This window comes from Neobacillus rhizosphaerae (assembly GCF_937468385.1).
GTDB classification, from domain to species: Bacteria; Bacillota; Bacilli; order Bacillales; family Cytobacillaceae; genus Neobacillus; species Neobacillus rhizosphaerae.
This window is the reverse complement of record NZ_CALBWS010000015.1, coordinates 1-57,671: the sequence shown is the minus strand read 5'-3', so window position 1 is coordinate 57,671 and position 57,671 is coordinate 1. Positions and strand designations below refer to the sequence as shown.

Below are 57,671 nucleotides of genomic sequence, written 5' to 3'. Positions count from 1 at the left end.
TACCGTAATGGTAGCATAGATTATTGATTTTCCAATATTACCAACCTCAACCGGTGTACTAATGATATTGGTTAGGACAAGAATGTATAATAAATCGAAGGTATGCATTTGAGCAACAGCCTTTTTTCCAGTTACTCTTAAAAAAATGTATCCCGCTATAAAAACGATTATGGCACGGTAGAATGTTTCCAAAATTACATCTCTCCTATAATTCGCTATATTTTCGTAAACATTCATTTCGAACTAATGCTTTGCTAGTATTTGAAAATTAGATTGTTTTTAAACATTAACAAATATTACCTGAATTATTCACAGATTTTTTAAAATAGGCTAATAACGCTTATCCAATCAGCTTTCTCGTTACTATTTAATGCATAAAATAAATGAAAAAGAATCCATTTCTGATAAGGTTAAAACTACGACGAAATAACCACAGAAAGGATTCTTATAATGGCTAATGTTAGGGATGTTGGAAGTGGCAATACAGGGTGTTGAATAAATCAAGACGAAGTGAAAAGAGAGGGAAAACAGAAATTAATGTCGAGCAGAAGCGTTATAGTCAAAACTAGGATGATCACGTATTAGGAAGGTAATTAATTCAACTGAGTGATCAATACGAGCACTTTTTGTATTCTGAAATCCTTGGTTTTCTTTCAAGAAAGTAGGCACTAGAATACGAGACTTTTTATCTGCCAAACAACTACCGCCCTTCGGTTGGGGGAATAGAAATGATCAATCGAAACATGAAAGACCATTTCTACTATAAGACAACATATATATGATGTGTAATGAGCGGTAGAGGATTGACACTAAAATCGATTACGGTGAAGTAGTGGGAGTTTGAGCTTTTTTCTCGGCATTAATCTCTAGTTTTTCACTAAAAAAAGTTGCCCCCAGTACAAGGACTCCGCCAATCATTTGAATCATTGTCATGTTTTCACTTAAAAAAATTGTTGCGATGATCACGGCCGAAATCGGATCAATATAGCTAAGAACAGCAATCGTTTGCCCTTTTAATTTTTGAATAGAAGTAAAATATAAAAAATAGCCTAAACCGGTATGCACAATCCCTATTATTAGTATAAAAATAATAGAAGTAGAGTTTAAACTAGCAAAATGGAGATGACCCTGCCACAATACATAGGGAAGCAGGACCAAAGCAGCGGTCATTAATTGCACTAGCGTGATTTCAAAGCCGGATAAATTTTTGATAAATTTGTTCATTAACACCACACTTGCATAAAATGCTGCTGCTAAAAGACCATAGAAAATACCTAATGAGTGATACTGCGAGCCGCTTGTATCACCGCCCCCAGTGTTAACGATTAAAAATAGTCCAAACATTGCCGTAAGAATGCAAACCACCTTCACACTCGTCAGTTTTTCTTTAAGAACCAATGGTGCTAGGATCATGACAAAGATTGGCGCAAAGTAATAGCTAATGGTGGCATTGGATATAGTGGTATACCGATAGGACTCAAATAAAAATATCCAATTAAAGCCAATTGCTGCCCCAGATAACAGGAGCAGGATTGCATTTTCCTTTAATGCTTTAAAAGATGGCTTATGTTTAACTAGGAAACCAGCAATAAGCAGGAATAAACTTCCGATTACCCCTCTTAAAAACGCAATTTCACTTGAAGTCAGTTCAATCTTTTTTACAAACACCCCGATGCTTCCAAAAATGAGCATGGTCATGATGAGTCTCAATTTCATTTTCATGTGGATCCCCCTCCTAGTTATTCTTAATCCAAACACAAAATGAGTGATTTCTCAACTGCTTTTTAAAGTGTCGCCCTTATTGGACTTCGAAGTTTCTGTTTCTTCTATAACTGTCATCTGAACCTTGACTAGGATTGTTTGCAGTTCACTAATGGACATACATACTTTCTTAGGGGGGCCATTTCTATCTATGCAACTTGAAGAATGACTTGAACCAGTCCAAAAAGTAGATATTCTAGATCCCAGCGGGGCAGTAAATGAGGAACTTAGCTAACCGGAAAATAGATAAAAACCCCTTGATTTTAATAATCTAAGGGGTTCTGTTTCGTTGCCTGAAGTGGATTTAGGACCAAAGGAATAAAATCTGCATAGGTGTCGATGTGAAAATCGGCTTCAATGTTTTGATTTTGAAAGGCAACGGTTTTAATCTTTAATCTCCTGGCGGGTATTAAATCTAAGTCGCGGTCACCCACTACCAAATGAATGGGGTGATTTTTTAGGACAGATTCATAGGAAGCACTATGTGGTTTTCTAGTGAACCCTTGTTCTTCAACGGAAACAATTTCTTTAAAGTATTTTGCTAAATGGAATTTCTCGAGGAGAAAAATAGTCGATTCCTTATCGCGATGAGTCACAATAATATTGTTCTCCACAGCAGATAACACATCCTCTAAGTGATCAAAAGGTCTGCTTTCCAACTTCGAATAATGATTATGTAATTTTTGGTATTCGCCTCGTTGATCCTCATCAATTCCATAATGTTTAAATGCCGTTTTGGAATCGATTTTTAGCCAGTTCAAAACTTCATTTCGATCTAGTTCTTTTTGACTTAATTTCATAAAACCTTCAACTAGTGATGGATAGGTATCAAAAAGTGTTCCATCAAAATCCCATAATATGTTAATAAAAACCCCTCTTTTCAAAAAAATAATGGATGTATTCTCTAAAGACATTATCCTACCATTTATAAGAAAGAATAATACAAAAATCAACAATAAAGTTTCTAGGAACAATTTAGTTGGCTATTGGGGGTATCTATGATTTTAGAATAAAATATGGATCCTGCTTATTATCCTGCGTTTTAAAAAAGGATTTTCATTCAATTTTAGCGAAATAGTACGGAAATACATTATTCAAGGAATATCTTTAGTGTGATAAATGAGGAGAAAATCATTTCGTGAAGATAAATGGACGATGGGAATTTTAATAGCAGCTGAATCGCTGAATTTAGACGAAACAATGGTCCAACATAACCATACAGAGATTACAACTTAACTGGTGCTCTTTCGTGTAGTATCGGCTCCGCCTTCGCCAAATACCATGATAGCCACCCGTGCTATCCCCTCTATAATATACTATAACGCCATATTGTTAATAAATTATGACCTAAATGTTAATCATTAATTAAATAGTAATATCCAAAAACAATTGTCCTCTGGGAGAGAGATGGAGTCTATAAAATTAACCTCTGGTCAATTATTGTTTAGACCTTTTATTTTGTATATTATTAATGTAGTTATATGATTTACTTGCTAAAGCATTATCAACAAAAGAAAAAAAGATCAATATTCATTTAACAAGCAGAAATGGAGTGAAGCAAATGATTAATAAAGTCGGTCAAATTATGCTATATGTAAATGACCAAGATGAGACATTGAAATTTTGGACAGAGAAGGTAGGGTTTAGCGTAGTTTCTGAAGTAGATAACGGCCAAGGATTTAGATGGATTGAAATTGCTCCAACAAAGGAAGCAGAAACGAGTATCGTTCTCCATAATAAGGAATTAATTGCTAAGATGCAGCCTGAATTAAATCTTCAAACACCATCGTTAATGTTTTACTCGGAAAATCTTGAAAAATTATATAAAGACTTTTTAGATAAAAACATCACAGTCGGAGAAATTGTAACTATGCCTTCTGGAAGAGTATTTAACTTTGCTGATAATGAAAAAAATTACTTTGCAGTTATGGAAAAAAAGTAAACCCTGAACCACAAAAATGAAGAAACAAACACAAAAACGACTTGGAAAAGTTCTATAGTCGTTTTTTGTGCTTTTATAAACGTTTTTATTACTACGGATATTCCCAAGGTTTTTGATATCCGTTATTCAGTAATAGGACTCCGGTAATTGTAAAGGAATGTGATTAATTTAATTCAGGCGAACAGTGCCTGTCACTGTTCGTCTGAAGGTGCTTTTTGATAGAAAAAATATTTTATATTACATTTGGTACTATTTTGATTTAGGAGCTGTTGACCCTTTAGCAGGGCTGGAAGTGCGATAGGGGAAATTGTATTAGATGGATGAGTCGATGTTGGTTTTTTATTTGGGTGACACGTTAGTTGATGAATTCAACTTTTCTCTTAGTTCTGATTCCAACTTAATATAATGCTCCAATCTTTTTTCTGTTGCTTCTAATATTCCTTCTAATATTTTTATTCTTAACTGTTCTTCTGACATTGCCTCTACTTTTATCATTTCTTGTGAACTATTCAGCGTTTTTTCAAATGTTTGTTCATTAATCATGTTCCTAATATCCTTCCTTTTTGAATAAACAAAAAATGTGGTTGAGTATTGGTCAGTTTCATCAACTGTGCTGTTATGAAGAATTTCGACTGGCACTATTCTCTCCAATAATTCTTTGTTAGGGTAATCATAGAACAGAAATTCCTTATTTGAATTAATAAAGATAATAATAGAATCCCTGTTTACGGAATTTAAAAAGTTACCTATCTCTTTCGTTTCAGGCAAAGGATCATGGTTAAAATCATCCATAATAACAATACTTTTGTCTGGAATTTGACTCAAATTATTAACACTAACAATGCTTTTGCCAAAATGATTTCCCGAAATGTTTAATAAATTTTCCAGAAGTAGTTTATCTGAGTTCATTTCGTAAATTTGGTAATCTTCAATTAACTCGCTAATTATTTTCACTGCGCAATAATACTGATGAGTATTATTAAAATACTTTTCAAAATCAGGTGAAAACTTTATACAATTTTCGAAATAGCCCATTAAGTTCGTTATGCTTGTGGACGTTATAGTCATTACGGTTTGTGGTTTTTCGGTAAAAACAAAAGGAATTAACTCAGTTGGAAAATTCTTTTTTAAAACAGTTGCCTGTGGAAATAAACCTTCATAGAACATGAGATCATCAAGATGCGGTTTTATCACCAACCTGGTTTCCGGTACGAAATAATCAACAACTAGTTGATATATTTTTTTGTGGTCTTCGAAGGACATAATTCCTAAATTAGAAAAATGTTGTGTTAAAAGAATAGTTGAATTTTCGTCCATTTGAATCTTTTGATTGATACCAAAGAATACAAGAATTTTATCAATAAAGCTACTATCAGACCTACTAATTAATTCGCTGGTTTCTTCCGAGAAAGTGAAATGAACCCCATTTTCCTCCAAATAATTTCCGAAATAACCATTTGGGCTACCTACAATTATTTCTGAAAATGTTTGGAGATCGATATTATTTTCATTGAGATATTTTCCAACTAACTCGTTCATGTTATTTATCAAATTATTTTTGGTATCGTTAATGAATTCATTGGAATTAAAAACAAACAGTTTCTCAAAAAAGGGACCTTCCATTTGCTTATACAGTGGATATTTTTCATTAATAAAATCTGGAAATATAATGTAACAAGCCTGTTCTTTATGAAAAAGCTCTTTATTAATTATGCAGTGCAACAACTGATATGTTGTAGCAACATGGTACAAAATCATAATGTTCACTCCGAATCTAAATTGAACATAAGCATATACCTACTAATTTTGTGGTTTTAAAGCCCAGCCTGATCCATGATACCATTCAATGTTTCGAAAGTTTGATTTTCTGTATCTGCAATCACGCCTCTTGAAAAACGTAAATCACCAAAATATTTCCTTATAAATCGAAGGTCTTTTATTATCATCCTAAAAGGTTGATAGGCATCGTAACCTGAAATATTAAATAAATACTCATAATTTGAAAACATCTTCTTGTATAACTTAACAAAATCAAAAATACCATGATGAATTTGCTCTATAATTTTATAATTTTCAACCTCAGGTACATCAAATATTAATTTAAAGCCTTCTTCCGTTTTCTTGAAGCCTGAGAACGAAGGATAGCAAGCCTGAGTAAATAACTCAAAAAATACATTATTATGTTTAGTATTTGAGTGGGTATCGTATAAATTTCTGTTATACATTCTTGAAAAAATATAAGGTTCTATTTCTTTTTTCATAATTTGGCTTAGATTACCTGTGTGGTTCGAGTGTCTACAACCGGCTACTAAACTTTGAACTTCACAATTCAAGTTCCATTTTTGTTCGATCAAATATTTGATCCCAGACCCTCCAGATCCGACCCAACCAACATCAACGACAGCAACCTTTTTACTTCCTTGAATGATTTTTATAAAATACTCTTTAACAATTTCATTTTCTTCAGATAGTTTATTTACAACAGTTTCCCAATTATCTACAAAAAATGTTTGAATTAATTTTACATTTCCCTTTTGAATCAAATCGTCTTCATTTAATTCATATTGATTTAACAAATCAATCAATTCATCTAATTCTAATGATTCTAGAAGTCCTTTTATGGTAATTCCCAATACACTATTTGCTTTGTGTTTGACCATTCGTTGCAAAAAATCATAACGATTTTTATCTATTGTATATTTCATATTGGCTATTCGCGACCAGTAAACATATTCATTATTCATATCAGAGTAAAGATAATTAAATACTTTGCGATATATATCCCCATCTCTTGAAAGAAACAAAACTTTATCTATATTATTTTGTTTTGCATAATCATAAATCCATTTGCAGAAGCCCAATATATACAACCCACCATAAATAAAACCATATTCATAATGAGGTGTATATTGCTTTTTACCATTATGCAAATGAGTATTGATGATCCCACTATATGTGGAACCAATTAGTTCGGACACACTGTCTGCGCGGTATTGATTTCCTATCTCATGAACATTATGGTAATATCTTGTCGCTATCCCTTGTTCTTGAGCGCTTTTTATATCTGACTCATAATTTTCCCCGACGTGTACGATACTGAGATCCTTGCCTAATTTTTGTTGAGCTATTTTGAATAACCGTTTATTTTGTTTACTACCATTGTTCTCACCGGAAACAAAAACGTCAAATAATCCACTAAATCCTGCCTTCTCCAACAATTGTTTAATCATTGACGTTGTTAAATACATATCTGAAATAGCAATCAATTTCTTATTTTGCGCCTTAAGAATTTCAAAAACATCTTTCATATATGGATTAGCAAAACAAAACTCTAATTCTGTTTGAAACTCTAACTGGGCTCCATAATGTTTATCAATCCCTGTTTTTAACTCAATAAGTTCATATATATCAAATATTGTTACTTCCTTATTCCCTTTCTTTACTTCTGCTTGATTACGAGCTTCCTTCTCCGCTTTCATTCGTATGGACATAAAATTTACACAGTCCAGTTTTTCCCCTACTATCATGAATAGATGATGAGGTTGGGCAAACGGCCTTAATAACAAAGTGTCAAAAACATCAAACGAAATAACATCGTATTCTAACATATTCCTAGCAAAATCAAGTGCTGTCGGTCGGTTTAATACTTTCGACTCCGATCCATCCAAATAGGGCAACTTTAGCAACTCTGTTGAATTTAAAGAGTCATACATTGATAAATATTCCTCCAATTTTTCCAGCTAAGTACTTTTATCATATTCACATGTCCAGTAGAGGTGAGGGCAAGGACATAATTGGTGTTTAGTCCCATAGCATTTTGAACAAAAAAGGTGCCATACATATAGATCGCTAAAAAGCTTTTTGTATAAAAAGAACTTCTTTTTTAAGTGGATTTTTCATAATAAAATCATCCCGTAAATAAATTACTTAATATACATTCTCAATTGTCTACAAACCCTGTACGAGTATTCAGCGAGAAAGGACAGATGGTAATGGCGATTAGGGCAGGAAAAATGAGCCAGGATTAAATTATCTATGTGCTTCCTATAAGAACTATTTTAAGCATATTCATCCTTACATGATTAGGATGAAGCAGCTGTTACAAGAGGGTTTACCTGCGTCTAATATTAAAGCAATGATGTTTTGAACAAATTAGTTTACTTGCAGAACCATGATAGTTAAAGAGGATTTGAACCTCTAAAGAAGAGAAGGGTAACATAGGCATTCACACCCATTAATTGCTACAGAATATTATGTAGAGGAGCGTTATACATGAACGCCCCGAACAACAAGTGTAAGGAAAAAGATGACTTTAATAAAACACGCTTGATTCATCTGGAAAACAAATACGATTTGTCACTAAACAGTGTTTGGGGAGGAGAGTAAGATGGAGGTAGATGCGACAGCTGGACATTCCGGTATGGAAATTGGGATATATTCATTAGCAGATTTAGGGCCGGATCCACAAACAGGGAAAACCATAAGCACAAGACAGCGTTTGGAAGAAATAATCGAAGCGGCAAAAATGGCAGATCAGGCAGGACTAGACGTTTTTGGGGTTGGTGAACATCATCGTCTGGACTATGCAGTGTCAGCACCACCAATCGTCTTGTCTGCGATTTCACAAGTCACCAATCGAATTAAGCTGACAAGTGCTACGACTGTATTAAATACGGTTGACCCGGTTCGTTTATTTGAGGATTTTGCTACACTTGATCTCTTGTCAAACGGACGCGCCGAAATCATCGCAGGACGTGGGGCTTTTATCGAATCCTTCCCCTTGTTCGGTTATGATTTGGAAAATTATGATGCTTTGTTTGAAGAGAACATCGAGTTGTTTCTGAAGCTGAACGCTCATGAGAAAGTTTCCTGGAATGGCCGTTTTCGCTCTGCATTGCGGGATGCCGAAATTGCCCCACGGCCAGTTCAAAAAAATATTCCCTTATGGGTTGGAGTGGGAGGTACTCCGGAAAGTGCAGCACGAGCAGGTAGATTAGGCGCTGGCTTAGCATTAGCGATACTCGGAGGAGATCCGATTCGATTTAAACCGTTGGTGGATCAATACCGACAGGCGGCGAATGAAGCAGGTCATCCTCTAGAAGATGTGAAGGTTGGAGTAACAGGTCATGCCTATATTTCGGAAACAACGCAGAAGGCAAGAGATGAATTCTACCCTTATCATTCAAATTACTGGAGCTACCTCAATCACCAAGCTGGAATAACCACCAAGATGTCCAGAGCCGACTTTGAACTAATATCGGGAGCGGAAACGGCTTTATTTGTGGGAAGCTCACAGCAAATTATCGAGAAAATTCTGCATCAATACGAGCTATTTGGACATCAGCGATTTATCGCCCAAATGGACATAGGTGGTATGCCATTTAAAAAAGTGGCTGAGAACATTGAGCGGTTAGCAACGGAAGTAGTGCCGGTTGTCCGCAGGGAAACGAGAATTTGATTAAATAAAGGGGCGGCGGCCCCTTCTCAGCTCTCAGAAATCTTTACTAGCTACCATATGATCGGGGGCGATCTTGTTATTATTATTTGCCTTATGATTCTTTATTTTGGCTAATAAATGAATTAATTTCCGTTATATGTTTTTGATCATGTTCAATCATACCAACAAAGTACTCGACAAGAGTGATATGCTCCTTACCAGGAAGTGGCATATCGAATCTTTCCGAATCCAACTCACCTAGGAGTGATACTAAACGTTGTCTTATAGAAATTAACTCATTGATCAGCTGGACCTTCGTAATTCCTGATCTGGCATATGTCGATGCTGCCTTGTTTATTTCTTCTACATCAATGGACATTTTAGGGAATGGTTCGTTTTTTACAAGATGCGAAATCCTGTTTTCAATCATAAAATGATCCCAAGAAATAAAATGAGAAATAACGTCTGCAGAACCCCATGAACCTTCTCGAAATGGCTGGAACCATAAATCATCCGGTATAGCTTTAAGAGAATGAGCCCATTCTACTAAACTTAACTTTCCTTTAATAATATCTTCCTTCTTCATATAAATCCCCCTTTAGAGTTCCTATCATCGCATTTCTTCTACTATTTAATATCTAAATCCTTCTTTTTTTGAAAAAATACTCCTATTAAAGCAGGAAAAACAGTATTAAAAGAGTATAGATTAATTAAATAGTTTCAAGCCTCAGGTAGAATCACATGATTATTTAAAATGAATCATCGCTTATTAAATAAGGGAGATACGAGAAACAAGGGATAACATTTTTGCATCTGAGGGAAATATAAAACGCATGAAATAACCTGTGCTTTTCATAAGGTGTCTCTAAGTTGTTCCATTTACCAATAATGTATTTGAAACCATTTTTCGTCAAACTACTAATTTCAAGACTAGGAGTGATTCTAATGACCTATCAGCAAAAAACAAAAGAAACGGATAACAGTGTTGTGGAGTTTATTGAGAGTGTTGATAGCATGAAAAAACGGGAGGACGCGTATAAACTAGTAGATATTTTTACTGAAACGACAGGATATGAAGCAAAGATGTGGGGGCCAAGTATTATCGGATTTGGTTCCTATCATTATAAATATGAATCAGGTCATGAAGGGGTTGCCCCATTAGTGGGTTTTTCACCTCGAAAGGCAAAAATTAGTTTGTATTTTGCGCCAGGTGATACAAAACGTCAGGAATTGCTCAATAGCTTTGGAAAACATACGACTGGGAAAGGGTGTGTGTACATCAATAAGGTAGCTGATATCGATCTTGCGGTCTTACAAGCGTTAATTAACCAATCCGTCCAGTTTTTGCAAGAGACCTATCCGAATTCTTAAAGTAGCTAGTAGGTTCGACAATGGCGATGCTTCGATTACGAAGGTCGCTTTTTCTATGTTAATGCTATCATTAATCATCCACAAATCATGTGTTGCTGTTTCCAAACTCCCGGGAATGGGGGGAAAGATGTTATCGATTGCTCAAGCTTATGATACAATCGTAATAATTCAATAATGATAAATAGTGGGATGCTAAATTTATCCAAAGCACAGATTATAGATGAGACCAACTGATCCTCAAGGGAGGAGCAAGGCACTTGAACATAACATTAAATCCAAAAATTATTCAACAAATGTGCGGTAAGGTCTCCTTTAAACGAGGAGATTATTTTTATCGCACGAATAAAGTAATCTTTGACCAATACCTTTCTGATCGCTGTCAAGCAACGGTTATAGGAGAGGAAGAGTTCCGTGTTACGATTGAAAAGGATGCCCATGAAGACATACGAACGGAATGCAGCTGCCCTAAGCTAGCCTCCTTTGATAAGGATTGTCAGCATATTGCCGCTGTTTTATTGGCGATTTACGACCATCAACGTCAAGGAACCATCCCTACTGTTTCGCCTTCAAACAATCAGGAACTGACAGAAGGATTACGGACTCTTTTCACTGATCAGCCTCACCGATCAAGCGGCCATCAGCTTCATTTTGAAAAAAGAAAAGTGCTTGATGTAGAGTTTACTTGTAAACCAGTCGCAATCGGCACGGGACGGTACATATTCGGTATTGAAATGAATCTCGTATCGACCAAAGTAGAAAATATCCGCGTTTTTCTGGAGCGGGTTAGAGAAGGAAATCTATGCCAACTTTCCCCTTCATTCACGTACGACCCGAGTCTGCAATGCTTCCAAACTGCAACAGATGCGGTTATTCAGCAGCTTATTCAAGTGATTCGTGATGAAAAGGTGTATGGTGACGTTTTGCCAGACAAGGATCACCATCAGAGGCTGCTCTTTCCATCATCATCTTGGGAACGGCTACTGCCGTTACTTCTAAAAGCACCAGGGGTGAAACTGGAGTATGATGGACAAACCTTTACGGGGTTAGACGTATCCGACGATTCCCTGCCATTACAGTTTGATTTTACAGAAACGGAAGACAAAGGCTATCAACTGACGGTGAAAGGCTTTCATCGGATGGTTGTCCTCGATTCCTATCGCTCTGTTCTATATGAAGGGAAATTAATACAGCTAGAAAGTCAGGACTGTAAACGTCTATCGGACCTGCAGAGGATGCTAGATGCTTCCGGAACGAATCAAATTCCCATACCAAAAGAACAGATCTATTTTTTTCTGGAAAAAGTGGCTCAAGGTTTAAAAAAAATTGGCAAGGTCCACATAGCTGAATCATTAACAAAGCAATTTATGAAGACACCTTTGGTTGCCAAGCTCTACTTGGATCGTGTCAAAAATCGCCTCTTGGCGGGACTCGAGTTTCACTACGAAAATATGGTTATCCATCCATTGGAAAGGAGAGACCTCCCGGCAGGCTTCATGTTGATAAGGGATGTGGAAAAGGAAGATGAAATTCTCCAAATCATGGAGGATAGCTCGTTTGCGAAGAATGACGGAGGCTATTTTTTGCATAATGAAGAGCTTGAATATGAGTTTTTGTACCATGTCATACCAAAGCTCCAAACGCTTGTTCAAATTTATGCAACGACGGCTGTAAGAAATCGGATATCCAGAGGGAATGTACGTCCGCAAGTGAGGGTGAAGGTCAAAAAGGAACGGACCAATTGGCTTGAATTCAAATTTGAAATGGACGGCATACCTGAAAAACAGATACGGGATGTATTAGATGCTTTAGAGGAAAAACGGAAATATTATCGTTTGCCCAATGGATCACTGCTCTCGTTACAGACGAGAGAAATCGAAGAAATTCAACGTTTTCTTCATTCACCACTTGTCCAGGATAAAGATATCGCTAGTGGCTTGGATTTACCAATCGAAAAGAGCCTTCAACTTCTTGATTCTGTTGATGTGAGCGATGCCTTCAAGCTAGAGGAGTCCTTCCATCAGTTCCTTGATCACATCCGAAATCCTGGCCGGTTGGAGTTTGAAGTACCAACGAGCTTAGAAAATATCCTCAAAGATTATCAAAAGCTCGGATTTAAATGGATGAAGACCCTTGCCTATTATGGCTTCGGAGGGATTTTAGCAGATGATATGGGACTCGGAAAAACGATCCAAAGCATCGCGTTTATCGTATCCGTGCTTCCTGAAATCCGTAATGAAAAGCTGCCAGTCCTGGTTGTTTGCCCATCCTCTTTGACGTATAACTGGCTTAGTGAAATGAAGAGATTTGCTCCTACCTTACAAGCGGTTGTCATCGATGGAAATAAAGCAGAGCGGTCCAAGTTACTGAAAGAAAAAACGGATATCGATGTGTTGATTACCTCCTATCCGTTATTGCGGCGGGATATTACCTTTTTTGCGAAACTATCCTTTCATTCCGTATTTTTTGATGAGGCCCAAGCATTTAAAAATCCATTGACCCAAACAGCTCGTGCGGCTAAGAAGCTACAATCCAATAATCGCTTTGCCCTTACTGGTACACCAGTTGAGAATTCTCAAGAGGAGCTGTGGTCGATTTTTCACGTGGTCTTTCCAGAACTTTTCATGGGGCTAAAAGAATATAGCAAGCTTTCAAGGAAAAACATTGCACGGAGAATCCGGCCATTTTTACTTCGCCGGTTGAAGGAGGATGTCCTTTCAGAGCTCCCTGAAAAAATAGAATCTCTGGAATCAGTGGAGCTACTTCCTGAACAAAAGAAGCTGTATGCGGCCTATTTGGCGAAATTAAGACACGACACATTGAAGCAGCTGGACAAAGATACCATTCGGAAAAATCGCATCAAAATTTTAGCGGGTTTGACGCGCCTACGGCAGATTTGCTGTCACCCAAGCTTGTTTGTCGACGGTTATAAAGGAAGCTCCGCGAAATTTGAACAACTCTTACAGATTGTCGAGGAATCAAAGCAGTCTGGAAGACGGGTGCTGATTTTTTCACAGTTTACGAAAATGCTTGAGCTTATTGGTAGAGCGTTAACGATGAAAGGGTTACCTTACTTTTACCTTGATGGACAAACACCTTCAGAAGAACGAGTGGAAATCTGCCATCGATTTAATCAGGGGGAACGTGATTTATTCCTCATATCCTTGAAAGCAGGAGGGACAGGCCTGAACCTGATGAGTGCGGATACCGTTATTTTATATGATACCTGGTGGAATCCGGCCGTCGAGGAGCAAGCAGCTGATCGTGCCCATCGGATGGGGCAGAAAAATGTTGTCCAGGTCATCAAGCTGATTGCCCATGGAACCATCGAAGAAAAAATGAATGAATTGCAAGACCAAAAGCGACATCTCATTGAAGAAATCATCGATTCTGAGGAGAAAATAATGTCTTCTCTTACCGAAGAAGATATTAGGGATATATTGATGATTTAAATAAATTGATGAATTATGATTCATCTAGTGTGGAGCATTTGGAAAAAGGAAACAATAAAAAGAACCCTTAATTCAATTTTAAGGGTTCTTTTTGAAGAATTGACCTATCGTTCTGCCCAAGGTTTCTACTAGCACTATATAATTAGTTTTAAGAAAAAATGCCCAAAATAATGATTGCGGATGGAATGGGTATTTATTATAATCAGCCTCCTTACTAAAGCCAGATAAGAAGAATTGGTTATGATTGTGTACGAAAAGTTAATAAAATTTTAATAATAAATTTTTCGGAATATTATAAAATTATAGTATTACAGTGTAATAAGGGGAGTGTGTGATGAAGGGGCTATATCGCGATTTCTTTTTTCATTTTGATGTTCTGGTCATGTTCTTGTTGTTTTTTGCAGGATTTATATTTGTGCTTATGACAGGAGTGAAGATTTCAATGATTTTATTTTTCCTCCTGGGGCTTTTTGTTTTTGTCTTAAGTGAATATTTTACTCACCGTTTTTTATTTCATTTAAAAGCACCTAAGAATCCTTTGTTTCTAAAATTTTTAAAGAGAATCCATTATGACCACCATGTGTATCCAAATGATTTAAAGCTTTTATTTCTGCCCTTATGGTATAGCCTTCCCAATTTCCTTATTATTTCAGCCGTTTTTTATACCTTTTCACGTGACCTAACTGAAACGGTGGTGTTTGGACTAGGTTTAATGGCGATGTTATTAACGTATGAATGGAAGCATTATGTGGCACATCGACCTCTGAAGCCGAAAACAAAATTTGGAAAATGGGCTAAGAAAATGCATATTCTTCATCATTACAAAAATGAAAATTATTGGTTTGGCGTCAGCAATCCGATTGTCGATGTCATATTTGGTACGTTTAAAGAGGAAACAGAAGTGGAATCAAGTAAGACAGCTAAAAACTTGGAAATGAGATAATGTATAAGAACAACCAAGGTACAATACTTAACGGAGTGATCATGGTGATGTGGTTATGATTTCTAATATCTGAATACTCTGTTTTTTACCGAAGAAAAAGGGATTGATTCCCCAGAAAATCAGTTGAGGATTGGAGTAAGTAATAATGAATACTCCTCTGACTATAGATGTTTGTTTTGACAAGGATAAGCTGGACTGCTGTTGGTTTGTTTACCACAGAGCAGTCCAGCTTATGACATCGAGCGTTTAGGAGAACGAGGCTAGATTCCTAGTAATCTAGCCTATACGTCGCTAAACGGGGGAGTGCGTTTTTTTTAGTCAGTTTGCAAATTTTTTTAGAAAGAGATCTTCTTTAGAGTGGTCGAGCATTCATAAAACGCCAGCCAATCCACCATCTATATTCACTGCTGTACCTGTTACATAAGAGGCAGCATCTGATGAGAGGAATGTAATTACTTTAGCAGCCTCGTCCGTATTTCCAATCCGCCCTAGAGGAATATGATGATCTGTATTCCTTGAAAATTGTTCCCATGAGGATTCAGGCGCTGTTTGTTTCCACTTTCTTTCAATTTGATCACTTCGGATTAGACCAATACATACGGTGTTAACACGGATATTGTCTGGACCAAGATCTTTGCTCATCGCCTTAGTAAGAGCCATGCCTGCTGCTCGGCTCACAGTAGTTGGTAAAGAAGAAGAGGGTGGAGTTTTGGCAATGGCCGCCGTCACATTCACAATTGCCCCTCCTCCAACCTGACGCATATAGGGAATGGCATACCGCGAACAATGGATCGCACCAAATAGTTTTAAATCGAGGTCATGTTGCCATAGTTCGGTTCCCACTTTTTCAAATGAGTGCGCTGAAGAAGTACCAGCATTATTGATTAAAATGTCGATTCGACCATATTTATCGGCTGTAGCAGTTACAATTCTTTTACAATCATCTTCCTTCGTTACATCCGCCTCTAGGTATAATACTTCAGTGCCTGTTTTTTCAAAAATAAAGGTTGCAGCTGTTTTTAGATTTTCACCATTTCTTGCACAAATAGCGACGTTGGCACCTTCAATAACTAAATTTACAGCTGTTTCTAATCCAATTCCTTTACTTGCCCCTGTTATTAATGCTACTTTTCCTTTTAATCCTAAGTCCATAATGGGCTCCTTTCTGAAAAAAAATAAAACTTATCCTAACACGATGATTAAAACGGATAGAACTGATAAGTTAGAATACCAACGATGATACCTGTTATCGCTCCAAAAAAAACTTCTGCAGGTTGATGTCCTAATAATTCTTTTAGTTTTTCTCTTGACTCTGTTTTCTTTAAATTCGGGTCTTTTAAAGTTTCGATGAGAAGATTGAAATTAGCTAACAAGGTATTTAAAACCTCCGCATGGTATCCTGCATGTCTTCGAACCCCAGTAGCATCATGCATGACGATGAGGGATACGACCACACAAATGGCAAACTCATTGGAATAAACTCCTGTAGTGATTCCAATGGCTGTAGTCAAAGAAATAATTGTAGATGTATGAGAACTAGGCATTCCACCAGTACTAAACATCAGGTTCCATTTTATTTCTCTTGAGGTTATATAGTGGATGGGGATTTTTACAAATTGGGCGATCAACATACCTAAAAGCGCTGCCAAAATGGGATAGGATAAAAACATCGTTCTCCTCCTAATTATTGTTTGTGCTTAGAATATGACATTAAAACCAAAATGATGAAAATGATTAAATTTTTGATCTTTACGTTTAACGCGTTCTTTCAGTAATACTACATTACGCTCATTCTAGAGGCAATATATTTGGATGAAGATTTTAATGCAATGTCAGAATATATTTTTCAAAAGTTATCGAATAACTATCCAATACGAACAAAGTCAGGCACTGCAGGCTTTATTTTTTCAAAATATTGAATATTGCTATAGTACCTATTATAATACCTTTGAACAATCATTTGATTTTCTTGAAAAAAATCTTTCTGCTTTAGAAAGTGAACAACAAGTAACCTGTTTCATGTGGTTACCGGAAAACCGTTCAAGTAATCCGAACCGAATTTTCCTTTACTATTTCGCTGTTTCACTACAAAGATGACGAAGGAGGGGATAGAGTGAGTCTATCGAACGCCGAAATAGAATCAGCGGTCAATCCAAGTGACGAGGATTCCTTTGTCCTAGGTGTAAAGGATTGTATTCCAACACTGTTGGGTTACTTAAGTATTGGATTTGCTGCGGGTGTTGTTGAAAAGACGGCAGGTCTTAGCATTGCGGAGATTGCCCTGTTAAGTTTCGTTCTTTATGCTGGTTCAGCTCAATTTATTGCAGCGGGAATGATTGCCGCTAATAGTTCAACCACAGCCATTATTATTACCATTTTCTTTGTCAACGTTCGTCACATTCTACTTAGCGCGGCCCTTTCGCCTTATTTTCGCCATCTTTCACCTTTTAAGAATATGCTCATCGGAACGCTGCTTACCGATGAAACGTTTGGCGTTGCCATTAATAAAGCGGCACATAAGAGAAACATTAGTGAGAAATGGATGCACGGGCTAAATATTACAGCATGGTTAAACTGGGTGATGGCCAATATAGCCGGTGCCTATTTTGGAAATTGGATTTCAAATCCTGAAAAATTCGGGTTAGATTATGCCTTGCCGGCCATGTTTATTGGGCTTCTGGTTCTCTCGATTTTAGGTCGAAAAAAAATCAAACTGGATGTTGTCGTTGCCATCATCGCAGTGGTTATTTCTGTGGGCATTAGCTCCGTGTTTTCAAGCAGTCTTGGTGTGATTGCGGCAACAATTATTGCTTCAACGATAGGGATGGTGTTGGAAAAATGGAAGTAAGATGGGCGATTCTTTTGATTATTTTAGGAACAGCGATTGTCACATTCATTCCCAGGGTCCTGCCGCTGATGGTACTTAGCCGCTTTGAACTGCCTGAATGGGGGATACGATGGTTAAGTTTTATCCCCATTTCTGTAATGGCTGCCTTAGTAGGTCAAGAGATTCTCATGGCTGATGGGGAAATTTCGCTATCTGCTGGGAACGTTGAAATACTAGCTGCTATCCCCACCTTTTTCATTGCGATAAAGACACGCAGTTTATTAGCCACTGTTCTGACAGGAATAATATCCTTGATGATATTACGATTTTTGTTTTAAAAAATTTATTTTTTTGTCAGTAATACGATGGAAAATAGATTTTGCAACACTAAATATGCTGATTTTTTTCTTTAATGGTAAAATCGATCGTTTCAAAAGGTGAAAATAATGCATAGAAAGTGGAAGTTTTAGCTGATCATGTTGCAAGGATATTTCCATAAGACGCAGAGAACTCTGATATCAAATTATTTGTTATTCAGAGTTCTTTTTTATTTTTTCCTGTGCAGCAGCTAACTTATTACCGAAGCAGACAGCTTATTCCTTGCCTCAAGTGGACAAGCTGATTTTTGTATGGAGCAAATCATTTATTTCCTTAGTCAACAACATTTATTATCGGGAGATATCCATTGATTTTTTGGTGTTTTTTTGCTTAAGCTTAATGAGAAATGGTTGGATGAGGAGAGTGGCTATCATTTTTTATTCGATATTATTATTTATTTTTGCAGGATTGGCGGAAATTGGTGGGGGCTATTTAATTTGGTTATGGCTGAAAGAAGACAAGTCATTTTGGTTCGGAATAATCGGAGGCATCATCTTAATTCTGTATGGGATTATCCCAACACTACAAAAGTTTCCTTCTTTTGGAAGGGTATATGCTGCTTATGGGGGCGTGTTTATTTTTCTTGCGGTATTATGGGGCTGGGGTGTTGATAAAAAGGCTCCTGATACCTACGATTGGATTGGTGCAATTATTTGTTTAATTGGTGTCTCTGTTATGCTTTGGGCACCAAGACATTGATTTCTTAAAATTGATGACCAACAAGCTTGGCCATTCGCCCTTGAACGTTTTTCAATCAGTGGAGGGGGAAACTTTTAGGGTCGCCAATAGGGGGTATTGACGACCGAAAATTCTTCAAAGGATCCAGTAGCCAGCCATGAAGCATACCTTCACCACAGAAAATGTAGTTGCAATAGGAAATCTTTTTGTCTAGCAGCAAAGTGCCAAGCAATTATCACTTGCATATGCGGTAAGGCCTAGCTGGGCGTATTCATTCTAGAGGGCTGGCATGGTTCCAATTACGACAGTAGCGTCCAGTTCGTCGTAATTTGCCACCTGTGGGATTAGCCCGTTCCGAGCAAAGATCTCAACGGTTTGCATGGCTTGCTGCTGGCTAGTCTCGACCAATAGATGACCGCCGGGCGCCAACCAGAGTGGCGCCTTACTAGCCACCTTTCGCTGGACGTCCAGACCGTCCGTGCCCCCGTCGAGTGCAACCCGCGCCTCATGTTCGCGCGCCTCCTGGGGTAACAGCTTGATTGCCTCGGTAGGTACGTAGGGTGCGTTTGCGACCAGGATGTCGACGCGGCCACGCAGTTTAGATGGCAGTGGCTGATAGAGGTCTCCTTCGTACACGTTACCAACGGCGGAAGTAACGTTGCGGTGGGCACACCGCACTGAGACTGGGTCGATATCAATTGCATGCAACTCGATCCCTCCAAGAGCTGCAGCCAGCGCAACGCCCACTGCACCAGTGCCGCAGCAAAGGTCAACGACGATGGCCCCAGGCATGGCGAGAGCAGCTGCCTGGTGGACAAGAAACTCGGTGCGGCGACGGGGTACGAAGACTCCTGGCTCCACCGCTATACGTATACTGCAGAAATCCGCCCAACCAATGATGTGTTCGAGGGGAAAACCGGCTTCTCGTCGTTCCACCATGGCGGCAAGGGTGTCCGGCGTCCGTGCCTCTGAGATAAGCAACCGGGTCTCATCTTCTGCGAAAACACAACCTGCGGTCCGAAGTCTGGTGATTATACATTTTTCCATTTCGTCGTCCATATAAAAATTCATTTGCTTTCCCATTATTTCACCACCCTTGATACCTTGTTATGTTTATTATTATTGATAATTCGTTAAAAATTGTAGGAATCCTATATCAACTCTCCTAATTCTTAGACGAATAAGAAAAAAGGCGAGCTTCATCTTGAAGAATCTCACCGTTTAGCTTAATAAATATTCGTTAAGATACATCCCTACATAGCATCAATACGTTACCATCTAGGTCTTTAAAAACAAAATAAAAATCGTCCTCAATCTCTGACAATAATTCAACATTATTTTCTTTCAAAAATTGGTATGAGGCTTGAATATCATCCGTTACAAACTGAATGGATGGTACTTGATAAGTTGAAATGTTACCATTTTCATCTCTCCACTTTGGCATCGTATCTAAAATTAATCCTGCCGTACCATCCATAGGAGCATTATATAAATGACCAAAATATATTTCACCACCTTCCAAACCAAGTATTTTACTATACCATTTTTTTGCTTTCTCAAGGTCACGAACAGGAATAAACACACCACCAATACGGTTTTTTAAAGGTGTTTTTAAAGGTGTATTCACTAACAACTACCTCCTTATATAATGTAAGCTATATATTAATTATCGAAAATTCTGATAATTCTTTTTAAACTGTTCAACTGCTACCTTTAGTTGAAGAAAAAAACGCGACACCTTCTTATTGGAAATATTGTATTTCTTTTACATGTTTCCGGTATTTTATCTAATTATCCATTATCAGGACCAGCGTTGTAAATGAAGAAATGATTTTATCCATCTAAAGTTATTCAATAACCTTGTAAATGAAAAAGGAAAATCCAACAACGATAGAGAAATTTAATGGGAAACAAGTAAAAATTTTTACAGGAAAATAAGCTGAAAAATTTTTAGAAAGGATAAGAGAGGCTTAAGATAACAAAGTAGGACAATTGCTATTGGCGAAGATTACTGGAATTTCAAAAGAGGAAATGAAGGTACAGTGAACACGGAGAATATTAAAAGAGAAGGTGTTTGATTGATGAATCATAATGTACTGCGTCTGTATGATTACAATGTTTGGGCGAATCGTCGGGTATTTAACCATTTAAAGGAATTGCCAAGTGAAATATATCGCCAGGAAGTAAAAAGTGTGTTTCCAAATTTGGAAGAGGTCATCGGCCATCTTTTTAAAACAGATATCGTTTGGTTATGTGCCATGTCAGATAAAAGCTATGAAGACATACAGCAGCTAGTTGGAAGGTATTCTGAAGAGATGAAAAATCAGAATATCGAAGAAGTGGAAAGAACGTACTTGGAATTTTCCAAGCAATATGTAGATTTTCTAAGTAGCCAAGAGGATTTAGATGCCAGTAAAACGATTACCCATCCCATGTATGGCAAACTGAAAACGAGCCTTTCTGAATTGGTGCAGCATGTCGTAAATCATGGTACCTATCATAGGGGGAATATAACAGCAATGGTGCGGCAAATGGGTTATCCCGGTCCGTCGACAGATTTTATTTTTTACTTGTATGAAAAACAAGGTGAACCATCATTGTAGGTAAATGAACGGACTTCTATTTGAGGGAAGTCCGTTTCTGTTACAAAAGTAGGTGTACTCAAAGCCGTTCGGCTTATTTTCAGAGGGATCCCAATGGAAATGCGAACAAAGATGGGCCCAGTGCGTATTTCAATCGTGAGTTTAATATTTATTGATTTAACGGGTCTTACATTAACGGTATCCAAATTTCAGAGTAATAATCAGGACTTGATGGGTCTCCGTCAGAGTATACTTCCATTTCGGGAGTGCCAGCATGCTGATAGTGACTGGATGGGAACCATTCTGAGAAGATTTGTTTCCATGCTTGCTGAATGGCATCGGGCATTGGTCCGTGAACTTCGAATACACCCCATTTCGATGCAGGGATTTCTAGCTGCAATAAACCATCGGGCGCGTCACCATCATTTTCTGCAGCAATCCAATAATCCATTAATTGCGATCCTTGGTCCCGTTTATCCACACATACCCCGACTACGCCTTTAATTTGACCATTATTCAACTTAAATAATAGGTCGTTGGTGCCATCTACGTGAACGTCATTCCACATTTTTGGTATTGCTATTAAATTCTCGCCATTGACACATGAAAACTCCCGCTTAACTCCAACTACTTGAAAACTTTCTCTTTCGACAATTTTGTAATTCATAGGATCTGCTCCTTTCAGACTCACCTGAATCACCAGGCGGTTATAAGATTTCATTTTTCCAGAATGATTCCTTGCTTGACTAGGTGTAAGGCCATGCTGTCGGCGAAATGCTTTCGTAAATGCCTCGGGAGTGTCATAGCCATATTTAAGGGCGATATCAATGATTTTACTGCTTGTATTGTAGAGTTCTTGGGCAGCAAGAGATAAACGTCTGCGGCGGATATATTCCCCTACAGTTATATCCGTTAAGATTGAAAAAGTACGTTGAAAGTGAAATGCCGAAACATTTGCCTGTTTTGCAATACTTTCAATGGAAATCTGTTCTAGTAAATGTTCCTCTATATATTCAATTGCCTTCTGTAAAGATTCAACCCAGCCTATATCGCTCACTCCTTAATTTCATATTAACAGTCATCCAAAGTGAAATCCTGTCAATTTGTGCTTTGCTTGAACAGGTTTCTCTTAGCTGTATTTTTGCCCTATTTTACTAGATTTGTCCAACCTGGGAAAAATGCTAGGGTAAATATTTCAGCTTAGTATGGTTCAGTCACTGTTTTTATTCATTAAATTTTTTAATTTCTCTTCTGTTGCGGAGCCTTCTATTGGCGTATAGATGCTGAGTCGTAAATCATTATCCCCTTGTAACTGAAGCGAGGTTAAATTAAAAAGCATTTTTCTTGCCTTGGCATGTCTTAATTCAATTTGAACATCTGGAGCAGTACTAACCTGGCTATCAAGCCAAAGCGTCTGGAATTCTTGGTGATGCTCACTCATCTCCTCAATAAATTGTTTGTACCAGTCTTCTCCGACATATTGGCCGTAGTATACACGAAAAATGGCGAGAAATCCTTTGACAAAGTGCTCCCAATTGACAGCTAGTGACCGTAGCTCTTTTCTTTCAAACACTAAGCGAATTAAGTTTCGCTCTTCCACTGGGACCTGTTCAAAATCGAGAAAAACATGGGTTGCCGCCTGATTCCAACCGATAATTTGACAATAACGGTCGGTTACAACAGTTGGACAATACTTCAATTCCTTGAGGATTTTCTCTAAAGAAGGACTGATTTTTGGTTGTTCCACTGATTTCATAGTGCTTATTACGTGTGTATCCAATGCTAAATCATATAAATATTTCCGTTCATCATTGGTTAATTGTAAGGCGGTAGCTATGCAATCTAGCACAACAGAGGAAACCTTTATATCTCTTCCTTGCTCTAACCAGGTATACCAAGTAGTACTGACACCTGCTAACTGGGCCACTTCCTCTCTCCTAAGACCTGGAGTTCTTCTTCGGATTCCTGTGGGCAATCCAACAGATTCTGGTTGGATTTTGGAACGTTTAGATTTTAAAAAATCTGAAAGGGCAGCTAATCTCGTGTGGTTATTCAAGCCCGATCCCTCCAAACATGGTGGTATTTATACTAGTATAAACCATAACTTGTAATAGGATAACTATGAAGTAAAATAGGAGTAACACGGTAAAGGAGGAAGAGAGGATGGAGAGAGTAGTCATTACAGGAATGGGCGTTATTTCACCACTCGGCAATGATGTTGCAACATTCTGGGGGAATTTAATCGAAGGAAAATCCGGCATTTCTACCATTGATAGATTTGATACGACACAGCATAAAACGAAAATTGCAGGGCTTGTGAAGAATTTTGACGCCAATACCTTATTAGGTCGTAAGGAGGCGAGAAGATTAGACCCATTTTGTCATTTTGCGATAGCTGCAGCAGAACAAGCATGGAATCAATCGGGGCTAGACCACCAGACGATTGATTCAGAACGATTTGGTGTCTATGTTGGCTCAGGAATAGGCGGGATTGAAACCTTAATCAATAATATGGATTCGTTGCGTGCAAGAGGACCAAGAAAAGTCAGCCCAATGTTGGTGCCCGCAATCATCTCTAATATGGCTGCAGCACAAATTAGCATAAAATATCAGGCAATGGGACCTAGCATGTCACCTGTAACAGCTTGTTCCATCGGAAATACCGCAATTGGCGAAGCGTTTCGCTTGATCCGCTATGGCGGAGCAGATGTCATGTTTGCCGGTGGGGCCGAATCGGCAATCACGGAGTTATCGTTAGCTAGTTTTGAGAATGCGACTGCTTTATCCACGAGGAATGACGAACCTGCAAGATCGAGCCGGCCATTTGATGCGAATCGCGATGGATTTGTCATGGCAGAAGGTGCTGGTATCTTAATTTTAGAATCGTTATCGCATGCAGTAGCGAGGAATGCACCGATTTTTGCAGAAGTAATTGGGTATGGTGCTAGTTCCGATGCCTATCATATGGTAGCCTCACATCCAGAAGGAAAAGGGGCGTATCTAGCGATGAAAACTGCGTTACGTGATGCCGCCCTTTCTCCAAATGAGATTGATGTTATTAGCGCGCATGCAACAAGTACGGAAGTAGGTGATCGTTCCGAAACAGAAGCAATTAAGAGGCTGTTTGGAACTGAAGCCAATCAAGTTCCGATTACAGCAAACAAGTCGATGACCGGCCATATGTTAGGTGCAGCGGGTGGAGTCGAAGCAATAGCCTTAATAAAAAGCATCGAAGCAGGAATCATTCCGCCAACAATCAATCAAGAACAACCGGATCCTTCATGCGATTTAGATTATGTTCCCAATACTGCGCGTGAGGCAAAACTACAAATTGGCTTATCCAATTCTTTTGGCTTCGGCGGCCACAATGCCGTCATTGTTTTTAAAAAATTTCTCTAAGTAAAAGAATCCTAGATAACAATGGTAAAACAGTGAATATGATTGGAATATTAAAAAGGTTAATGACAATTTAGACATTAGTGGAATTTGTAGAGAAACATCAACCACACGAAGCAGCAGATTTGGTTGTAGATGGAACAAAGGTAGACTATTTAAGGAATGTGTGTATGCTGGGATAGTTTAGTCGCATCCGTTACTCACGGGTTTATCAACTGGAAACCGCCAGAATGGGTCAGTCATTATAGCTATTCTCTTTTAAAAAGGCTCTTTTTCTAAAAATTGTTACTTTTATTGAAACGAAAGGACGATTTGCCCATTACCCTTCAACTCGCTGATATATCATTAAAAGTCGCTGATAAAGGTAACCTATTCGCTGATAAAACCATAAAAGTCGCTGATAAATGAAACCTATTCGCTGATAAACCATTTAAAATCGTGGATAAGCTGAATATAGCAAAACCTTTTAGAGAAAAATTGGTGGAATTCGCCTTTAAAATCATGAAGCGAAAAAAATTACCATCTTAATTAAAGAAATTAGGCAAATTTATAAGAAAAGCAACAGTTTTAACGAAAATAGCCTTTAAATGAATGATTTTACTCCTGCACTGGAGATTCTTGAAAAAACAGTGTGAAATAATTTTGAATATTATTACATTTAATTTTATACTGTTTTTAATTGCACTAATAAGAGTCTCTGATTCAATAACAATGCAAGAACCTAAGTGACCGGAATACATAGGTAGTAGAAGGGGGTAACGTTTCATGAAATCTGCATTAATACTAGGTGGAACACAATTTGTTGGAAAAAGGTTAGTCCAATTATTATTAGAGGAAGGGATTGAAGTGACAATCGCTACGAGGGGAATGACCTCCGATTCCTTCGGTGATCATGTATCAAGATTGAAAATCAGTCGCGAAGATGCTGATTCTTTACAACAAGCGTTTAGAGATAAGAAGTGGGATGTTGTCTTTGATCAAACATGCTATTCGTCTCAAGAAGCTTTAGATACGCTGAAGGCATTAGCTGGAAAAATTAAAAAATACGTGTTTACTTCCAGTCAGGCCGTCTACGATTTTGGAACAAATCATAAGGAAGAAAACTTTGATGCACTTGAGTATCAGCCAACGTTAAAAAATAGAAAAGAGTACTCAGGCTATGTTGGATACCAGGAAGCAAAGCGAGCAGCTGAAGCGATTCTTTTTCAAAATGCAAAAGTTCCAGTTGTGGCCGTCCGCTTCCCAATCATTGTTGGAAAAGATGATTATACCAATCGGTTGAAATTCCACGTTGAGCATGTAAAAGAAGAGAAAGCTATGTTCATTGAAAATCCTGACTTACGATATAGCTTTATCGATTCAGAAGAGGCAGCAAAGTTTTTATTTAGTATGGCAAAGTCCGATTATCAGGGAGCTATTAATCCAGGCTCAAAAGAAGATATTAGTTTAAGCGAATTAGTGGTGTTAATCGAGGATTTATCTGAAACAAAGGCAATCTTTCATGTAGATGGAGACCCGTCTCCTTATAATTTGCCTGGATCGTGGTCAGTCGATATTCATCGTGCGCAGTCATTAGGGTACCAGTTTACATCACTAGATCAATTGTTGGACCAATTAATTCACCACTATTTGCAGGAGTAACCCCATAACTGATTTGAAAAAAAGTGGGGATACCTGAGATGAAATAGGAAAAAATCTTTCATGACGTAACTGCCCCCAACAAATTAAGTGAACTTTTTATTACAAGTTTTAAATATTCATTTTTTCTTAATATAATAGTATAAAATGAGGATTGGGGAGAAAGTGAGTACTTTCTCCTATAAATACAGATTGATTGTGAAAATGGTAACAAACTTTCCGTTCAACTAAGAGTTGGCTTAATAAAATAATTTGCTTGGAGCTGGTGACTGAGATGGAGAAAAAGAAAGTTGTCATTATTGGTGGAGGAATTACCGGTTTAGCAACCGCGTATTATCTTCAAAAAGAAATAAAAGAGAAGGCTTTACCACTAGAAGTAAAGCTGTTTGAAGCAAGTAACCGTTTTGGCGGTGTGATTAACACAGTGAAAAAAGACGGCTTTATTGTTGAAAAAGGCCCCGATTCCATTCTCGCACGGAAAGCAAGTGCACTAAAATTAATTAAAGAAGTAGGACTAGAAGATAAAGTTGTGTCGAATACAGCAGGAAAATCTTATATTTATGCAAGGGGTAAGATCCATTCCATGCCTGAGGGGGCTTTCATGGGGATTCCGACCCAAGTTACTCCTTTTGCACTTTCAGGTCTCTTTTCTCCACTTGGAAAACTAAGAGCTGCAGGTGATTTTATTTTACCAAGAGGAAAAGAAAAGGCCGATCAATCCCTTGGTGAGTTTTTTAGAAGAAGGCTGGGAGATGAAATAGTCGATAACCTAATTGATCCGCTGCTATCAGGAATTTATGCAGGGGACATCGACCGGTTAAGCTTAATGTCATTGTTTCCTATGTTCTATCATATGGAGCAAAAACATCGAAGTCTTGTACTTGGATTGAAAAAAACAATGCCGGCCCCACCTAAAGCAGCGAAAAAGGAACCTTCAAGAAAAGGAATGTTTATTTCCTTATCAACCGGTCTTGAATCTTTGGTTGATGAAGTGGTAAGACAAATGGAAGACGGTACTGCTATCAAAGGAACACCTGTTGATAAAATAGTAAAAGAGGAGAATCACTATCATATTACACTAGCAAATGGAACGGTCGAACAGGCTGATAGCGTGGTCATTGCAACGGAACATTTCCATGCCCAAAAGATGCTTTCTGATTATCCGTTCATGAGCACGTTTGATGATATGCCGTCCTATTCAGTAGCGAACGTGGCGATGGCGTTCCCTAAGTCCGCAATCAAACAGGATATCGAAGGAACAGGATTTTTAGTGTCTAGGAATAGTGATTTTAGAATTACAGCCTGTACATGGACTCATAAAAAATGGCCAGGTACGACACCAAAGGAAATGGCATTATTACGCTGTTATGTTGGAAAACCGAATGATCAAGCTGCGGTCGATTTATCTGATGAGGAAATTATTTCGATTGCATTAAGGGACTTGAATAAAACAATGAACATTACTGATAAGCCATTGTTTCATATTATCACAAGATGGAAACAGGCAATGCCCCAATATAATGTCGGTCATATTGAGCGGATGAAAAACGTAAAAGAATCCCTCGCTAAGGAATTGCCTGGGGTATTCCTTGCCGGAGGCTCCTATGAGGGTGTAGGTATTCCGGACTGTATTGATCAAGGAGAATCAGCTGTAAAAAAAGTTCTGGAATTTTTGCGATAATCTTGAAGGAAGATTTTAACAGGGGTAAGGTATAGTTCATTTTAGAATGGAAGTGGTTTAGTTAAATTTAAACCGGAAAAAACTAATCAAACGTTTGATTGAATCGACGAAAGCCTTGGTATATAGGATTTTTGGGGATTAATCAAACGTTTGATTGAATTTAAAAGGGGAGCAATAATTCCTACTCTATTTAGGAAGTTCCTTGTAGGCCATCTTCAGAATGATGTCCTTGTGTTGCGGATACTTTTGTAAAAGATCGTCTTGGGTAAATAATTCAAAGTCTTGGAATTCAAAACCAGGAGAAACCATGCAGCCAACTAGTGAGCATGTATCTTTTTCCAGCACGGAGGAACCAAAGATTGAATTTTTAGGAACCAAAGCTTGAGGTACTTCGCCCTCTTCTACATTCATACCTAATTTCATTTCCTCATATTCTCCATTTTCATGAATGACATGAACGGTTAATGGACTTCCAGCATGGTAATACCATAATTCTTCAGATTTCAGACGATGAAAGTGGGAAATATTATTAGACGTTAATAAAAAGTAAATACTCGTATAAAGTTTGCGTTGACCTTCGAAAGTTACACTTAACTCTTTGTCAGAAATTTGTTCCCCAGATGAATAGGTGCTTTTGTAATAGCCGCCTTCTGGATGCGGAACAAGTCCTAGTTTTGCTACCCAAGAATCTAATTCACTTATATGCATGGCAAAAATCCTCTCACGATAATGTCGATTAAATTATAAACTAAACCTAAAAGAATGTCCGTTAGTACAGTCGTTGAGTATAACTTTCTTGAAGTCTTTCCGCAATTGTCTCAGCACTGGTATTAGGGAGCTTAGCGTGTTCAAATAGAATCTTGGCAGCAGATGGTAATGTATCTTGATTAATCCAAGAGCTTGGTTCCCATAATCCTGAGCGTTTAAAGGCTTTCGCACAGTGGATGAAACATTCCTCTACTTCAACACCTATCCCTAAGAGAGGCTTTCGTCCATTAACAGCCATTTGCTCTAGAAGTTCATCATCTTTTACCAACGTGGCTTTCCCGTTAATTCTAAGAGTTTCCCCAAGTCCAGGAATGAAGAAAACAAGACCAACTCTTGGATTCGATAATATATTACGCATAGAGTCCATTCTTTTATTTCCGGTCCTTTCGGGAATCATTAATCGTTTTTCATCTAACACAAGGACAAAGCCAGGCGAATCCCCCCGTGGAGAGACATCACAAAAACCCGAACTATCAGAAGTGGAAATAACTAAAAATGGAGACTTTGAAATAAAATCAGAACAATAATGGTCTAAATAGGTGATTACCTTATTTTTTACTAATTCACTTGGAAAACCCATGATTGAACGTAATTCTTCTTCGGTTTCAACAGCAAGCTTAAATTTTTCGCTGTGTTCCAAACTATCTTCACTCCCCTAGTTTTTTCGAAAATCAGAAATTATATCGCTGAATTTTGATAACTGTCTAGCTCCAGCGCCAGGGGGATCGAGGTCATATGCCAATCCGGCAAGGAGGTTAAAAAGCAACCTCTCACTGCCTCGTCCTATTCTTGTATCCCTTTGGCTAGGCGCTTCAGCTTTTCTCATTAACCTGTAATCACTCTTTCTTTTGGATAATTATATTTTGATTTCTTTTTATTGCCACCAATAATAAATAAGAAGGAAGTTAAACCGATTCTTCCAATGAACATCAAAATCATCAGAATGCTTTTCCCAAAAATACTGAGATCCGGGGTAATCCCAGTAGACATGCCTACTGTACCGAAGGCAGAGCAAACCTCAAAAAAAATAGCAATAAGCTGATGCTGTTTATCAGAAACGCTTAAAGCGACAACCGAAATAAAGCACATGACAAGGGCTAAAAACGTAATCGCCAATGACTTCAAAATATCATCTGGATGAAGCTCACGATTAAAGATTTTGATCTCACGATTTCCTCTCGCAAAATGAAAAACAAATAACATATTTAGAGCAAATGTTGTCGTCCGGATTCCCCCGCCTACAGAGTTTGGAGAACCACCAATAAACATAAAAATACTCATAACCAATAGGGTCGGCATCGAAAAATCGTTAATATCCATTGTTGTGATCCCGGCACTTCTCGTCGTTGTTGCTTGGAAAAAGGCGTAGAAGAACGATTTATGCCAAGTCATATCCTTAAAGTAGTGGTTGAATTCAATTAGAAAAATAAGGATTGTCCCTAAAACGAGAAGAATTCCATACGTTGACGTCGCCAGCTTTGTAAATAATGAAAAACGGAAAGGGTGTACAGGCTCCGTCTTTTTCCTAAATAAATATGCCTTCACTTCAATTAATACCGGGAACCCTATGGCGCCAAGAATAATTTGTATGATATTTATCAGTTGCACAAAATAATCACTAGCATAAGGAGCATGAGACTGGCCGGTTATATCCATTCCAGCATTTGTTGTCGCACTAACAGATGCAAACAAGCCGTGAAGAAAAGCATCACTCCAGGTCGGATAATATTTCAAGAAATGGAACCCGAGAATGGCTCCCCCTACAAGCTCAATAAGGAGAATCATCTTAATGATTTCTTTCACTAGTACAACGAGTCCGGATAATGCGAACTGATTATTGTCAACCATTATGAGACGTCGTTCACGTAATCCAATTTTTCGGCCCAAAAGCATCCAAAAAAAAGTGCTAATGGCCATAATGCCAATACCCGCGAATTGCAATACAATCATAATGACAAAATACCCAAATGTGCTATATGTATTCGATATATCAAATACAGTCAGACCTGTGTCACTAACCACACTGACAGCTGTAAAGACTGTATCAATAAATGCCACTTTGACCCCGGGTTTATGGACAGCAGGGATGCAAAATAATAGAATTGATATTGTTACAGCAAGTAAATAATATCCTGTAATAACCTGGGCAGGTGACAGTTTTTCCATCCAAGCTCGTACTTTATCCCACATGGTTACATTTCCCTTCAATTTTTTTCATTTCTCCTATCATAATTAATATTGAATATTTTTGAAAGGAATATTTTGAAAAACTTGGAGGCAATTTATTATTTGTCACTCCAGTGCCACCTTTCTGCTGGTTGGAAACTTAGAACAAACAAATTCAATTTTATAGGTGAATTTTTTTTATCAATAGGAATAAAGACGAAAGCATTTATGAAGTCAAGAAAAGTATTGTTGAAATGATCGCAATACATCAGTATTGTTAATCAAATGCTGGAAAATACTTTTAATATAATGATAAAAGTGAGGGTTGTCTGTGGGGGACATTACATCTTATGTGGATCAGTATGGATACATAGTGTTATTTATCGCGCTAACACTTGAATTACTTGCCCTGCCATTACCGGGAGAACTCATTATGAGTTATGCAGGGTTTCTTGTCTATCAAGGACACTTGGGATGGTTCACAAGTATTTTGGTAGCTGGTATGGGGAGTTTAGTCGGCATGACGATAAGTTATTGGCTTGGTTTAAAATTTGGTTCAGTTTTTTTTGAAAAATATGGCAAGAGATTTCACATGGGACCAGAACGAATAGAAAGTACATCAAGATGGTTTGGTAAGTTTGGGAATAAATTACTTATTGTTGCTTACTTTATCCCTGGCATAAGACATTTTACTGGCTATTTTTCAGGGATTACGAGACTTAGGTTTAGTACATACGCTTTATTTGCCTATAGTGGTGCATTTATCTGGGTTTCCACGTTTATTTCCATCGGGAAAATTCTAGGGCCAAAATGGGATCAATTTCATACCTCAATAAAAAAATACCTGTTAATTGGCGTGATTATAGTTTTGTGCATTTTGGTCGTTGTTTATCTGTACCGGACGAAGAAAGAACAAATTAAAGGTACAGCTATTTTAGCGATTAGCCGTGTGATGAAATTATTTAGGTCAAGGAAGCGAACAGGGATATTTATTGTCTGCACTGCTGTGATCACACTTGTGCTTAGCGTTCTAATGATTGAAATTATTCGAAGTTTTTTATCTAATGAATTTCAAGAATTTGATGAAACAATTACCTATTTTGTTCCGGCAACCTTTGATAAACATTGGACTACTTTTATGCAGACCTTCTTTTATATGGGCACCTCTAGAGTTCTATTTTGCGTATGTTTTTTTACATTAATATGGATCTTATGGAAGGGTAGGAACAAAGTTCTTGAAACATTGGCATGGCTGCTTATCGTTTCAGGAGGAGAATTATTTGAAGTAAGCTTAAGAAGTATTTTTCATAGCTGGGCTGCTATTAATAAAACTTCGGCAGAACGATTGATCGATAAATTTCCAAGTGAACAGTCGTTAATGGTATTTGTCATTTATGGCTTTGCTATTTTTGTGTTCATACGATACACCCGTCATGTACGATTTCATACAGCAGCCGTTGCAGGGGCCCTACTTTTATTACTGCTTATAGCAGTTAGCCGTATCTTTTTTGGTGTTCAACACCCTAGTGATATCGTAGCAGGATATGTATTTGGCGGGGTTTGGTTAAGCTTAAATATCCTTGTGTTAGAAATATTTCGTTTGGTGCAAAATGTCTACATCGAAGACAAAGAAAATGGATCAGTTTAGGTCCAGTCACCAAAACTTCTAAAAACCAAGAAAGATTGGCGCGAGAAGCCAATCTTTCTTGGTTTAATAATTGGAAAAATAGTAGTTGCAATTTCCGCCAATCTATTTTGTTCGTAAAAATAAAAGAATCATGAGTCGTGTCTCAATTTTGGTCTTTTCTTTCCAATCAATAAGGTGATTTGTGTCATTGTAATAGGCAAAGAAGATTTTCTTCGATAGGCTAAATATTTCGGATGCCACCTATCGGCATATTTCTCTTTGAATTTTCTTAATCCTTGAAAAGAATAGAGAAATTGTCCATGCAAAAAGATTTGCGAAGCTATTTTTTCACTTAAAAATGAATACCTTGAAAGTCCCACATTCGATAGAGGTGCCATCCCGATATTGAAGTATTTATATTCTTGTTCTTTTGCCCATTCAAATAATGATAGAAAAACAAAGTCCATTGTTCCTGAAGGCGCATCCTTCCTGAAGCGCATCAGGTCCAAAGAGATGGTTTGTTTTTGATCATAAACGGGCATTAAGCTTACAAATCCAAGGATCTTCGTTCCTTTAGCTTTAACAACGGCAATCTCAGCTTTATTGAGGTAATCCTCATCAAAAAAACCGAGGGAAAAACCCTTTTCCGTTCTTCCTTGAAGCCATTCTTCTGATATTTCCCTAAGTTCATTCATGATATCTTTATCAAAGGGAGGGTTTACAATCTCAAATTGATAATTCTCTCGTTCAAACTTGTTTTTTACTGCCCTTGCTCCCTTCATTTTTTTTCCACTAAATGAAAAGCTGTTTAAATCAACATAAGCCTCCTCGCCAAGCTTGAAAAAGTCATAACCGTTTTCATGCAGATATGGGAGCATTTTCTCGCTGACCTCGTAAAAAACAGGTGTATACCCATGAAGATCGGACTTTTCTCGGAATTCTTCTATGGCAAGTGGCAATTCGTCTCGGTCTCCAACGGGGTCACCGAGGACCACAAGTTTGTCGGCAAATAGCTGATAAGCAAACATGACGTTGTCCTTTTTATTCCAATAAATATATTTATCATGTAAAAAGATTAAATGGGTCAGGACCGTTCCATTATATTGATCCAAATGTTTCATTATTTTTTCATCCTGAGAAAGGGATGTTTCCAGCACCCATTTTTTATCCCTTCTAAACAAATAGCCGATGAAAAAAAGAATCAAGGCGATAAACAAGCCGATTAACGCACTCTTAAATAAATCTTGATAATCTTTAATCACATAGGGCGCTAGCTTTGGGTGCAATTTGATTTCAGAGGTGGGCAAATTGAAATATCCGATTAAAACAAACATTAAGGTAATCACGACAAACATACCGATATCAAAAATAGTTTTGCCCCAGCTTAAAACAAAACGCACTCTGTAAAAACGTCTTTTTGAAATTCTCAATAGTACGATAACAATTAGAAGATACAATGCTTCCTCATAGTCCAATCCTTTAATGAAAGTAAATAAGGCAGCAAAAAACAAGACAACAATCGTGATTTGATATGCCCGTTTCTCTTTGTACTGAATCCCTCGGGATAAACCGAGCAGGATAAAGCCAGTTGCAACAGAAAGATGGTGAGAAATATTCATAATGGGAAAGGATAAAAATTCTTGGGCAATCTTTAACCTTCCAATAATTCCCGGTACTGCTGCAGAAAGAAGCAAAACAAGTCCAGATAGAAATACCAAGAATGTTAAAAGGATATGGCTAGTCCTCACTAGGATGGCATCAGGAACATGGTTCCATGATTGATTCCACCGGTCCCAAAGAACTTTGACGAATAAAACTACCCCCACTAAAAATGGAAGAATAAAATATCCAATGCGATAAAAGAGCAGCAGGATAAGCACTTTCTCTTCCGGAACCGCCAAGAGCTGAGTACCCCAAATGAAAACTAAGTCGAATGAGCCAAAGCCTCCCGGAATCATACTGATAATACCTGCACAGGAAGCGACAATAAAAACAGGAATTAGGTCATCAAAATCAATAGGAATGTTCAAAATCATACATAATAGCCAAAAGAGAAGAAAAACGGAGATCCATTCAAATAAAGAAACGAAAAGGAGTCTTAATGCCATTCCCCAATCGATAATGAAATCCGCCGCTTTTTTCCGTTGTATGAGAAAGACTACGAAAAAAATTGGCAGATATAAACTTACGGCAACGATGCCCCAAAAAAGCCATTTTTTATCATGAAGCAAAGGAAATCCTCTATATCCAACTAGGACAATCCAGGAAAGCAAGGAGATACCGGTAAGGAAGTAAAGAGAAACAGAAGCAATTATCTTCACCAGTCTTTTCTTGTCTGGTTCATATTCATGATAGAAATAGGTTCTTAGTGTAGCACCAGCGAGGCCTCCAAACCCAATGAAGTTTGCAAAGGTATTCGCAATAAAAGACTTTACCACCAGCTCTTTTAACGGTCCTTTAATCCCTAATATTTTTGCTAAACATACATCGTAGAAAAACATCGGGCAAATAGCACAAAAAGTAATGAATAGAATCAAGATCAGCTTCGCCAAGTGCAAGTGACTAACTTCATGGCGAAGCAAATGAACATTTATATTTCCGGTAAACTTTTTTATTTCATAAACAGCAAAAGCTAACAAAATCAGTGGAATAATAACTTTTATGAATGTAAAAATCTTTTCTTTATTTAATTTTTTCAAACTTATTCACCTATTTTCTCCTTGCTCGCCAGCGATGGACATTTTCAATCAAAAAATGATAAAAAAAGAAGCCGCCAGTTAACGATGGTCAAATATGAATCTTATCTGTATTTTGTATCGAAAGTACACAAATATTCGTAAAACATCGGGTTTGATGCTCTGTTGCCGTCGAAGTGGATCAAGTAGAGGAGAGGGATTCGATAGAGTAAAAGCGATTTGTGAAGGCCAGAAAAAGGGAAACACACCTAATAATAATAAAAACCCTCTAAAAAATTTGTTGTCTCAACAAAAAACACACGAAATTTCATATGAAATCTCGTGTGTTCGACATTGTGAGGGTATTGTGTGTATCTCTGAAGAAAACCAATCAATTCCCTCAAGTTTTTTTTGTCTTTCCTATGAATTAAAATACTGTAAAATAGTTCCTTTCCCTTCTTCAACTTTTACCTCAGCATAAGCACCGTTAATAAATGTAATTTGCGGTGGCACATGACCGCAATCAATATCATAAATAATCGCTATTTCCAACTCATCTGCAAGGTTTTGATAAACATCTTCCGCTGTATAATTCCCGACCGGCATGTTCGCGGCACTGCGCCCAAACATAATGCCTGAACAATGTTCAAACCAGCCAGCTAACTTCATTTGCACCAGTGATCTACGTAAATCTGTTGTTGTCATTTCACAGTTCTCTAAGTACCAGATTACAGGCTCTCCGTTGAGATACTTTTTCCTAAAACGTTGTACATCACCGAATGGTGTGCCAATTAAATGTCTGATTACGTCGATACAACCACCAAGAATCCGTCCTTGAATCTTCACACTATTATTGGAGACTGTTTTCCAATTAGTATTTTCCGTTAAATGAAAAACATGAGGGGAAGGATTATCATGCTGCCATTCTTTTTGATAGAGGACAGATGAACGCTGCAGGACCGATTCACCCGTATTTGTTGATAATACGGCCTGCCACAGGGCTGTTGTGTCATCGGAGTATTCTCCCCTTAAATCTATAAGGTTTGTTCCATGAGCAGTAGCAGTACCTGTTTTTAAGGTCATTGCTAGTAATAATACACTTAGATCTGAGTACCCCAGCACCCACTTTTGCTTGATGTTTTCAAAGTCAATTAATTCAAGGATTTCAATTAATAGTTCGCCGCCCCATGGTGGAATGATGATGTCAATATTGTCGTCATGCATCATGGCATTAAATTCGGCTGCACGATTTTTAGCGGAGGATGATTTTGCCTTATCTTGCGTCCAAACCGTATCTCCACAGGCAATGCTAAAGCCTTTCATCTCCATCCGGCTTAAGGCAAGTTTAAACATGTCATGTAATTCAACTGGCACACCAGATGATGGTGCGGTTACCCCTATTGTTGCGCCTTTTTTTAAATGCGGATATTTAATCAACTAGATCCCCCCTGAAGGTTTTACACGATCTTACCAGATGGAAGTTATTTGAACAATAAAAAAATATTTGCTTTTTTCAAAACAATCTCTTTTTAATCATTGATATATTGGGAGCTTACCAACCAGCCTGTAATGATTCTGGTATAATAAAGGTAACATTGGAAAATTTATACTTACTAGTTGGTTAACCGTTTAATTTATTCGAAGGGGGAGTAAGCTTCATGTTATCTTTTGAGGAAAAAAAGGCCATTTTCCGTTCTTTTCAGTTAAAGGAGAAAAAGATTAGTAATGGTCGAGTAAATTTTGTCTATCCGGAAAGTAAACAGCGGGGCCAAGTATTAGCAACGCAATTACATCCAAGTGGGAATGGCTATGTGATCGGTAAATATTTGTTAGATGAATCCATTAAACATAATGGCTATAAGCTTGACTCAAGGGGGTATATTTCGGTTAGAGATTTTTCCAAAGACGAATTAACGAAAGTTATATCTGAAGTGATGAAGTCTATGTCGGAAATAACTGATGATACCCTCTTGTTTTTTGAAAAGAAGACCGTATCCGAAAATGCCAATCTTTCTATTGAAAGGCAGAAGGCTTCCGAAAAGGTAACGGAAAGTAAAATTGAACCTATTGATGTGGCCATGAAAATACCAGAAAAGGCAGTGGAGGGCAAAAGTGAACCTACTGAAGCGACCATGAAAATACCAGAAAAGGCAGTGGAAAGCAAAAGTGTACCTAGCGAAAACATTCCAGCTGTAGCTGCGTATGATAATTTAGCTTGTTCTTTACTAAATCATTGGGTGGGCTTGACCATATCCGTTGCCGAATGTGGTTTTATAGTATGGAGGAATACGGTCCGAAAACTAGGCAGGCTAAGATAAAAAAGGATAATAGCCCTACATAGAACCTTGCTCATTCAATGGGCAAGGTTTTTCCACGCATTAATATATAAATGTGATATTATTGGCGCAGCAAATTTTTTTATAGCTTTTGATTAAAGGCTAGATTAGAAGAATTCAGGAGGATCTTTTGTGAGAAACATAACTTTATCAAATGGGAATATAGTAGAGGTAGAATGCTTAAGCTGTGCTTTAACGAGTGGATTAATTGAACCCGATGGAGGTGTAGTCATCGAAACAGACCATTTCCATGCCCACCAAGATGTCGCATACCCAATAAGGGGATTAATCATTTTGGCGTCGAAACGGCATATTAACTGTTTTGATGAATTATCCGAAGCTGAGAAGATTGATTACATAAACATTCTAACAAAAATTAGAAAAGCGCAAAGAGAAGTGTTGGGAATCGAACATGTTTATTATTTTTATAATGAAGATACCACCCACCATTTTCACACCTGGATGGTTCCCCGCTATGAATGGATGTACAGCTTTGGGCGTTCCGTGGAATCTGTCAGACCGGTCCTACTCCATGCCAGAAATGAAATGAATGATGAAGAAAATGTGAATGAAGTGTTGGAGGCAATTAAGCTGCTTACTAATGAGCTGAACGGATAACTATTCTTTTGTTGACTATAAAAAAACGCATGGATGTTATTTTCCATGCGTTTTCGTGTGCTTGTTCAGCTACCGATTGCGAACTTTGTAAAGGATCGCTGCCACTATATTGGAAGGTAAATTAAGTAGATTTCCTTGAAGATTATATTGCAGTTGCTGCTCCTCAAAGGACATATTATCGTAAATTTCATTATGGGATTGATTTAATTCCTTAAATCGCTCCTTCGTTTCGGAAATATAAGCATATTGTACTGGAATCATGATGAGAAAATAAACGGCATAGACAGAAAGACAAACGATAAAAACTAATTCCATGCGTACTTCCCCCTTTTTAGCTCTTATAATTATTATACGATTAAGGAGCATTAATGTTTCAAAAATTTTCCTAAAAGAGATTTAGACAAAGAAGGATTTGTTAGCAAGTCATGCATTTGACCAAATAAATATCTTTTCTTTTTGGCTGCAAAAGTTGTGATGTAAGAAGGGTTGTATTTCCTCATTGCCGAATTAATAGTTAAAAGTAGAAATTTATTCTAGGGAGGGAACAAAAGTGGGGATTATTCTTAAAAAAGTTTTTGTCGGTATGCCAAAGACAATTGGAAGTAAAGAGGCTGCAAATCCAATGGAGCGGGAATGGACAAGTGCTATTTTTAAAGAGCCAGTCGAAGGTCCAATCTGGGTTGGCAAAACGGGTTTAGCTGGTGATGGACAAGGCGATCTGGAACATCATGGCGGGCCAGAAAAAGCTGTTTTTGCTTATTCGTTTGAAAATTATCCTTACTGGCAAAATGAATTAGAAATTCCTGAGATATCATCTGGTGGCATGGGAGAGAATTTGGTCATGGAACATGTAACTGAGGAAACGATTGCGATTGGCGATACTTTTCAAATTGGTGAGGCGGTCATACAAGTTTCGCAGCCAAGACAGCCATGCTGGAAGCCGGCGCGCCGATTTAAAGTAAAGAACTTAGCGTTGTTACTACAGAATACAGGAAGAACCGGTTGGTATTTTCGTGTTTTACAAGAGGGGGCTGTTGAGGAGAGGCAAACATTTACTTTAGTCGAACGCCCATTTCCGCAATGGACCATCCAAAAATGTAATCAAATTATCCATTCTAAGCAACCAAATTTTGTGGAAATGCGCGAGCTTGCTGGCTGTGAATTACTTGCGCCAGGCATGAGAGCCACATTAGAAAAGCGGATAGAGAAAAGGGAAATGCCAGATATTCGAGATCGGGTTTTGGGGCCGAATGAATAACAATGGGTTTTTGAAAAGCGGGAAGATAGAAGAAATCAAATTTTCGGTAGAGTAATTATTATGTAAAACATTCTTTACAAAAACAGGGGTGAATCAAATGTATCAATTAACAGAAGGTCAAGTGGAAAGGAATGAGTACTCCACCATCCCTTTTAAGTGGATTCGCAGTGAACAACCAAATAATAGTATCTGTATCATGCTTCCAGGGCTTGGTTACACAACGAAGCGACCACTATTTCATTATGCAACCGGAGTGTGTTTGAATAATAGGATTGATGCTCTTCATGTAAACTATGAATTTGCAAAAAATGAACATTTTAAAAAGCTTAGCGAAACAGAACAAGAGGATTGGATGTATGAAGATGTAAAGGCTGTTGTCAGGGAAGTACTAAAAGACACAAACTATGAGCAATGTTTCCTGTTGAGTAAATCGATTGGAACGATTCCGATGGCAATGGAATGGACCGAAAAAAATTTCATCCACAATTCGGTTGGAATATGGTTAACTCCTCTAATAAAATACGAAAATGTATACCAAGCACTATTGAAAACCGAGCTTCCTTCTCTTTGTATAATCGGCGACCAAGACCATCATTTTATCGAGGAGCGGATTAATTCAATAAAAAATAATGAACGTTTGAGCACTGTTGTTATTCCTAACGCTGACCATAGTTTAGAAATAAAAGAGGATATTTTAGCGTCCATAGATGCTGCAAAAGAAGTTATCACTGCCATTCAGGAATTTATTATTAAAAATAAGTTATAAAAATTATATTTTGACCCTTAAGAAACCTTTTCAGAATTAATTCGTCTTTTTCTAAAAAGGGGTGTGTATGCTTGTGTTAAAAAGGATATCCTTGATTGTTTTTATTTCGATAATGAGTGTCCTTACGGTAGGCTGCGGATTGGGTAAAGGCACTGCAGGTGACCTGCCTAATAATCACGGCCCAAATAAACAATCAGACAATAACGAGGTCAAAGAAATCCACGGCATGATAGAAAATATTGACCGACTAAATCTATTCGTGGAAAATGTTGATAGTGGAAAAGATGATGAGGTTAGGCTCACTCGTTACACCATTGAAGGAGATCCGATCTTTCATGATTTAACCTATCATGATGCAAAATTAACAATAAAAATGGACACGACAAAGGATAAGTTTGGTCAAGGGGAAGTAACAACCAATGTCTGTAAAGGTATTCAAAAGCAAGAATCAGACACAGAAACAAAATACATCCTTGAAGAATGTCCGAATCTACCTGAATTATTAACCATTTCCCATGATGTCGACAAAGAGGATTATTTTGCTTTCGATCTGAAATATGGGATTGGAAAGAAAAACGAAATCGATACAAAAAAACAGGTGTTAAAAAAGGATTTACAGAATGGCGAATTCGTTGACGTTTCCGACTTTCAATTTTCCAAAAAGGAATTGAACGCCATTTATAAATGGATGGTTTATTCGAATTACCTTAATGAGAAAAAGCTAACAAAGGAATGTAATCAGAAACCATATGAAAGCTATGTGTTGGATGTATGGATCAATAGCGGCTCCCGACACTTTGAATGGTCTGAATGTGATAAGAGTGATGATGGCAAGGAAATGACCAAGTTGGTTCATAATATTCTTGATGTCTTAAAGAAGAATTCGATTTATCAATCACTTCCTAAAGTTAAAGGTGACCATGAATAAAGGGAGAAAGAGAGAATTGTGCAGGGGTTGTATGAATGAAAATCCATTTCTTATATATCTTACTATTACTTAATTTCCTTTTAGCTGGCTGCGGTCTAGAAACAAAAACAATACCTCAATTTTATGAAAAAGACCTTGCAGATGTAACGAAAATAGTGATTGTTGAAGGAAGTACTGGGGCCGCAAAAAAAATTTCAGACCATCAAGTTATTGAGGGATTTTTGGATGAAATAAAAGACATAAAGTTCATTCCCGATAAAAATCAAGAAGCTAGAGACGGGTTTCGTTATTCCATTACTCTTTTTCAAGATGGTGAAAAAACCTTCCAATTTGGATTAACACATGTAAATGACCATTACTACCATACAAAACCGGATATTTTTCCAATTGTAAATGAACTATATTTAAACCTTAATAATAAAAAATAGTTTTTTTATTTTCGGATTGATTGTTAAGTGAAATGGATAAGTTAATGTTTGTCGAAAATAAACAGGGATGACTGCTCACCCCTGTTTATTAATGCAGATATAAAAATTACCCCAAAAGCATCGGTAAACCAACCGCGAGAAGGATAATGACCAGGATGAAAATCCACGAAAGCGGATGGGCCCAGTTATTCGTCCAGCCAATCCCAAAACGCTTCTCCAAAAATATTGCCGGGTCGTTTTTGTTAAAATAGAACATGCCTAGCTTCCAGTAACGATCATCGTCACGATTAATAATTGTGCCACCTGCGCTTCCAGTTTTTACTGGAATACGGCTTCCACCTTGGCCAGTCGTTATCGATAAAATGATTGTCCACGCGAGAATACCGACAGTAAATACAAGAGGTACAATCATTAATACTTGCTGATTAATCGGATAAATTATTGAAAGCTGGATTAGCAAGAACATGCTAACCAATGCCGTACCCATAATGATGGTGAAAAGCGACCATCTTCTGCGAAAAATAAGGTTTTGTCGGATCGATACCTCTGGATTCTCGGCGGATACTTGCTGTTTTGCTTTAGAAGCAATCGTATTAATGAATAAAAAGACTAGTGTCAGATAGATTTGCATAATCGGCATAAGCAGCACTGATCGGTATGATTTATGTGTCCAGTTAGTGGCTTCGCCGCTAAGGTTGTAGTGACTGGGGTATCTATCAGGTATTTGTTGATAATTTATAAGAGTAATGACTACGGTAACAATCGAAATCAAAAAGGGTATAACAAACCAATAATTAGAATGTGCAAGCTTTTGGTTTCGGAAGCCGGTATCAACCATGACTAACTGAGGTTTTTGCGCCCAATCTTGATTTTTACTTTTCAATTCCTTCATTTGCTTATGAAAAACAAGATACACGGCAAAACTAGCAACTAGAACGATACCTATTAATATGGCAAACAAGATGCCGATGAAATCTTCATCGTGCCCACCTGCTAAAAGTAAAAAGGTAGCAGAAGTGATGAGAGCAAGCAACACATTCGTCCAAGCGTATTTTTGGCGCATTTTTTTAATATCAGGACGGTGATAGGCCTTCTCTGGAATTGATACTCCGAAACTTTCTGTTTTTCTTGTCCAGAAAGGGATAAAGATAACTGTAATAAATATCGGAATCATCATAGCAACGAGAAATATTAAATTGGTAGTGTTCATGATTCATCATCCTTTATGTTAAACTTTGTGAAAATTTGGCTGCAAAGCTGTAAAAAGTCTTTTTCGGAAACATTCCGGCACACTGCTTCGGCAATCAGCGGATGGATTTTGGACTCCAGTTCAGACCAGTAGGCTTCATTTGCTTGCGGAACCCCATCGGGATTGACAACAACACCCTTTTGTCGATGAATTAAGATAAATCCTTCCTGCTTCAATTGCTGATAAGCTTTGTTGACGGTATGAAGATTAATTCCAAGATCAGCTGCCAAAGACCTTACAGACGGCAGTCCCTCACCGGGGCTTAATTCCTTTTTTGCGATGCCAGCTATGATTTGGTATTTTAATTGTGTATAGATTGGTTCTTCTGATTCCAAGTCAAGTGTAAGATACACATACTCCACACTCCTTTTGTGTTATTTGTTATATTTATAGTATAACAGTTATAACAAAAACGTCAATATTAAAAAAAAAGCTCTGTTTGTAAAAGAACATGGCTGTTCCAATAAAAATTTCTTTGAAGGGAGAAGGAATAATGACACAGGATAAAAATATTAACGAAATTGGTATTCCAGCTGATTTAGCTAAGCCAGCACGACGAGCACTTCTAGGGGCTGGATATGTGCAGCTTGAGCAGCTCGCCAATGTTAGTGAGGCAGAAATCTTGCAGCTACACGGAATGGGACCAAAAGCATTAGAACAGCTCCGCCGTGCGCTCGAAACCAAGGGACTATCGTTTGCAAGCCGTGCTTGAGAATACTTTCGAGTGATTCTTCTAATAGAAGGATCATTTTTTTACATAAAAAATCTACATTTACATTTTATGAAAAAGCCGAGAACACCCGTGGCTTTAGCCGTGGGATGAATCGGCGTTTTACTTTACCGAACTCACGTTCGGTGATATAATGATACCATAAACGCATTGAAGGATAAGGAGGTGCTATCGGATGAACAAAGCCTATAAATTTCGTTTGTACCCTACAAAAGAGCAAACCACTCTTATCCATAAAACCCTTGGTTGTACACGGTTTGTATTCAATTTTTTCCTTGGGAAGCAAAAAGAAAAAGACGCATACTGGTATATTGTTGAAGAAATGAAGCAAAGCGGTCAGTTACCATCCAACAAATGGAAAGGCGAATTTTTCAATAAGTATGAGTCGGTCAAAGCGGTACGGGAACTAAAGAAATATTATCCTTTCTTAAAAGAAGTCGATAGCATTTCCTTACAAAAAGCGGTAGAAAACCTGAGTGACGCTTACACCCGCTACTATAAAAAGCAAAACGATGTTCCACGATTTAAGAGTAAGAAAAATAAAATTCAATCTTACACCACAAAACACACGAACGGTAACATTGCCGTGGTAGGCAATCATATTAAACTCCCGAAACTCGGGTTGGTTCGATTTGCCAAAAGTCGTGAAGTGGAAGGGAAAATCCTATCTGCCACGATTAGAAGGAACCCAAGTGGTAAATACTTTGTCTCCATCTGTACAGAAGTGGAGATTCAACCTCTCCCCGAAACCAACCGTGAGGTCGGTATTGATATGGGTTTAAAGGATTTTGCTATCCTCTCCAATGGAGAGGTATTTAAAAACCCTCACTTCCTTCGGAAGATGGAACAAAAACTCATACGGGAACAACACACTCTCTCAAGGCGAACCATCGGTGGCTCTAATTGGCATAAGCAACGAGTGAAAGTCGCTCGAATCCACGAAAAAATCGCCAATGCACGTAAAGACTACTTGGATAAAATCTCCACCTATATTGTCAAAAACCACGACCTTATAGTGATGGAGGATTTACAGGTAGCCAACATGATGAAGAACCATCGTTTAGCCAAGGCAATTAGCGAAGTGTCATGGGTTCAATTCCGCTCCATGATAGCGTACAAGGCTAAATGGTACGGAAAAACATTAGCAGTAGTGGGAAAGACCTTTCCAAGCAGTCAATTATGTTCCTGTTGCGGGTACCGTAATAAAGACGTGAAGAATCTTAATCTACGCGAATGGGACTGCCCTTCCTGTGGAATCCACCATGACCGAGACCAAAACGCTAGTATGAACCTTCTTGCCGAAGGTAAAAGACTTCTCTCTGCTTAAACATGTAAGCCAACCGTGGGAACCACGGGGGTAGCCTACTCAATTAGGGTTCGATAGAACCCTGTACGTAGGAATCTCGGTACTTTAGTGGCCGAGTAGTTCAAGGTGTTAAAGTATAGTAAATAAGGGGGGCTTTGTAGTGGTTGTTAGAGAAGCGAGAGTCACGGATGCGGATAAACTGGTTTGTCTGATTCAACAGGTTGAGACAGAATCCGAATTCATGCTGATGGAAGCAGGTGAAAGACAAATGACTCCTGATCAGCAAGGACAAAGAATAGAGTCTTGGAAAAAAAGCGAAAACTCTTCCATATTCGTTGCTGAAAAAGATAATCAATTGATTGGGTATTTGTTTGCTATTGGGGGGAATGCACGAAGAGTCAAACATTCTGTCTATATTGTTATAGGGATATTAAAGGAATATAGAGGACAAGGAATTGGAACCAAACTATTTAATAAGCTGGAAGAGTGGGTAACTGAAAATAATATCCACCGTTTAGAATTAACGGTAGCAGCAAGTAACGAGGCAGGTTTGGCATTGTATAAGAAAATAGGATTTGCGATTGAAGGCACCAAACGACATTCTCTCTTAATTTCTGGTGATTTTGTGGATGAATACTATATGGCAAAGCTATTTTAGTAAATGTGATTTAGTGATTGGTTAATTATTTTTTTAATGAAAAAAATAAGAATTATAGTGAGGGACATTTGTGCTATTCGAACAATTAAAAGAATTTATTAAGGATTTTCCTAAATTGAATAAAGCTTATCAATCTAAAGTCGGGGAAGGATATACTAATTAATAATTTGAAGTAGGGAAAGATGCCTCCATTAAAGGCGGTCATCTTCCCATGCCCTGTCATAATCTTTAATATTGTTTTTTTCTTTTAATGTGTGTTCCGATTGATTTTGGATCTCCGTATTTTTTATTTGTCTATCCTGCTCTTCTTTTTTCATTCCAGCTGCCTCATATTGTTGGCAATTATCAAAGAAGCCTAATGCATATTTGACCCCTTCTTGAATATCATTTGTTTCATATGCATCTAAGTCTTCGTGGGTAATTTTCAATTTCACTCCTTCTAATGCAAAACCGCTATCCAAATCAATATCCAAAAGCACTTCATAACCTTCCGTATTTTCATTTGCTTCAATAATATTGAAGGTCTGAATGGTTGTACCCGTTTCATACTCGATTGTTTCCATAAAATCTGACATAAGAACACCGCCTTTTTCTTAACACTTCATAGGTAACCTTCCATAGTTTAACCGTACTTGCTTCTGATATTCCTTTAGCAACTAACGCTGATTCCAAGCACTTTTAGATTGGTATTACATACGTTTAAAAAAACAAAATATTTTGAAAATAACAACAATTATTCGGTGTAAATGGTATAATAATCCATATGACCTCGTGATTTTTTCAGAAGACATGTTTCAATGAAATCATGAAAGGGGTAGAGGAGAATGGCTGAAAGTGTTTTCGAGCTCTTGAAAAAAAAGGGGATAGTTGTACCTGAACACCATATTCAACCCTTAATGTCACAGTTGGATGCCTACCAATTACTGAACAACAATCCGAATCTTGAAAAGCTTACAGGTAAAAAAGAGGGTCAAAAACATGTACTGGAGGAGTTTAGGCACTAGTAAGGTCATGGCGACCAAATCCAAAGGAGAATGATCTCCATTAAAAGTATTTTTATCAAGTGGTATCTCTTTACACAGATAGAAAGGTCAAGAATGTTTGCCTAATCTGAAAAAATATTACCTCAACCCTTGGGGCTGATAGTAAACGGGGTAGACACGAAAGAAAAAAGCAATACCCTGTCAGCGACAAGGTATCATGGAAGGGATCACTTTCATTTGGATAGGAAAATGAAAGTGATCAAATTCTATTTTTTATTGATTGATACGGAACCGGCGCTGGATTGCAGCTTGAGCTTTGGACCACCTGAACCAATAGAACCGATGGCACGGTCACGTTCCTTTGTATTGTACGAAACGTTTGACAGATTTACATCAACATGACCCGCAGATGTCTGGAGGTTCATTTGAAGCGACTCTGGTTGCTGTTCGGTCACAATCCGAACGGAACCGGCGCTGCTGCTGGCGTAAATGTCATGAGTAATCGCCTTTAACTGGACATTAATCGAACCTGCACTATCAGTTAAATCCAACTTTCCTTCAATGTTGGTTAACTTCAAACTACCTGCTGACGAATGAGCAGTTACATCACCTTTTAAGTCATTGGCCTTAATGCTACCTGCGGAAGAGTCCAAATCAAAGTGGTTGGCAGAAATTTGTTCGATGGTAATACTGCCTGCTTGTGAATGACCTTTCAGTTCACTGTACATTTTTTGTGGGACTTCAACATCGGCTTGCAGTTGATTGGACATGAATCCAAAAGGCGAAAATTGAAAAAGATGTTCATTTTTTTGTCTGATTTCTATTTTAGCGGTATCACCGCTTGTTTTTACTAAAAACACAAAATCCTTTTTCGACGTTCCACCGTGGAGATGAACGGTAATATCATCGGATTTTGTAGGAGAAAAATGCACACTAGCTAAACTTGATTCCAACGCGATTTTATTAATGTCCTTTGCGTTGATCGTTTTTGTTTCATCTATAGTGACGGTTGAATAATTATCATGAGTATACCCATAAGCTACAACTCCGATTACCCCAATTACCAAGCCTAAAATAGCTGCAACGATAGAATATTTCTTCAAATTAATAACCCCCTTTCACGATTTTTACGTTGAGTTTCCAGTACCAGTGGATTATCTTTAAAAACCACTTTGCAAGAAAATTTGTCAAAAGTAAAAATAGATACCCAAATGAAAAAGTGGCAAGGATAAAGAAGAACGCAAGTAGTATTGGTGTATCGTGCGTAAATAAATTAATGATAAATCCAATGGGAGTTATAAGACAAGCGAACGCAGCAGCATACAGACCAATAAAAGCACCAGCGATCCCTACAACGGGCCCAATGATGAATATTAGATTAAACAAGAGCATGCCCAAAAATGCAAAAATGTTAGGTCCGACATTTGTAGTGGCTTCCTTTTTTGAACCACTAATTTTGTCAGTAGGGACAAATACTCCTAATTCATCTGCGATCGTTTTTGGTGTGCCTAAATCCGCAACAGCCTCTTCCTCTGTTTTCCCATTTTCTATAGCCGAATCAATATGAGATTCGTAATCACTTAGAATATCCTTTCGTTCCCCTTCCGGTATCTGTACCAACAGACGGTTAAGTTCGTTTAAAAATTGCTGTTTGGTCATCAGTCCATCCCCTCCTCAATAATCTCATTCACACTGGCAGAAAATTGCTGCCATTCTTGTACCAACTGTTCAAGATATTCTCGTCCGGCTTTCGTCAATTGATAGTATTTTCTAGGTGGACCCTCTTTAGATTCCGCTAAATAAGTAGCGAAATAGCCTTCATTCGTTAAGCGTCGTAATAAAGGATAGACGGTTCCTTCCGCGATTTGGATTTTATCAGAGATGCTGTGCACCAACTCATATCCATATCGGTCCTTTTTCAATGTGAAGACCAAGACACATAATTCCAATGCACCCTTCTTAAATTGAACATTCATGTGAATCACCTGCCTATAAAGTAATGATTGCTACTGAATAATATATAGTAGTGGAATATGAAAAAAATACCATCACAGGAATAATATATCATCTACTACTGATTAATGCAAGGTACTAAATTTTATTTAGTGGTCTTTTTTTATTATTTGTTCATTGGGACTTTAATAAGGTGTCAGGCACCATGTGAATTTTTCACATGGTGCCTGACACCTTTTAATGCTGATATAATGATAGATGAGAAAGGTAGGATGGATAAGATGAAAATTTTGCTTGTGGAAGATGATAAAACGATCGCTTCCGGACTTGAGTATTCTCTACAGCAAGATCAGTTTGCCACGGTTCTTTGCTATGATGCGGCATCTGCGAAAAAGGTGCTAACTGATGAATTAGATCAAATCGCTTTATGTTTATTTGATTTATCCCTTTCAGATGGAAGCGGTTATGAATTATGTAAGCTAGTGAAGGAGCGGAGCGATATTCCGGTCATTTTTTTAACGGCGATTGATGATGAGGTCAATGTCGTGATGGGGCTTGACATGGGAGCAGATGATTATATTACCAAACCTTTTCGTATTCGCGAACTGCTGTCAAGAATCAAAACTGTTCTGCGAAGATACCAGAAGCAGACGCCGACAAGAGCGATGATTGATATAAAGCATATTAGGATTAATACTCTTGAAGGAAAGGTATATAAAGACGGCGAAGAAGTTCTGTTGACTGCCTTAGAATATCGTTTACTCCTTATCTTTGCCAATCATATTGGACAGGTTCTCTCTCGAAATCAGCTGTTAGAGCGGATTTGGGATGTGGCCGGAGACTTCGTGAATGATAATACTTTAACGGTTTACATCAAAAGGCTCCGTGAAAAATTAGAGGATCAACCGCAAAACCCACAGATTATCAAAACAGTGCGCGGATTAGGCTACAAGGTAGGAGATTAGGATGCTACGTAATCGAGAGATTCAACTATTCTTATTAACAATGTCCTTCATCAGTTTAGCTGGCATCATTGCTGCTGCTTTTTTTTCGATAGCTGCCTCGATGCTTGTTTTCGTCATTTCTGTTTTACTCATTGGATGCAGTTTTATTTTTACGAGCTGGAGATACCGCGAAATTGAAAAGCTATCAGGCTATTTGCAGCAAATTAGCAGTGGAGATTATTTTCTTGATGTTCGTGATAATCATGAAGGCGAGCTTAGTATTTTAAAAAACAATATATATAAGGTAACAACCATGCTTTCGGAACAGGGTTCCCTTTTACAACAAGATAAAGTCCACCTGACAAATGCGATTTCTGATATCTCCCATCAGCTTAAGACCCCACTGACCTCCATGATGATGATGGCCGATCTGTTGAGTGATGCCAAGCTTCCTCCAGTGAAAAGAAGGGAGTTTACACACAATATCACCATCCAGCTTGAACGGATTGAATGGCTCGTTTCATCATTATTAAAGCTTTCAAAAATTGACGCTGGAACGGTTCAATTCAAAAAAGAAGCGATAGCGGTAAAAAAGCTGCTACAAAAATCTTTAGAGCCTTTGCTGATTCCGTTGGATATTAAAGAACAAGCCATTTCGATTGAGGGTGACGATACTGTTTCCTTCGTTGGTGATTTTCATTGGACCACGGAAGCGGTAATCAATATTTTGAAAAATTGTATTGAGCATACTCCTGCGGGTGGCGAGATTACCATTTCTTTTGCAGAAAACGCTCTGTTTACGGAAATAGTAATAGCCGATAACGGAAAGGGCATCGTCAAGGAAGATCTTCCCTATATTTTTAAACGCTTTTATAAAGGAAAGAATGCCAGCGAGGATAGTGTCGGAATTGGACTTGCAATGGCCCACACCATAATCACAAGTCAAAACGGCAATATAGAGGTTAAAAGTAAGCAGAATAAGGGCACCCAGTTTCGGATTACGTTTTACAAGCAGGTGATTTAAAGCAGATACGCGTATTCAATTTGTGGATAGAATGCTTCAACTTGCGGATAGTGCTCCAACTTGCGGATAAGCGAGTCTAACTAGCGGATAACCGGCTCTAATTGGCGGATAAGGGGAGTTTACTGTCGCATAAGCGAACCCAACTTTTCGGATAAGAGTTTCCAACCTACTCACATTGGTGTTGAGTGCATTACTCTTCTTAAATACAACATTAAGTGACTAAACTGTCATTTTACAGTCACCTGAAAGTCATTTTAAACAGATAAACTAGAACCATCAGCAAAACATGGAGGTTTTACCACAATGGATATTTTAAAAATAGAACATCTGTCTAAAATATACGGTAAAGGTGAGACGGCAGTGAAGGCACTTGATGATGTTTCTTTCTCTGTGAAAAAAGGGGAGTTCGTCGCGATAATCGGCCCGTCAGGCTCTGGGAAATCAACGCTTCTGCACATGCTTGGCGGTGTTGATCGGCCAACGAGTGGTAAAGTCCTCGTTGATAATACCGACATCTATAACCTGAATGAAACACAGCTGGCCATTTTTAGACGTAGACAAATAGGCTTGATTTATCAATTTTACAACCTTATTCCGGTTCTAACAGTAGAAGAGAATATTACCTTGCCACTTCTGCTTGATGAACATAAGGTAGACAAGAAACAGTTTGAGAATATCGTCAAAATTCTTAATCTACAAACCCGCTTAAACCATCTGCCCAATCAGCTTTCCGGTGGACAACAGCAACGGGTCTCAATCGGTCGGGCGCTCATTAGCAATCCTGCTATCATGCTTGCCGACGAACCAACTGGAAATCTTGATAGTAAGAATAGTAGTGAAATCATTGATTTATTAAAAATGTTTAATAAAACGTTCAACCAGACACTGTTAGTCATTACCCATGATGAACGGATTGCGCTGCAAGCTGATAGAGTCATTGCGATTGAGGATGGAAGGGTCGCCAAGGATGAGGTGATTCGTCCGTGAATATTGTCAATAAATTAACGGTCCGGCATTTGAAGCAAAACAAAAGGCGGACGTTAGTGACCATCATTGGCGTCATTATTTCAGTCGCCATGGTGACAGCAGTGGCAACCCTTGGTGTCTCTTTTATGAATTTAATGCAAAAGCAGACGATTGCGAGTGAAGGTGAATGGCATGTTCTTTTCAAGGATGTGAACAAAGAGCAGCTTGAAGCGATTGAAAACGACGAAGCAACGAAAACAGTGGTGCTTTCTAGAGATCGTGGATATGCCCTTTTAGATGGATCTCATAATGAAAGTAAGCCTTACTTGTTTGTCAAGGAGTATAACGCCCAAGGTTTTAAACAGTTTCCGATTGAGTTAAGTAAGGGGCGGCTGCCAAAAGCGAATAATGAGGTAGTACTCTCAGACCACATTGCCACGAACGCCAAAGTAGCATACAAGATTGGTGACCGTTTAACACTTGATGTATGCGAACGAATAACTGAAGCTAACGATGTTCCATTGCAACAATTTGAGCCATTACGTATGGAAAAAGGTCAAGTGATCGAAGCCTTAAAAAATAAAACAACGGCAAGCTATACGATCGTTGGCTTTATCAAACGGCCCACTTGGGAACCGACCTGGGCACCGGGGTACACGGTTATTAGCTATGTAGATGAAAATATGATTAGAGCGGATGATACTGTCAATGCGACGGTTGTCTTAAAAAAAGTTCAAAGCTCTTTATTCGATCACGCCAAGCAATTAGCCAAGAAAAACAAAATAGAAACACCAAAATTTAATAATAATTTATTGCGCTATTATGGGGTGACGAATAATGACAGCCTGCACCGCACTCTTCTTCAATTATCGGGGATTATTATGGCCGTCATTATGATTGGCTCCGTTTCATTAATCTATAATGCCTTCGCTATTTCCGTTTCAGAACGTTCGCGTCATTTAGGGATGCTATCGAGTGTCGGGGCAACGAAAAGGCAGAAAAGAAACTCGGTGTTTTTTGAAGGTGCAATCATTGGATTAATTAGCATCCCAATTGGAATTATTGGCGGTCTTGTTGGAATCGGGATTACCTTTTGGTTCATTAATTCGATCATTCAAGGTGCATTGGGGATCAACGAAAAACTAACTGTGTCAGTCACACCATTATCCATTTTGCTTGCTTGTGCCGTTTCGGTGGTGACGATCTTCATCTCAACCTATCTCCCAGCAATAAAAGCATCCAGAGTCTCTGCAATTGATGCGATTCGCCAAACAACAGATGTAAAACTTACACAAAAAGCAGTTAAGACTTCGAAGTTCGTTCGTAAGCTATTCGGAATCGAAGCGGAAATTGGCTTGAAAAACTTAAAAAGAAACAAACGCCGCTACCAGGCAACGGTATTTTCACTTGTCATTAGCATCGTTTTGTTTTTAACGGTATCATTTTTCACCGCCAATTTGAAAAAATCGCTTGAGCTCTCGCAAAAAGGGGTGAATTATGATATCTCCGTTTCATTGTCCACAGCAGCTTCGGTATCAGATCAGAAACTGCTGAAAACATTCACATCCCTAAAAGATGTGACAGAATCTAGTGTGATGAACGAATTATACGTGAACGCCTGGATAAACAAAGCAGAAGTTGCTGATGAATTCCGAAAGGCGGTATATAAGGATAATTTTGAGAACGAGAAATACCCTTATTTTATTCAAATACACGCACTAAATGAACAGAACTTAAGAACGTATGCAAAAACGGTAGGAGCAGATTATGCCCTGCTTACCAATCCGACTAACATTACTGGCATTGTGATTGATACGATTCCTTTCAAGGATGAAGCATCAGGGAAATATATTGAAACGAAGGTCATTCATACGAAGGTTGGCCAAAGTATCGATTTAACCTATTCAGATCCGGAAACAGAAAAAGAAGTAAATTTTAATAAAGTGGAAATTGCGGCATTAACTGATCATTTACCAATGGGAATTTTACCTACAGAGATTGGCGGGCTAACTATTATCGTCTCAGAACAAGTCATGAATCAACTGGTAAACGAAAAGGTGAATGACAGGATCCAGACAATTCTTTACCTGAAAAGTAAGGACCCAATGAAAACACAACAGGAAATTGAGGAAATAAAAGAGAACAAAATGTTTGTGCAAAATGTGTATCAAGGCAGACAACAGGAAGAACAGATGATCATGTTAATGTCGGTATTTACCTACGGATTTATTGCCTTAATTACCGCAATATCAATGGCGAATATTTTTAATACAATTTCGACCTCAATTTCCCTAAGAAAACGGGAATTTGCGATGCTGAAGTCGGTGGGAATGACGCCAAAAGGCTTTAACAAAATGATAAATTATGAAAGTATATTTTATGGCATCAAGTCGCTGCTCTATGGACTTCCGATCAGCATCGTCGTGATGTATTTGATCCACAGGGCATTGATGAACAGCTTCAGCTATGGATTCACCATTCCTTGGATCAGTATGATCTATGTGGTTGCTGCTGTATTTGTCATCGTAGGCTCAGCCATGCTCTACTCCAACTCCAAAGTTAAAAAAGAGAACATTATTGATGCCTTAAAGCAGGAGAGTATATAAAAAAAGGTGTCAGGCACCATGTGAATTTTTCACATGGTGCCTGACACCTGTATTTTTAATCCAAATAAACGGGTGACTGGGGATTTTTCAAAAATGTAAAGGCCATCTCAATTTGAGAGTGTGTGTTCCGGGCCGTGGATAGCGGAGGAAGTTCGTTTTCAGCAAAGAATTTTACTTCACTTGTTTCGACACCCTCTGTTGCTTGTCCACCAATAATTTCACATTGAATAAACATTTTATAAATGTGATAGGAAGAAGGAGGATGGGGATGACATTTCATGTCCATTACTGCTAACAATTTAGTGGCTTTCACATCAAATCCTGATTCTTCTTTTAGCTCCTTAACGGCGACTTCACTAGGAGTTAGTCCAATATCAGCCCAGCCACCAGGTAATGCCCAGCGGCCATCCGTGTTTTCACGGACCATTAATATTTTTTCATCCTTAAAAACCACACCGCGTATATCGACTTTAGGTGTTGCATATCCAGTTTCACCTGCAAATAAATCTTTGATTACGGTCCTGTCCATGTCTGTATGGTGTGCTATAATGTCGATACTAATATTTCTAATGAACTCAAATCGTTCCAAGTCATAAACATCTTTTGAATACGTTAACCCTGCTTGGGCAATGGATTGAAGCTGTTTTGCCCAACCCAGCCATTTCGGTTCCAATATCAACACCTCACCAACTTGGCTTTATATACCTACTATTATATGATCCAATTTAAAAAACTGATTCGACTTTTGTACTAGTTTTAAAAGATATCTTCTCACTTAGTTTAACAGGAAATTTTCTACTTCTGTTGAATATAGATTAATAGACAATTTTTATGGAACTGGAGGTTTTTAAATTATGGGTGTAATTGAAATAGCTCTTCGGACAGCAGCGGATGCGCATAGAAATCAATGTCGAAAAGGTACTGATATCCCTTATATCACCCATCCGGTTGCGGTCGGAATGATTTTAATGAAGGCTGGCTACAGTGATACAATCGTTGCGGCCGGAATCTTGCATGATACCGTGGAAGATACAGCACTCACCTTGCAGGATATTGAACGGGACTTTGGCCCAATGATAGCTGAAATTGTTGCAGGGTGTTCAGAACCGGATAAGTCACTTTCATGGGAAGATCGGAAGAAACACACGATTGAATTTTTGAAAAGTGCCTCAAGTAATATTCGAGCTGTTGCTTGCGCCGATAAACTAGATAATATCCGCTCAATCATAAAAGATTATGAACAGCTTGGGGACGAAGTCTGGAAGAGGTTTAATCGAGGCAAGAATGAGCAGGAGTGGTATTACCGGAATATCGTAAATAGCTTGAGTGATGGCTATTCCTTTAGTTTAGTAGCTGAATTGGAAAAAGAAGCTACCATGTTATTTAATAATAACAACGAGCAGTGGATCAATAAGGCAAACGAAAAATCAAATGTTTATCATGAAGACGATTTTTCTGCTACTGAAGATGCCGCTCTAGACAAGGACGATTGTTTAGAAAAAATCCATCCGAATCATAAGCAAAGCATAGAAGAGAGGAAAAAGACACTGGAAATCAGACTTCTAGATTCATCGGATGCGGAAAATTATTGGTCATTACGATTAGAAGCATTAAAGAAAAATCCAGAAGCATTTTTAACAAGTTATGAAGAATCCATTAAAAGAGAAAATCCAGTCGAACAGGTTGCTCGCAATTTTACCACAGAAGGAAACTACACATTTGGTGCGTTTGATAGTGGGAAACTTATTGGGGCTGTCACCTTACTTCAGGAAGATCGGATGAAAATAAGGCATCGGGCCAATATTTTTGCGATGTATGTGACCTCGGAGAAACAAGGTTTAGGCGTCGGAAAAGCATTGCTTACAGAAGCGATAAATAAAGCGAGAAATATAGAAGCGATTGAAAAAATAAATTTAAACGTAACCGCAAGTAATGTAAAGGCGAAGAAACTCTATAGCAAATTAGGGTTTAAAGTGTTTGGATTCGAAGAAAAAGCTCTTAGAGTAGATGGTGTCGATTATGCCGATGAATATATGGTTTTGCATTTGAAATAAGTTTGCTAATTTTCAAAGGTGTCAGGCACCATGTGAAAATTTCACATGGTGCCTGACACCCATTACACCATTTAAATAGGAAACACCCTCCAAACTTAAATCAACAAAAAATGAGGTGGAACTATTCATTAGTTCCGCCTCATTTTGTTACCATTCTAGTAGTCCTGACCGTTTTTATTTTAGAGAAAAAGTAATAGTATTTATAAAATATAACTAGCAGAAGAATGATCCTTACGAAAAAACTGTCGATTAGGATGAAGGGGAGTGCAATCATCACGTCTGCCAATAATAGAATGGTAAGTTTTTGTTTTAACGTCATGGCCCTCTCTCTAACAAAGCTGTCCAAATGACGCTGATAGATTTTTGTCCCTTTAAACCAGCGCTCAAATCGTTCCGATCCTCTTACGAAGCAGAATGATGCTAAAAGTAATAGCGGAGTTGTTGGCAACAGCGGCAAAATAATACCCAAAATTCCTAAGCCAAGGGCAATAAATCCACTGATAATAAAAATAAATTTAACGAATTTATTTATGATTGCAGCCTCCTTTCAGAGAAACTAGAAGTCTCAGTCCCTTCATTATACCATTTTGGGTACGGGAACTTAATGGCTGAAAAAGGACAAAATCATGTTCAAGCTTCCAACTCTATCACATTTATGATGAAATTTTTATGATAAAATGGGAGAATGCAGAGAATGGAGGTTGACACACCTGTGAGTACAATTTATAACATCATTGTTTTCATACATATTTTTTCAGCTATCTTGGGGATGGGCCCAGGTTTTGTTTTAACCACGGTTGTCAAATCGGGGAACACGATGACTGAATTAAAGCATTCTTATAAAATCAGACATAAGCTACATATTTTCGTCATGATTGGCGGCATACTTTTACTAATCACCGGTTTGGCAATGGGTTATATAAATCCAAGTCTGTTTCGGATGGGCTGGTATGTAACGAGTCTCGTCCTCTTTTTGGCAGCTCTTGCAATTGGCCCGCTCGTTTTATCACCAAGGTCAAAACCGGTTAAAGCCCTGTTAGAATCCCATAATGGGGAAGTGATTCCTGAAGAATATTGGCGTTTATCAAAAGTTCTTTTTCGATATGAGAACCTTGAAAATGTGATTTTTTTGATCATTATCGCTCTGATGATTACAAAACCATTTTAGGAAAAATTATCAAAAAAGTGGCGTAAAACCCCTTTCTTCAGAAATGGGGATATAAGCCATGTTTTTTTACTTCCAATTACCAATAAAAACTAGTATAATAAAAATATAGAACAAATGTTCTAGTTGGAGGTGAAAGAAAATGGGACCACACAAAAAGAACATGAAAGAAAAGAAGAAAAAAGAGTCGAAAGGCGATATTGTTATTCGGAAATTTCCGCTCCGTTTAACCGGCGAGGAGAGAAGATTAGTCGATACACTACGTCAGAAAGCAGCGAATCTATGGAATGACTGCTTAGATCTCCATTGGTGGCTATATGATGTATATAAGATTTGGACAAGTGCATCAGAAAAAAAGAAATGGTACAATGCCACCACCC

57 protein-coding genes (1 of these 57 running past the window's edge) are annotated in these 57,671 nt (G+C 38.0%); 31 read left to right on the top strand and 26 right to left on the bottom strand.

Annotation, left to right across the window (positions count from 1 at the left end; all coding sequences use genetic code 11):
- The 3 genes from M5A78_RS12515 to M5A78_RS12505 all read right to left on the bottom strand — a co-directional run.
- A protein-coding gene (locus M5A78_RS12515; protein ID WP_248735605.1) for a DUF421 domain-containing protein crosses the window boundary here: on the bottom strand, positions 1–192 show its 5' end (the start). It extends 516 nt beyond the left edge of the window; the window shows 192 of its 708 coding nt (coding positions 1–192); the start codon lies at positions 190–192; the stop codon falls past the left edge of the window.
- Positions 193–819: 627 nt separating this feature from the next.
- On the bottom strand, positions 820–1,722 hold the full coding sequence (locus M5A78_RS12510; protein ID WP_248735604.1) for a DMT family transporter: 903 nt from the start codon (positions 1,720–1,722) through the stop codon (positions 820–822).
- A gap of 302 nt (positions 1,723–2,024) precedes the next feature.
- Entirely contained in the window at positions 2,025–2,675 is a 651-nt protein-coding gene (locus M5A78_RS12505) for an HAD hydrolase-like protein (protein WP_248735603.1), read from the bottom strand.
- Positions 2,676–3,322: 647 nt separating this feature from the next.
- Between M5A78_RS12505 and M5A78_RS12500 the strand changes: the two genes are divergently transcribed.
- Positions 3,323–3,703 carry a VOC family protein gene (locus M5A78_RS12500; protein ID WP_248735602.1) on the top strand — a complete coding sequence of 127 codons (381 nt, stop codon included), beginning with the start codon at positions 3,323–3,325 and terminating at the stop codon, positions 3,701–3,703.
- A gap of 339 nt (positions 3,704–4,042) precedes the next feature.
- Here M5A78_RS12500 and M5A78_RS12495 read toward each other — a convergent pair whose 3' ends face one another.
- Complete coding sequence (locus tag M5A78_RS12495; RefSeq protein WP_248735601.1) at positions 4,043–5,461, bottom strand: hypothetical protein; 1,419 nt, start codon at positions 5,459–5,461, stop codon at positions 4,043–4,045.
- A 56-nt stretch (positions 5,462–5,517) separates the two neighbouring features.
- The gene (locus tag M5A78_RS12490) at positions 5,518–7,416 is read right to left on the bottom strand and encodes an HAD family hydrolase (RefSeq protein WP_248735600.1); all 1,899 of its coding nucleotides are present in this window, start codon (positions 7,414–7,416) and stop codon (positions 5,518–5,520) included.
- A gap of 674 nt (positions 7,417–8,090) precedes the next feature.
- Between M5A78_RS12490 and M5A78_RS12485 the strand changes: the two genes are divergently transcribed.
- On the top strand, positions 8,091–9,161 hold the full coding sequence (locus M5A78_RS12485; protein WP_248735599.1) for an LLM class flavin-dependent oxidoreductase: 1,071 nt from the start codon (positions 8,091–8,093) through the stop codon (positions 9,159–9,161).
- A gap of 91 nt (positions 9,162–9,252) precedes the next feature.
- Here the strand turns inward: M5A78_RS12485 and M5A78_RS12480 are convergent, their stop codons facing one another.
- Positions 9,253–9,726, bottom strand: a complete 474-nt coding sequence (locus tag M5A78_RS12480) for a DinB family protein (protein WP_248735598.1) — start codon at positions 9,724–9,726, stop codon at positions 9,253–9,255.
- A 359-nt stretch (positions 9,727–10,085) separates the two neighbouring features.
- On the opposite strand from M5A78_RS12480, the gene M5A78_RS12475 reads away from it, so the two are divergent.
- From M5A78_RS12475 to M5A78_RS12465, 3 genes are all read left to right on the top strand, one after another.
- Positions 10,086–10,511 carry a DUF1801 domain-containing protein gene (locus M5A78_RS12475; protein WP_248735597.1) on the top strand — a complete coding sequence of 142 codons (426 nt, stop codon included), beginning with the start codon at positions 10,086–10,088 and terminating at the stop codon, positions 10,509–10,511.
- Positions 10,512–10,768: 257 nt separating this feature from the next.
- Positions 10,769–13,960 (top strand): DEAD/DEAH box helicase, encoded by a 3,192-nt coding sequence (locus M5A78_RS12470; protein ID WP_248735596.1) that lies wholly within the window; start codon positions 10,769–10,771, stop codon positions 13,958–13,960.
- A gap of 334 nt (positions 13,961–14,294) precedes the next feature.
- The gene (locus M5A78_RS12465) at positions 14,295–14,903 is read left to right on the top strand and encodes a sterol desaturase family protein (RefSeq protein WP_248735595.1); all 609 of its coding nucleotides are present in this window, start codon (positions 14,295–14,297) and stop codon (positions 14,901–14,903) included.
- 369 nt (positions 14,904–15,272) lie between these two features.
- On the opposite strand, the gene M5A78_RS12460 is transcribed toward M5A78_RS12465, so the two are convergent.
- On the bottom strand, positions 15,273–16,055 hold the full coding sequence (locus tag M5A78_RS12460) for an SDR family NAD(P)-dependent oxidoreductase (RefSeq protein ID WP_248735594.1): 783 nt from the start codon (positions 16,053–16,055) through the stop codon (positions 15,273–15,275).
- A 47-nt stretch (positions 16,056–16,102) separates the two neighbouring features.
- The gene (locus M5A78_RS12455) at positions 16,103–16,573 is read right to left on the bottom strand and encodes a divergent PAP2 family protein (RefSeq protein WP_248735593.1); all 471 of its coding nucleotides are present in this window, start codon (positions 16,571–16,573) and stop codon (positions 16,103–16,105) included.
- Between the two features lie 154 nt (positions 16,574–16,727).
- Between M5A78_RS12455 and M5A78_RS12450 the strand changes: the two genes are divergently transcribed.
- From M5A78_RS12450 to M5A78_RS12435, 4 genes are all read left to right on the top strand, one after another.
- Positions 16,728–17,000: a hypothetical protein gene (locus tag M5A78_RS12450; RefSeq protein WP_248735592.1), complete on the top strand. Its 273-nt coding sequence runs from the start codon at positions 16,728–16,730 to the stop codon at positions 16,998–17,000.
- A 16-nt stretch (positions 17,001–17,016) separates the two neighbouring features.
- Positions 17,017–17,751: an AzlC family ABC transporter permease gene (locus M5A78_RS12445; protein WP_248735591.1), complete on the top strand. Its 735-nt coding sequence runs from the start codon at positions 17,017–17,019 to the stop codon at positions 17,749–17,751.
- Entirely contained in the window at positions 17,742–18,068 is a 327-nt protein-coding gene (locus M5A78_RS12440) for an AzlD domain-containing protein (protein WP_248735590.1), read from the top strand. Before M5A78_RS12445 ends, M5A78_RS12440 begins: the two co-directional genes overlap by 10 nt.
- A 412-nt stretch (positions 18,069–18,480) precedes the next feature.
- On the top strand, positions 18,481–18,807 hold the full coding sequence (locus tag M5A78_RS12435; RefSeq protein WP_248735651.1) for a YnfA family protein: 327 nt from the start codon (positions 18,481–18,483) through the stop codon (positions 18,805–18,807).
- A 255-nt stretch (positions 18,808–19,062) separates the two neighbouring features.
- Here M5A78_RS12435 and M5A78_RS12430 read toward each other — a convergent pair whose 3' ends face one another.
- Entirely contained in the window at positions 19,063–19,845 is a 783-nt protein-coding gene (locus M5A78_RS12430; protein ID WP_248735650.1) for a putative protein N(5)-glutamine methyltransferase, read from the bottom strand.
- A 181-nt stretch (positions 19,846–20,026) separates the two neighbouring features.
- Entirely contained in the window at positions 20,027–20,413 is a 387-nt protein-coding gene (locus M5A78_RS12425; RefSeq protein ID WP_248735589.1) for a VOC family protein, read from the bottom strand.
- Between the two features lie 454 nt (positions 20,414–20,867).
- Here M5A78_RS12425 and M5A78_RS12420 point away from each other — a divergent pair, with 454 nt between their 5' ends.
- A complete protein-coding gene (locus M5A78_RS12420) occupies positions 20,868–21,389 on the top strand; it encodes a DinB family protein (RefSeq protein ID WP_248735588.1) in 522 nt (173 codons plus the stop codon).
- A 166-nt stretch (positions 21,390–21,555) separates the two neighbouring features.
- On the opposite strand, the gene M5A78_RS12415 is transcribed toward M5A78_RS12420, so the two are convergent.
- Positions 21,556–22,416, bottom strand: a complete 861-nt coding sequence (locus tag M5A78_RS12415) for an AraC family transcriptional regulator (protein ID WP_248735649.1) — start codon at positions 22,414–22,416, stop codon at positions 21,556–21,558.
- A gap of 162 nt (positions 22,417–22,578) precedes the next feature.
- A complete protein-coding gene (locus tag M5A78_RS12410; RefSeq protein WP_248735587.1) occupies positions 22,579–23,424 on the bottom strand; it encodes a helix-turn-helix transcriptional regulator in 846 nt (281 codons plus the stop codon).
- 107 nt (positions 23,425–23,531) lie between these two features.
- On the opposite strand from M5A78_RS12410, the gene fabF reads away from it, so the two are divergent.
- From fabF to hemY, 3 genes are all read left to right on the top strand, one after another.
- Positions 23,532–24,767 (top strand): beta-ketoacyl-ACP synthase II, encoded by a 1,236-nt coding sequence (gene fabF, locus M5A78_RS12405; protein WP_248735586.1) that lies wholly within the window; start codon positions 23,532–23,534, stop codon positions 24,765–24,767.
- A 762-nt stretch (positions 24,768–25,529) separates the two neighbouring features.
- The gene (locus M5A78_RS12400) at positions 25,530–26,405 is read left to right on the top strand and encodes an NAD-dependent epimerase/dehydratase family protein (RefSeq protein ID WP_248735585.1); all 876 of its coding nucleotides are present in this window, start codon (positions 25,530–25,532) and stop codon (positions 26,403–26,405) included.
- 271 nt (positions 26,406–26,676) lie between these two features.
- Positions 26,677–28,083, top strand: a complete 1,407-nt coding sequence (gene hemY, locus M5A78_RS12395; protein ID WP_248735584.1) for a protoporphyrinogen oxidase — start codon at positions 26,677–26,679, stop codon at positions 28,081–28,083.
- A gap of 186 nt (positions 28,084–28,269) precedes the next feature.
- Here the strand turns inward: hemY and M5A78_RS12390 are convergent, their stop codons facing one another.
- From M5A78_RS12390 to M5A78_RS12380, 3 genes are all read right to left on the bottom strand, one after another.
- The gene (locus M5A78_RS12390; RefSeq protein WP_248735583.1) at positions 28,270–28,791 is read right to left on the bottom strand and encodes a cupin domain-containing protein; all 522 of its coding nucleotides are present in this window, start codon (positions 28,789–28,791) and stop codon (positions 28,270–28,272) included.
- 61 nt (positions 28,792–28,852) lie between these two features.
- Positions 28,853–29,491, bottom strand: a complete 639-nt coding sequence (locus M5A78_RS12385) for a pyridoxamine 5'-phosphate oxidase family protein (RefSeq protein ID WP_264760457.1) — start codon at positions 29,489–29,491, stop codon at positions 28,853–28,855.
- A gap of 185 nt (positions 29,492–29,676) precedes the next feature.
- Complete coding sequence (locus M5A78_RS12380; RefSeq protein WP_248735647.1) at positions 29,677–31,041, bottom strand: TrkH family potassium uptake protein; 1,365 nt, start codon at positions 31,039–31,041, stop codon at positions 29,677–29,679.
- Positions 31,042–31,348: 307 nt separating this feature from the next.
- On the opposite strand from M5A78_RS12380, the gene M5A78_RS12375 reads away from it, so the two are divergent.
- A complete protein-coding gene (locus M5A78_RS12375; protein WP_248735582.1) occupies positions 31,349–32,665 on the top strand; it encodes a VTT domain-containing protein in 1,317 nt (438 codons plus the stop codon).
- Positions 32,666–32,793: 128 nt separating this feature from the next.
- Here M5A78_RS12375 and mprF read toward each other — a convergent pair whose 3' ends face one another.
- Positions 32,794–35,343: a bifunctional lysylphosphatidylglycerol flippase/synthetase MprF gene (gene mprF, locus M5A78_RS12370; protein WP_248735581.1), complete on the bottom strand. Its 2,550-nt coding sequence runs from the start codon at positions 35,341–35,343 to the stop codon at positions 32,794–32,796.
- A gap of 396 nt (positions 35,344–35,739) precedes the next feature.
- A complete protein-coding gene (locus M5A78_RS12365; RefSeq protein WP_248735580.1) occupies positions 35,740–36,756 on the bottom strand; it encodes a S66 family peptidase in 1,017 nt (338 codons plus the stop codon).
- Between the two features lie 221 nt (positions 36,757–36,977).
- Here M5A78_RS12365 and M5A78_RS12360 point away from each other — a divergent pair, with 221 nt between their 5' ends.
- Together M5A78_RS12360 and M5A78_RS12355 are read left to right on the top strand one after the other, a co-directional pair.
- Positions 36,978–37,637 carry a hypothetical protein gene (locus M5A78_RS12360; RefSeq protein ID WP_248735579.1) on the top strand — a complete coding sequence of 220 codons (660 nt, stop codon included), beginning with the start codon at positions 36,978–36,980 and terminating at the stop codon, positions 37,635–37,637.
- A gap of 150 nt (positions 37,638–37,787) precedes the next feature.
- Complete coding sequence (locus M5A78_RS12355) at positions 37,788–38,273, top strand: HIT family protein (protein ID WP_248735578.1); 486 nt, start codon at positions 37,788–37,790, stop codon at positions 38,271–38,273.
- Between the two features lie 69 nt (positions 38,274–38,342).
- Here the strand turns inward: M5A78_RS12355 and M5A78_RS12350 are convergent, their stop codons facing one another.
- Entirely contained in the window at positions 38,343–38,588 is a 246-nt protein-coding gene (locus tag M5A78_RS12350; protein ID WP_248735577.1) for a DUF3949 domain-containing protein, read from the bottom strand.
- A 235-nt stretch (positions 38,589–38,823) separates the two neighbouring features.
- Between M5A78_RS12350 and M5A78_RS12345 the strand changes: the two genes are divergently transcribed.
- The 4 genes from M5A78_RS12345 to M5A78_RS12330 all read left to right on the top strand — a co-directional run bounded on the left by M5A78_RS12345 (position 38,824) and on the right by M5A78_RS12330 (position 41,653).
- On the top strand, positions 38,824–39,531 hold the full coding sequence (locus M5A78_RS12345) for an MOSC domain-containing protein (RefSeq protein ID WP_248735576.1): 708 nt from the start codon (positions 38,824–38,826) through the stop codon (positions 39,529–39,531).
- 97 nt (positions 39,532–39,628) lie between these two features.
- Positions 39,629–40,297, top strand: a complete 669-nt coding sequence (locus M5A78_RS12340; protein ID WP_248735575.1) for an alpha/beta family hydrolase — start codon at positions 39,629–39,631, stop codon at positions 40,295–40,297.
- A gap of 73 nt (positions 40,298–40,370) precedes the next feature.
- Positions 40,371–41,225 (top strand): DUF4362 domain-containing protein, encoded by an 855-nt coding sequence (locus M5A78_RS12335; protein WP_248735574.1) that lies wholly within the window; start codon positions 40,371–40,373, stop codon positions 41,223–41,225.
- 35 nt (positions 41,226–41,260) lie between these two features.
- Complete coding sequence (locus M5A78_RS12330) at positions 41,261–41,653, top strand: hypothetical protein (RefSeq protein ID WP_248735573.1); 393 nt, start codon at positions 41,261–41,263, stop codon at positions 41,651–41,653.
- Positions 41,654–41,759: 106 nt separating this feature from the next.
- Here M5A78_RS12330 and M5A78_RS12325 read toward each other — a convergent pair whose 3' ends face one another.
- Positions 41,760–42,863 carry a DUF1648 domain-containing protein gene (locus M5A78_RS12325; protein ID WP_248735572.1) on the bottom strand — a complete coding sequence of 368 codons (1,104 nt, stop codon included), beginning with the start codon at positions 42,861–42,863 and terminating at the stop codon, positions 41,760–41,762.
- The gene (locus tag M5A78_RS12320) at positions 42,860–43,255 is read right to left on the bottom strand and encodes a GntR family transcriptional regulator (protein WP_248735571.1); all 396 of its coding nucleotides are present in this window, start codon (positions 43,253–43,255) and stop codon (positions 42,860–42,862) included. Before M5A78_RS12320 ends, M5A78_RS12325 begins: the two co-directional genes overlap by 4 nt.
- A 140-nt stretch (positions 43,256–43,395) precedes the next feature.
- On the opposite strand from M5A78_RS12320, the gene M5A78_RS12315 reads away from it, so the two are divergent.
- The 3 genes from M5A78_RS12315 (at position 43,396) to M5A78_RS12305 (ending at position 45,596) form a co-directional block, all read left to right on the top strand.
- Positions 43,396–43,614: a helix-hairpin-helix domain-containing protein gene (locus M5A78_RS12315; RefSeq protein WP_248735570.1), complete on the top strand. Its 219-nt coding sequence runs from the start codon at positions 43,396–43,398 to the stop codon at positions 43,612–43,614.
- Between the two features lie 193 nt (positions 43,615–43,807).
- On the top strand, positions 43,808–44,959 hold the full coding sequence (gene tnpB / locus M5A78_RS12310; protein ID WP_248735569.1) for an IS200/IS605 family element RNA-guided endonuclease TnpB: 1,152 nt from the start codon (positions 43,808–43,810) through the stop codon (positions 44,957–44,959).
- A 139-nt stretch (positions 44,960–45,098) separates the two neighbouring features.
- Positions 45,099–45,596: a GNAT family N-acetyltransferase gene (locus M5A78_RS12305; protein ID WP_248735568.1), complete on the top strand. Its 498-nt coding sequence runs from the start codon at positions 45,099–45,101 to the stop codon at positions 45,594–45,596.
- Between the two features lie 191 nt (positions 45,597–45,787).
- On the opposite strand, the gene M5A78_RS12300 is transcribed toward M5A78_RS12305, so the two are convergent.
- Positions 45,788–46,171, bottom strand: a complete 384-nt coding sequence (locus M5A78_RS12300; protein ID WP_248735567.1) for a hypothetical protein — start codon at positions 46,169–46,171, stop codon at positions 45,788–45,790.
- A gap of 249 nt (positions 46,172–46,420) precedes the next feature.
- Between M5A78_RS12300 and M5A78_RS12295 the strand changes: the two genes are divergently transcribed.
- The gene (locus M5A78_RS12295) at positions 46,421–46,600 is read left to right on the top strand and encodes a hypothetical protein (protein WP_248735566.1); all 180 of its coding nucleotides are present in this window, start codon (positions 46,421–46,423) and stop codon (positions 46,598–46,600) included.
- A 245-nt stretch (positions 46,601–46,845) separates the two neighbouring features.
- Here the strand turns inward: M5A78_RS12295 and M5A78_RS12290 are convergent, their stop codons facing one another.
- The 3 genes from M5A78_RS12290 to M5A78_RS12280 are packed head-to-tail and all read right to left on the bottom strand — an operon-like array spanning position 46,846 to position 48,555.
- The gene (locus M5A78_RS12290; protein WP_248735565.1) at positions 46,846–47,682 is read right to left on the bottom strand and encodes a DUF4097 family beta strand repeat-containing protein; all 837 of its coding nucleotides are present in this window, start codon (positions 47,680–47,682) and stop codon (positions 46,846–46,848) included.
- Between the two features lies 1 nt (position 47,683).
- The gene (locus M5A78_RS12285; RefSeq protein ID WP_248735564.1) at positions 47,684–48,238 is read right to left on the bottom strand and encodes an HAAS signaling domain-containing protein; all 555 of its coding nucleotides are present in this window, start codon (positions 48,236–48,238) and stop codon (positions 47,684–47,686) included.
- Positions 48,238–48,555 carry a PadR family transcriptional regulator gene (locus M5A78_RS12280; RefSeq protein WP_248735563.1) on the bottom strand — a complete coding sequence of 106 codons (318 nt, stop codon included), beginning with the start codon at positions 48,553–48,555 and terminating at the stop codon, positions 48,238–48,240. Before M5A78_RS12280 ends, M5A78_RS12285 begins: the two co-directional genes overlap by 1 nt.
- 258 nt (positions 48,556–48,813) lie before the next feature.
- On the opposite strand from M5A78_RS12280, the gene M5A78_RS12275 reads away from it, so the two are divergent.
- The 4 genes from M5A78_RS12275 to M5A78_RS12260 all read left to right on the top strand — a co-directional run bounded on the left by M5A78_RS12275 (position 48,814) and on the right by M5A78_RS12260 (position 54,072).
- The gene (locus M5A78_RS12275) at positions 48,814–49,497 is read left to right on the top strand and encodes a response regulator transcription factor (protein ID WP_248735562.1); all 684 of its coding nucleotides are present in this window, start codon (positions 48,814–48,816) and stop codon (positions 49,495–49,497) included.
- A gap of 1 nt (position 49,498) precedes the next feature.
- On the top strand, positions 49,499–50,500 hold the full coding sequence (locus tag M5A78_RS12270) for a sensor histidine kinase (protein WP_248735561.1): 1,002 nt from the start codon (positions 49,499–49,501) through the stop codon (positions 50,498–50,500).
- A 303-nt stretch (positions 50,501–50,803) separates the two neighbouring features.
- Positions 50,804–51,487, top strand: coding sequence for an ABC transporter ATP-binding protein (locus tag M5A78_RS12265; protein ID WP_248735560.1), 684 nt, complete (start codon positions 50,804–50,806; stop codon positions 51,485–51,487).
- Positions 51,484–54,072 carry an ABC transporter permease gene (locus tag M5A78_RS12260; RefSeq protein WP_248735559.1) on the top strand — a complete coding sequence of 863 codons (2,589 nt, stop codon included), beginning with the start codon at positions 51,484–51,486 and terminating at the stop codon, positions 54,070–54,072. Before M5A78_RS12265 ends, M5A78_RS12260 begins: the two co-directional genes overlap by 4 nt.
- A 55-nt stretch (positions 54,073–54,127) precedes the next feature.
- On the opposite strand, the gene M5A78_RS12255 is transcribed toward M5A78_RS12260, so the two are convergent.
- Complete coding sequence (locus tag M5A78_RS12255; RefSeq protein WP_248735558.1) at positions 54,128–54,745, bottom strand: NUDIX hydrolase; 618 nt, start codon at positions 54,743–54,745, stop codon at positions 54,128–54,130.
- A 181-nt stretch (positions 54,746–54,926) separates the two neighbouring features.
- Here M5A78_RS12255 and M5A78_RS12250 point away from each other — a divergent pair, with 181 nt between their 5' ends.
- Positions 54,927–56,126 (top strand): GNAT family N-acetyltransferase, encoded by a 1,200-nt coding sequence (locus tag M5A78_RS12250; RefSeq protein WP_248735557.1) that lies wholly within the window; start codon positions 54,927–54,929, stop codon positions 56,124–56,126.
- A gap of 139 nt (positions 56,127–56,265) precedes the next feature.
- Here M5A78_RS12250 and M5A78_RS12245 read toward each other — a convergent pair whose 3' ends face one another.
- Positions 56,266–56,631: a DUF454 family protein gene (locus tag M5A78_RS12245; protein ID WP_264760458.1), complete on the bottom strand. Its 366-nt coding sequence runs from the start codon at positions 56,629–56,631 to the stop codon at positions 56,266–56,268.
- A 207-nt stretch (positions 56,632–56,838) separates the two neighbouring features.
- Here M5A78_RS12245 and M5A78_RS12240 point away from each other — a divergent pair, with 207 nt between their 5' ends.
- Positions 56,839–57,294, top strand: coding sequence for a DUF2269 family protein (locus tag M5A78_RS12240; protein ID WP_248735556.1), 456 nt, complete (start codon positions 56,839–56,841; stop codon positions 57,292–57,294).
- A gap of 139 nt (positions 57,295–57,433) precedes the next feature.
- The coding region (locus M5A78_RS12235; protein ID WP_248735555.1) for a hypothetical protein at positions 57,434–57,671 on the top strand (238 nt) is incomplete at its 3' end.

Coding starts and splice junctions, on each gene's coding strand:
- M5A78_RS12485 (WP_248735599.1), top strand. CDS start 8,091: ATGGAGGTAGATGCGACAGCTGGACATTCCGGTATGGAAATTGGGATA.
- M5A78_RS12330 (WP_248735573.1), top strand. CDS start 41,261: ATGAAAATCCATTTCTTATATATCTTACTATTACTTAATTTCCTTTTA.
- M5A78_RS12500 (WP_248735602.1), top strand. CDS start 3,323: ATGATTAATAAAGTCGGTCAAATTATGCTATATGTAAATGACCAAGAT.
- M5A78_RS12450 (WP_248735592.1), top strand. CDS start 16,728: ATGCAATGTCAGAATATATTTTTCAAAAGTTATCGAATAACTATCCAA.
- M5A78_RS12380 (WP_248735647.1), bottom strand. CDS start 31,041: ATGTGGGATAAAGTACGAGCTTGGATGGAAAAACTGTCACCTGCCCAG.
- M5A78_RS12300 (WP_248735567.1), bottom strand. CDS start 46,171: ATGTCAGATTTTATGGAAACAATCGAGTATGAAACGGGTACAACCATT.
- M5A78_RS12315 (WP_248735570.1), top strand. CDS start 43,396: ATGACACAGGATAAAAATATTAACGAAATTGGTATTCCAGCTGATTTA.
- M5A78_RS12465 (WP_248735595.1), top strand. CDS start 14,295: ATGAAGGGGCTATATCGCGATTTCTTTTTTCATTTTGATGTTCTGGTC.
- M5A78_RS12285 (WP_248735564.1), bottom strand. CDS start 48,238: ATGACCAAACAGCAATTTTTAAACGAACTTAACCGTCTGTTGGTACAG.
- M5A78_RS12325 (WP_248735572.1), bottom strand. CDS start 42,863: ATGAACACTACCAATTTAATATTTCTCGTTGCTATGATGATTCCGATA.
- M5A78_RS12275 (WP_248735562.1), top strand. CDS start 48,814: ATGAAAATTTTGCTTGTGGAAGATGATAAAACGATCGCTTCCGGACTT.
- M5A78_RS12400 (WP_248735585.1), top strand. CDS start 25,530: ATGAAATCTGCATTAATACTAGGTGGAACACAATTTGTTGGAAAAAGG.
- M5A78_RS12490 (WP_248735600.1), bottom strand. CDS start 7,416: ATGTATGACTCTTTAAATTCAACAGAGTTGCTAAAGTTGCCCTATTTG.
- M5A78_RS12295 (WP_248735566.1), top strand. CDS start 46,421: ATGGCTGAAAGTGTTTTCGAGCTCTTGAAAAAAAAGGGGATAGTTGTA.
- M5A78_RS12390 (WP_248735583.1), bottom strand. CDS start 28,791: ATGCATATAAGTGAATTAGATTCTTGGGTAGCAAAACTAGGACTTGTT.
- M5A78_RS12505 (WP_248735603.1), bottom strand. CDS start 2,675: ATGTCTTTAGAGAATACATCCATTATTTTTTTGAAAAGAGGGGTTTTT.
- tnpB (WP_248735569.1), top strand. CDS start 43,808: ATGAACAAAGCCTATAAATTTCGTTTGTACCCTACAAAAGAGCAAACC.
- M5A78_RS12350 (WP_248735577.1), bottom strand. CDS start 38,588: ATGGAATTAGTTTTTATCGTTTGTCTTTCTGTCTATGCCGTTTATTTT.
- M5A78_RS12480 (WP_248735598.1), bottom strand. CDS start 9,726: ATGAAGAAGGAAGATATTATTAAAGGAAAGTTAAGTTTAGTAGAATGG.
- M5A78_RS12270 (WP_248735561.1), top strand. CDS start 49,499: ATGCTACGTAATCGAGAGATTCAACTATTCTTATTAACAATGTCCTTC.
- M5A78_RS12430 (WP_248735650.1), bottom strand. CDS start 19,845: ATGGACGACGAAATGGAAAAATGTATAATCACCAGACTTCGGACCGCA.
- fabF (WP_248735586.1), top strand. CDS start 23,532: ATGGAGAGAGTAGTCATTACAGGAATGGGCGTTATTTCACCACTCGGC.
- M5A78_RS12510 (WP_248735604.1), bottom strand. CDS start 1,722: ATGAAAATGAAATTGAGACTCATCATGACCATGCTCATTTTTGGAAGC.
- M5A78_RS12250 (WP_248735557.1), top strand. CDS start 54,927: ATGGGTGTAATTGAAATAGCTCTTCGGACAGCAGCGGATGCGCATAGA.
- hemY (WP_248735584.1), top strand. CDS start 26,677: ATGGAGAAAAAGAAAGTTGTCATTATTGGTGGAGGAATTACCGGTTTA.
- M5A78_RS12495 (WP_248735601.1), bottom strand. CDS start 5,461: ATGATTTTGTACCATGTTGCTACAACATATCAGTTGTTGCACTGCATA.
- M5A78_RS12475 (WP_248735597.1), top strand. CDS start 10,086: ATGACCTATCAGCAAAAAACAAAAGAAACGGATAACAGTGTTGTGGAG.
- M5A78_RS12440 (WP_248735590.1), top strand. CDS start 17,742: ATGGAAGTAAGATGGGCGATTCTTTTGATTATTTTAGGAACAGCGATT.
- M5A78_RS12340 (WP_248735575.1), top strand. CDS start 39,629: ATGTATCAATTAACAGAAGGTCAAGTGGAAAGGAATGAGTACTCCACC.
- M5A78_RS12455 (WP_248735593.1), bottom strand. CDS start 16,573: ATGTTTTTATCCTATCCCATTTTGGCAGCGCTTTTAGGTATGTTGATC.
- M5A78_RS12460 (WP_248735594.1), bottom strand. CDS start 16,055: ATGGACTTAGGATTAAAAGGAAAAGTAGCATTAATAACAGGGGCAAGT.
- M5A78_RS12420 (WP_248735588.1), top strand. CDS start 20,868: ATGAATCATAATGTACTGCGTCTGTATGATTACAATGTTTGGGCGAAT.
- M5A78_RS12280 (WP_248735563.1), bottom strand. CDS start 48,555: ATGAATGTTCAATTTAAGAAGGGTGCATTGGAATTATGTGTCTTGGTC.
- M5A78_RS12265 (WP_248735560.1), top strand. CDS start 50,804: ATGGATATTTTAAAAATAGAACATCTGTCTAAAATATACGGTAAAGGT.
- M5A78_RS12360 (WP_248735579.1), top strand. CDS start 36,978: ATGTTATCTTTTGAGGAAAAAAAGGCCATTTTCCGTTCTTTTCAGTTA.